50 protein-coding genes and 4 pseudogenes (1 of these 54 cut by a window edge) are annotated in these 57,671 nt (G+C 64.8%); 23 read left to right on the plus strand and 31 right to left on the minus strand.

What is annotated here, in order from left to right; translation table 11 throughout:
- Positions 1–66 precede the first annotated feature (66 nt).
- Genes LKE06_RS23970 through LKE06_RS23990 form a run of 5 tightly spaced genes read right to left on the minus strand, consistent with a single transcriptional unit; the run spans position 67 to position 7,039 of the window.
- The gene (locus LKE06_RS23970; RefSeq protein ID WP_255649712.1) at positions 67–1,806 is read right to left on the minus strand and encodes an N-acyl-D-amino-acid deacylase family protein; all 1,740 of its coding nucleotides are present in this window, start codon (positions 1,804–1,806) and stop codon (positions 67–69) included.
- A gap of 13 nt (positions 1,807–1,819) precedes the next feature.
- Positions 1,820–3,469: a steroid-24-oyl-CoA synthetase gene (gene casG, locus LKE06_RS23975; protein ID WP_228001625.1), complete on the minus strand. Its 1,650-nt coding sequence runs from the start codon at positions 3,467–3,469 to the stop codon at positions 1,820–1,822.
- A gap of 11 nt (positions 3,470–3,480) precedes the next feature.
- Positions 3,481–4,521: an NAD(P)-dependent alcohol dehydrogenase gene (locus LKE06_RS23980; protein ID WP_228001710.1), complete on the minus strand. Its 1,041-nt coding sequence runs from the start codon at positions 4,519–4,521 to the stop codon at positions 3,481–3,483.
- Between the two features lie 2 nt (positions 4,522–4,523).
- Positions 4,524–5,669 carry a serine hydrolase domain-containing protein gene (locus LKE06_RS23985; RefSeq protein ID WP_228001626.1) on the minus strand — a complete coding sequence of 382 codons (1,146 nt, stop codon included), beginning with the start codon at positions 5,667–5,669 and terminating at the stop codon, positions 4,524–4,526.
- Positions 5,666–7,039, minus strand: a complete 1,374-nt coding sequence (locus tag LKE06_RS23990; RefSeq protein ID WP_228001627.1) for a flavin-containing monooxygenase — start codon at positions 7,037–7,039, stop codon at positions 5,666–5,668. Before LKE06_RS23990 ends, LKE06_RS23985 begins: the two co-directional genes overlap by 4 nt.
- A 115-nt stretch (positions 7,040–7,154) precedes the next feature.
- On the opposite strand from LKE06_RS23990, the gene LKE06_RS23995 reads away from it, so the two are divergent.
- Positions 7,155–7,781 carry a TetR/AcrR family transcriptional regulator gene (locus tag LKE06_RS23995; protein ID WP_228001628.1) on the plus strand — a complete coding sequence of 209 codons (627 nt, stop codon included), beginning with the start codon at positions 7,155–7,157 and terminating at the stop codon, positions 7,779–7,781.
- Positions 7,782–8,036: 255 nt separating this feature from the next.
- Here LKE06_RS23995 and LKE06_RS24000 read toward each other — a convergent pair whose 3' ends face one another.
- Positions 8,037–8,420, minus strand: a complete 384-nt coding sequence (locus LKE06_RS24000) for an SHOCT domain-containing protein (protein WP_228001629.1) — start codon at positions 8,418–8,420, stop codon at positions 8,037–8,039.
- 483 nt (positions 8,421–8,903) lie between these two features.
- Positions 8,904–9,110 carry a hypothetical protein gene (locus tag LKE06_RS24005; protein WP_228001717.1) on the minus strand — a complete coding sequence of 69 codons (207 nt, stop codon included), beginning with the start codon at positions 9,108–9,110 and terminating at the stop codon, positions 8,904–8,906.
- 229 nt (positions 9,111–9,339) lie between these two features.
- On the opposite strand from LKE06_RS24005, the gene LKE06_RS24015 reads away from it, so the two are divergent.
- The gene (locus tag LKE06_RS24015; RefSeq protein ID WP_228001630.1) at positions 9,340–9,969 is read left to right on the plus strand and encodes a DUF4203 domain-containing protein; all 630 of its coding nucleotides are present in this window, start codon (positions 9,340–9,342) and stop codon (positions 9,967–9,969) included.
- Positions 9,970–10,164: 195 nt separating this feature from the next.
- Positions 10,165–10,680, plus strand: coding sequence for a DUF6924 domain-containing protein (locus LKE06_RS24020; RefSeq protein ID WP_228001631.1), 516 nt, complete (start codon positions 10,165–10,167; stop codon positions 10,678–10,680).
- 46 nt (positions 10,681–10,726) lie between these two features.
- Here LKE06_RS24020 and LKE06_RS24025 read toward each other — a convergent pair whose 3' ends face one another.
- Both LKE06_RS24025 and LKE06_RS32955 read right to left on the minus strand, forming a co-directional pair.
- Entirely contained in the window at positions 10,727–11,392 is a 666-nt protein-coding gene (locus LKE06_RS24025) for a class I SAM-dependent methyltransferase (RefSeq protein WP_308188427.1), read from the minus strand.
- 154 nt (positions 11,393–11,546) lie between these two features.
- On the minus strand, positions 11,547–12,500 hold the full coding sequence (locus LKE06_RS32955; protein ID WP_228001632.1) for an AraC-like ligand-binding domain-containing protein: 954 nt from the start codon (positions 12,498–12,500) through the stop codon (positions 11,547–11,549).
- A gap of 173 nt (positions 12,501–12,673) precedes the next feature.
- On the opposite strand from LKE06_RS32955, the gene LKE06_RS24035 reads away from it, so the two are divergent.
- Both LKE06_RS24035 and LKE06_RS24040 read left to right on the plus strand, forming a co-directional pair.
- On the plus strand, positions 12,674–13,207 hold the full coding sequence (locus LKE06_RS24035) for a cupin domain-containing protein (RefSeq protein WP_228001633.1): 534 nt from the start codon (positions 12,674–12,676) through the stop codon (positions 13,205–13,207).
- 103 nt (positions 13,208–13,310) lie between these two features.
- On the plus strand, positions 13,311–14,141 hold the full coding sequence (locus tag LKE06_RS24040; protein WP_228001634.1) for an alpha/beta fold hydrolase: 831 nt from the start codon (positions 13,311–13,313) through the stop codon (positions 14,139–14,141).
- Between the two features lie 110 nt (positions 14,142–14,251).
- Here the strand turns inward: LKE06_RS24040 and LKE06_RS24045 are convergent, their stop codons facing one another.
- Positions 14,252–15,433 carry an acyl-CoA dehydrogenase family protein gene (locus LKE06_RS24045; RefSeq protein WP_228001635.1) on the minus strand — a complete coding sequence of 394 codons (1,182 nt, stop codon included), beginning with the start codon at positions 15,431–15,433 and terminating at the stop codon, positions 14,252–14,254.
- A 277-nt stretch (positions 15,434–15,710) separates the two neighbouring features.
- Positions 15,711–16,577 carry an IclR family transcriptional regulator gene (locus LKE06_RS24050; protein ID WP_228001636.1) on the minus strand — a complete coding sequence of 289 codons (867 nt, stop codon included), beginning with the start codon at positions 16,575–16,577 and terminating at the stop codon, positions 15,711–15,713.
- Between the two features lie 592 nt (positions 16,578–17,169).
- On the opposite strand from LKE06_RS24050, the gene LKE06_RS24055 reads away from it, so the two are divergent.
- Positions 17,170–18,057, plus strand: coding sequence for a class I SAM-dependent methyltransferase (locus tag LKE06_RS24055; protein WP_228001637.1), 888 nt, complete (start codon positions 17,170–17,172; stop codon positions 18,055–18,057).
- Positions 18,058–18,320: 263 nt separating this feature from the next.
- Here LKE06_RS24055 and LKE06_RS24060 read toward each other — a convergent pair whose 3' ends face one another.
- Positions 18,321–18,641: a hypothetical protein gene (locus LKE06_RS24060; RefSeq protein ID WP_228001638.1), complete on the minus strand. Its 321-nt coding sequence runs from the start codon at positions 18,639–18,641 to the stop codon at positions 18,321–18,323.
- A gap of 361 nt (positions 18,642–19,002) precedes the next feature.
- Between LKE06_RS24060 and LKE06_RS33310 the strand changes: the two are divergent.
- A pseudogene (locus LKE06_RS33310) lies at positions 19,003–19,285 on the plus strand (hypothetical protein); the annotation flags it as partial.
- Positions 19,286–19,293: 8 nt separating this feature from the next.
- Positions 19,294–19,638, plus strand: coding sequence for a hypothetical protein (locus tag LKE06_RS24065; RefSeq protein ID WP_228001639.1), 345 nt, complete (start codon positions 19,294–19,296; stop codon positions 19,636–19,638).
- 9 nt (positions 19,639–19,647) lie between these two features.
- On the opposite strand, the gene LKE06_RS24070 is transcribed toward LKE06_RS24065, so the two are convergent.
- A complete protein-coding gene (locus tag LKE06_RS24070; protein ID WP_228001640.1) occupies positions 19,648–22,023 on the minus strand; it encodes a beta-glucosidase in 2,376 nt (791 codons plus the stop codon).
- Positions 22,020–22,862, minus strand: a complete 843-nt coding sequence (locus LKE06_RS24075; RefSeq protein ID WP_228001641.1) for an alpha/beta fold hydrolase — start codon at positions 22,860–22,862, stop codon at positions 22,020–22,022. The genes LKE06_RS24070 and LKE06_RS24075 overlap by 4 nt, the downstream gene beginning before the upstream one ends.
- 147 nt (positions 22,863–23,009) lie before the next feature.
- Here LKE06_RS24075 and LKE06_RS24080 point away from each other — a divergent pair, with 147 nt between their 5' ends.
- The gene (locus LKE06_RS24080; RefSeq protein WP_228001642.1) at positions 23,010–23,627 is read left to right on the plus strand and encodes a TetR/AcrR family transcriptional regulator; all 618 of its coding nucleotides are present in this window, start codon (positions 23,010–23,012) and stop codon (positions 23,625–23,627) included.
- 139 nt (positions 23,628–23,766) lie between these two features.
- Positions 23,767–23,877, plus strand: a complete 111-nt coding sequence (locus LKE06_RS33315) for a transposase (protein ID WP_228001643.1) — start codon at positions 23,767–23,769, stop codon at positions 23,875–23,877.
- Positions 23,878–24,100: 223 nt separating this feature from the next.
- Here LKE06_RS33315 and LKE06_RS24090 read toward each other — a convergent pair whose 3' ends face one another.
- Positions 24,101–24,670 (minus strand): TetR/AcrR family transcriptional regulator, encoded by a 570-nt coding sequence (locus LKE06_RS24090; RefSeq protein WP_228001644.1) that lies wholly within the window; start codon positions 24,668–24,670, stop codon positions 24,101–24,103.
- A gap of 70 nt (positions 24,671–24,740) precedes the next feature.
- On the opposite strand from LKE06_RS24090, the gene LKE06_RS24095 reads away from it, so the two are divergent.
- Positions 24,741–25,634 carry an NADP-dependent oxidoreductase gene (locus LKE06_RS24095; protein ID WP_228001645.1) on the plus strand — a complete coding sequence of 298 codons (894 nt, stop codon included), beginning with the start codon at positions 24,741–24,743 and terminating at the stop codon, positions 25,632–25,634.
- A 204-nt stretch (positions 25,635–25,838) separates the two neighbouring features.
- On the opposite strand, the gene LKE06_RS24100 is transcribed toward LKE06_RS24095, so the two are convergent.
- From LKE06_RS24100 to LKE06_RS24115, 4 genes and pseudogenes are all read right to left on the minus strand, one after another.
- Complete coding sequence (locus LKE06_RS24100; protein WP_228001646.1) at positions 25,839–26,420, minus strand: carboxymuconolactone decarboxylase family protein; 582 nt, start codon at positions 26,418–26,420, stop codon at positions 25,839–25,841.
- The gene (locus LKE06_RS24105) at positions 26,420–26,791 is read right to left on the minus strand and encodes a hypothetical protein (protein ID WP_228001647.1); all 372 of its coding nucleotides are present in this window, start codon (positions 26,789–26,791) and stop codon (positions 26,420–26,422) included. The genes LKE06_RS24100 and LKE06_RS24105 overlap by 1 nt, the downstream gene beginning before the upstream one ends.
- 234 nt (positions 26,792–27,025) lie before the next feature.
- Positions 27,026–27,244, minus strand: a pseudogene (locus LKE06_RS24110) (rhodanese-like domain-containing protein); the annotation flags it as partial.
- Positions 27,245–27,266: 22 nt separating this feature from the next.
- On the minus strand, positions 27,267–27,914 hold the full coding sequence (locus LKE06_RS24115; RefSeq protein WP_228001648.1) for a TetR/AcrR family transcriptional regulator: 648 nt from the start codon (positions 27,912–27,914) through the stop codon (positions 27,267–27,269).
- Positions 27,915–28,071: 157 nt separating this feature from the next.
- Here LKE06_RS24115 and abc-f point away from each other — a divergent pair, with 157 nt between their 5' ends.
- The 3 genes from abc-f to LKE06_RS24130 all read left to right on the plus strand — a co-directional run bounded on the left by abc-f (position 28,072) and on the right by LKE06_RS24130 (position 30,752).
- The gene (abc-f, locus tag LKE06_RS24120) at positions 28,072–29,679 is read left to right on the plus strand and encodes a ribosomal protection-like ABC-F family protein (RefSeq protein ID WP_228001649.1); all 1,608 of its coding nucleotides are present in this window, start codon (positions 28,072–28,074) and stop codon (positions 29,677–29,679) included.
- A 37-nt stretch (positions 29,680–29,716) separates the two neighbouring features.
- Entirely contained in the window at positions 29,717–30,376 is a 660-nt protein-coding gene (locus LKE06_RS24125) for a CatB-related O-acetyltransferase (protein WP_372477421.1), read from the plus strand.
- Positions 30,377–30,515: 139 nt separating this feature from the next.
- Positions 30,516–30,752 carry a hypothetical protein gene (locus tag LKE06_RS24130; RefSeq protein WP_228001650.1) on the plus strand — a complete coding sequence of 79 codons (237 nt, stop codon included), beginning with the start codon at positions 30,516–30,518 and terminating at the stop codon, positions 30,750–30,752.
- Between the two features lie 28 nt (positions 30,753–30,780).
- Here LKE06_RS24130 and LKE06_RS24135 read toward each other — a convergent pair whose 3' ends face one another.
- The 7 genes from LKE06_RS24135 to LKE06_RS24165 all read right to left on the minus strand — a co-directional run bounded on the left by LKE06_RS24135 (position 30,781) and on the right by LKE06_RS24165 (position 39,314).
- Complete coding sequence (locus tag LKE06_RS24135; protein WP_228001651.1) at positions 30,781–32,103, minus strand: MFS transporter; 1,323 nt, start codon at positions 32,101–32,103, stop codon at positions 30,781–30,783.
- A 171-nt stretch (positions 32,104–32,274) separates the two neighbouring features.
- Complete coding sequence (locus tag LKE06_RS24140) at positions 32,275–33,126, minus strand: GAF domain-containing protein (protein WP_228001652.1); 852 nt, start codon at positions 33,124–33,126, stop codon at positions 32,275–32,277.
- Between the two features lie 101 nt (positions 33,127–33,227).
- Positions 33,228–34,751, minus strand: coding sequence for an FAD-dependent monooxygenase (locus LKE06_RS24145; RefSeq protein ID WP_228001653.1), 1,524 nt, complete (start codon positions 34,749–34,751; stop codon positions 33,228–33,230).
- A 129-nt stretch (positions 34,752–34,880) separates the two neighbouring features.
- Entirely contained in the window at positions 34,881–36,095 is a 1,215-nt protein-coding gene (locus LKE06_RS24150) for a cytochrome P450 (RefSeq protein ID WP_228001654.1), read from the minus strand.
- Positions 36,092–37,651 (minus strand): MFS transporter, encoded by a 1,560-nt coding sequence (locus tag LKE06_RS24155; RefSeq protein ID WP_228001655.1) that lies wholly within the window; start codon positions 37,649–37,651, stop codon positions 36,092–36,094. The genes LKE06_RS24150 and LKE06_RS24155 overlap by 4 nt, the downstream gene beginning before the upstream one ends.
- A gap of 3 nt (positions 37,652–37,654) precedes the next feature.
- A complete protein-coding gene (locus LKE06_RS24160; protein WP_228001656.1) occupies positions 37,655–38,320 on the minus strand; it encodes an HAD family hydrolase in 666 nt (221 codons plus the stop codon).
- Between the two features lie 100 nt (positions 38,321–38,420).
- On the minus strand, positions 38,421–39,314 hold the full coding sequence (locus LKE06_RS24165) for an AfsA-related hotdog domain-containing protein (RefSeq protein WP_228001657.1): 894 nt from the start codon (positions 39,312–39,314) through the stop codon (positions 38,421–38,423).
- 475 nt (positions 39,315–39,789) lie between these two features.
- On the opposite strand from LKE06_RS24165, the pseudogene LKE06_RS24175 reads away from it, so the two are divergent.
- The 7 genes and pseudogenes from LKE06_RS24175 (at position 39,790) to LKE06_RS24205 (ending at position 48,112) form a co-directional block, all read left to right on the plus strand.
- A pseudogene (locus tag LKE06_RS24175) lies at positions 39,790–40,460 on the plus strand (DUF6461 domain-containing protein).
- A 365-nt stretch (positions 40,461–40,825) separates the two neighbouring features.
- Positions 40,826–41,962, plus strand: a complete 1,137-nt coding sequence (locus LKE06_RS24180; protein WP_308188430.1) for a cytochrome P450 — start codon at positions 40,826–40,828, stop codon at positions 41,960–41,962.
- 479 nt (positions 41,963–42,441) lie between these two features.
- Positions 42,442–42,873 (plus strand): DUF7144 family membrane protein, encoded by a 432-nt coding sequence (locus LKE06_RS24185; protein WP_228001659.1) that lies wholly within the window; start codon positions 42,442–42,444, stop codon positions 42,871–42,873.
- A gap of 122 nt (positions 42,874–42,995) precedes the next feature.
- Positions 42,996–43,181: pseudogene (locus LKE06_RS24190) on the plus strand (three-helix bundle dimerization domain-containing protein); the annotation flags it as partial.
- Positions 43,182–43,499: 318 nt separating this feature from the next.
- Positions 43,500–44,303 carry a polyphosphate kinase 2 gene (gene ppk2, locus LKE06_RS24195; protein ID WP_228001713.1) on the plus strand — a complete coding sequence of 268 codons (804 nt, stop codon included), beginning with the start codon at positions 43,500–43,502 and terminating at the stop codon, positions 44,301–44,303.
- Between the two features lie 26 nt (positions 44,304–44,329).
- The gene (locus LKE06_RS24200) at positions 44,330–47,128 is read left to right on the plus strand and encodes a cation-translocating P-type ATPase (RefSeq protein WP_372477422.1); all 2,799 of its coding nucleotides are present in this window, start codon (positions 44,330–44,332) and stop codon (positions 47,126–47,128) included.
- Between the two features lie 285 nt (positions 47,129–47,413).
- Complete coding sequence (locus tag LKE06_RS24205) at positions 47,414–48,112, plus strand: phosphoribosylanthranilate isomerase (RefSeq protein ID WP_228001660.1); 699 nt, start codon at positions 47,414–47,416, stop codon at positions 48,110–48,112.
- On the opposite strand, the gene LKE06_RS24210 is transcribed toward LKE06_RS24205, so the two are convergent.
- Complete coding sequence (locus LKE06_RS24210) at positions 48,051–48,887, minus strand: DMT family transporter (protein ID WP_228001661.1); 837 nt, start codon at positions 48,885–48,887, stop codon at positions 48,051–48,053. The two genes, LKE06_RS24205 and LKE06_RS24210, sit on opposite strands and share 62 nt — an antisense overlap.
- 31 nt (positions 48,888–48,918) lie before the next feature.
- Entirely contained in the window at positions 48,919–50,232 is a 1,314-nt protein-coding gene (locus tag LKE06_RS24215) for a prenyltransferase/squalene oxidase repeat-containing protein (RefSeq protein WP_228001662.1), read from the minus strand.
- An 843-nt stretch (positions 50,233–51,075) separates the two neighbouring features.
- Here LKE06_RS24215 and LKE06_RS24220 point away from each other — a divergent pair.
- Together LKE06_RS24220 and LKE06_RS24225 are read left to right on the plus strand one after the other, a co-directional pair.
- Complete coding sequence (locus LKE06_RS24220; protein ID WP_228001663.1) at positions 51,076–52,725, plus strand: sulfatase-like hydrolase/transferase; 1,650 nt, start codon at positions 51,076–51,078, stop codon at positions 52,723–52,725.
- 302 nt (positions 52,726–53,027) lie between these two features.
- Positions 53,028–54,413, plus strand: a complete 1,386-nt coding sequence (locus LKE06_RS24225; RefSeq protein ID WP_228001664.1) for a flavin monoamine oxidase family protein — start codon at positions 53,028–53,030, stop codon at positions 54,411–54,413.
- A 246-nt stretch (positions 54,414–54,659) separates the two neighbouring features.
- Here LKE06_RS24225 and LKE06_RS24230 read toward each other — a convergent pair whose 3' ends face one another.
- The 3 genes in view from LKE06_RS24230 to LKE06_RS24240 are tightly spaced (at most 49 nt apart) and all read right to left on the minus strand, a layout consistent with a single transcriptional unit that may run on beyond the window.
- The gene (locus tag LKE06_RS24230; RefSeq protein ID WP_228001665.1) at positions 54,660–55,859 is read right to left on the minus strand and encodes a glycerate kinase; all 1,200 of its coding nucleotides are present in this window, start codon (positions 55,857–55,859) and stop codon (positions 54,660–54,662) included.
- A 49-nt stretch (positions 55,860–55,908) separates the two neighbouring features.
- On the minus strand, positions 55,909–56,712 hold the full coding sequence (locus LKE06_RS24235) for an ABC transporter ATP-binding protein (RefSeq protein ID WP_228001666.1): 804 nt from the start codon (positions 56,710–56,712) through the stop codon (positions 55,909–55,911).
- Positions 56,713–56,729: 17 nt separating this feature from the next.
- Positions 56,730–57,671: the 3' portion of an ABC transporter substrate-binding protein gene (locus LKE06_RS24240; protein WP_228001667.1), read on the minus strand. 99 nt of this gene lie beyond the right edge of the window; the window shows 942 of its 1,041 coding nt (coding positions 100–1,041); its start codon lies beyond the right edge, outside the window; the stop codon is at positions 56,730–56,732.

Raw genomic sequence — 57,671 nt, forward strand, 5'->3', positions numbered from 1 at the left:
GGACAGCGGCGGGCCGTCGGCCCCACCGGCCGGATCGACGCGATTCGACCGAGTCGGCGAGTTACCTCAGCCCGCGCGCAGGAACCGTCCGGCCCGCTCGGTGCCGAGCGCGGAATCCGGTGCCCCCTCCCCGAATACGTACCGCCCGCCGACGAAAACCGCAGTGACCGTGTCGTCGTTACGGTTGACCATCCGAGAGAGGTTGTCGAACTCGGGGATCGGGTTCTCCGCGTAGGCGTCGAGGGTGTCGTCGAGGTGGGCCGGGTCGATGACGACGGCGTCGGCGCGGTCGCCCACCCGCAGGTGGCCGGCTTCCAGGCCGTACCAGTCGGCGAGTTCGCCGGTCAGGCGGTAGACCGCGTGCTCGACCGTCATGAACGGCTTCGCGCCGCCCGCAGCGTCGTTGACCCGGCGCAGCAGGCGCAGGCCGAAGTTGTAGAAGGCCATGTTGCGCAGGTGCGCGCCCGCGTCGGAGAAGCCCAGCTGGATGGCGGGGTCGGCGGCCAGGACATCCAGTACGGCGGGCCGATGGTTGGAGATGGTGGTTCGCCAACGCAGCTTCGAGCCGTATTCGACGACCAGGTCGAGGAACGCATCGACCGGGTGCAAGCCGCCGCGATCGAGGCCGACCTGCCCGAAGGTCTTGCCGATCACCGAGGGGTCGGGACAGTCGACGATGTCGGCGTCGAAAAAGTCACGGTGCCACACCCGCGGGCCGTACTTCTTGTCGTAGTCCTTGCGGAACGCGCGGCGGTACTTCTCGTCCTGCATGAGGTGACGTTGCTCGTCGATATGGTCGGCCAGGTGCAGCGCGGCCGCGCCGGACCCGAACTCCTCGAAGATCGGCAGGTCGATGCCGTCGGAGTAGACCTCGAACGGCACCGGCAGATGCTGCCAGCGAAAGTCGCCGCCGAGGCCGTTGATGATCCGGGCCAGCGCCGGAAACACCTTCGCCACACCGGGAATGGCCTTGATGTCGGCCGCCGACAGCAGACTCACCTTGAGCGGCTTGCGCCACATGCCGATGCTGCTCGCCGCCATCGCGACCAGGGTGTCGGAGCGGTTCACGTCGGGGCCGCCCTGCAATGCGCGCCCGCGCGTACGCAGGATGGTGTTGAGCCTGCGGCGTTCGGCCCTGGTCGAGTACGTCGACGGCAGGGTGCGCGAACGACACATCTCACCGTCGAGCTTGTCGAACAGCAGCCGCTGCGAGGACATGCCGATGAATCCGGCGTCCAGCGCATCGGTCAGCCGGGTCTCCATCGCGGTGAGCTCGGCGTCGCTCGCCTTCACCTCGCGCCGGGTCGCCCGGTCCAAGCCCATCACCGCAGCCCTGATGTCGGAATGGCCGATGAAGCTGGCCACATTCGGTCCGAGCGGCAGCGCATCGATCGCCTCGACGTATTCGGCGGCGGTATGCCAGCTCTTGCGCTCCCCGACAGCGCGGACGACTTGCGCGCGCGGAATGGCCTCCACCCGGCCGAACAGGTCACCGGCGACCTCCCCGTCCACATGCACGGTGGACAGCGAGCACGATCCGAGCAGGACCGTGGTGACCCCGTGGCGCACCGACTCCGACAACGACGGATCGAGCAGTACCTCGACGTCGTAGTGGGTGTGGATATCGACCATGCCCGGGATGACCCATTTACCTGCGGCGTCGATGACGCGCGGGCAATCGGTTTCGTCGAGCGGCGTTTGCGAGATCTCGGCGATCTTCCCGTCTCGGATGCCGAGATGGCGCACCGCGGACGGGGCGCCGGTGCCGTCGAACCACCGGCCGCCTTTTATGATGCTGTCGAACATTATCCAACCCCTCCTACAGCGCGAGCTCGCGGCGCGTGACCTTACCTGTCGCGTTGCGCGGCAACGCATCCGAAGTGATCCGCCAGCGGGCGGGCACCTTGAAGTAGGCGAGCCGCGCGGCGACGAAGGCACGCAGCTCCTCCGGGTCCACCGCATCCGGCTCGGCGACCACCACCGCGGCCACCTCCTGGCCGAGGTCGGGATGGGCCACTCCGAACACCGCCGACTCGCGCACCGCGGGATGTTCGTCGAGTACGTTCTCGATCTCGGTGGGATACACGTTCTCGCCGCCGCGCAGAATGAGATCTGTTCGCCGGCCGGACAATCGGAGTCTTCCGTCGGTCATCGAGCCGAAATCGCCGGTGCGCAACCAGCGTTGCCCGTCGATCGTCCGCGCGGTGGCCGCGTCGTCGTTCCAGTAGCCGAGCATCACGTACGGGCTACGCACGCAGACCTCGCCGGCCGTACCGTCGGGCAAGACCGTGCCGTCGACATCGCGGATCTCGATCGTGACGCCGATGATGGGCCTGCCGACCGACTCCGTATCGGCCGCGAGGTCCAGCGGCGTCGCCACGGTCGCCGCGGTGCCGCTCTCGGTCAGCCCGTAACTGGTGGTCAGGGCCGCTTGCACACCGGCGAGATGCTCGCGCAGCCGCTCGAGCAGCAGTGGCGAGGTCGGCGCGGAGTTGAGCGATAGCGCGGTCAGCGAGGACAGGTCGTAGCTCGACACGTCGTGCTGGAGAAGCCGGCTCGCCATGGTGGGCACGGCGGCCCAGTTGGTGACGCGCTCACGCTCGACCAGGCTCAGCACCCGGTCCACATCGAACGCGCCGGGCGGGAACACCACCGCCGTACCTGTCGCCAGCCGCGGCACGACCAGATTGTGCAGGCTCGCGATGTGAAACAACGGCGCGGTGACCAGGTACCGGCGGTCGCTGGGTCCCTCGCTCGGCGGCTGACCGGTGAACGCGGCGAGCAACGCATCGGTGAAACGGTGATAGTCGCTGACCGCCACCATGTTTCGCTGCGTATGCACCACGCCCTTCGGCCTGCCGCTGGTACCGCTGGTGTAGAGGATCACGGCCGGATCGTCTTCGCCGACCGGCGTGTTCGGCAGCTCGCCGCCGTGTTCGGCGATCAGTGCGGGCAGGTCCTCCTCGATCGTCAGCACCGGCACCTCGGTACCCGTTTCCGACAGCAGCGCAGCCCTTTTCGCGTCGGCGATCACCACGGTCGGCATGGTGTGGCCGAGCCCGTAGGCGATCTCCGGCGGCGCCCACCAGGCGTTGTAGCCGACCGGGATCGCGCCGAGGCACTGGGCAGCCCAGAACGCGATCACCCAGTCCGGTCCGTTGGCGGCGAGGATGCCGACCCGGTCGCCTTTGCCGACGCCGTATCGAGCGGCCAGCGCTACCGCGAGCGCGCCCGCCGCAGCGGCATTGTCGGAGAAGGTGATTCGGCGGTTCTCGGTGACCAGGTAGTCGTGGTCGCTCCAGCCCAGCGAATGCTCGAGGAGTTCGCGCAGGCTTCGGTGGCGACGCGCGAGGACCGGGATCGGGGCGCCGAGGACCTGTTCGACGGTCATCTCGAACGGGGCGCCGGGTGCTGTGAGGCTCGCGGCGACCTGCGCCACGATCGCCTGGGGGTCTACGGCCTGGGTCATGTCTTCCTCCATCAGGGAATGAGCACCGCGCGACCGCGGATCGCGCCTGCGTCGAGTCGGTCGAATGCGGTGCGGGCTGCGGCAAGGTCGAAGCACTCGACCTCGACCCGCAGTGCGCCCGCGGTGGCCAGCGCCACCACCTCGGTGAGATCACTTCGGGTGCCGCCGTAGGACTTCCGCACGGTGGCGCCCCATGGCAGCCCTGGTCCGCCGGCCGGACCGGAGTCGATGCCGGGCACGCCACCTGCCAGCCCGACCATCCGGTAGGCGCCGTTGGGTGCGACCGTCTCGACGGCGAGCTTGGCGGTGACATCGGAGCCGACGAAGTCGAACACCGCCTCGGCGCCGCGGCCGCCGGTGAGTTCGAGGATCGCGGCCGCGGTGTCGTCGTCGGCCCGCACGGCGACGTCGGCACCGCATTCGGTTGCGAGCGCGAGCTTGTCGGCGGATACATCGACCGCGATCACCCTGGTCTCGGTCGTCGCCTTCAGCAGTTGCACCGCGACGTGGCCGAGACCGCCGATGCCGATGGCCACGGCGGTGGCGCCGGGCCACAGTTGATCCCGCGCGCCACGGATCGCGTGCATCGGGGTGAGCGCGGCGTCGGCCAGCGGCGCGGCCTGCGTGAACGGCAGGTCGCCGATCGGCACGAACGAGCGCGCCGGAATCCGCACGTACTCGGCCATGCCACCGTCCGGGCCGAGTCCGGGACACGGCGGCATAGCCACGCGACCGGCCGCCAGGCAGACGTTCTCGTTGCCGCGCAAGCACTCCCGGCACTCACCACAGGACCAGCACAGGTACACAATGCCGCGCTCGCCGACGCTGCGGCCCGCCACCGCCGAACCGACCGAGTCGATCGTGCCCGCGATCTCGTGCCCGAGGGTGAGAGGGTCTTCGCGCAACGGAAACGGCAGACCGAGGACGTAGGAATCCGAATGGCAGATCCCAGCAGCGCCGACCCGCAGCAGCAGGTCGTCGGGGCCGAGGTCCGGGATGGGCACCGTCCGCAGCGCCAAGGTGCCCGGTGCGGTCAGCTGCATCGCGCGCATCGTCATCGCACACCGCCGATCGCATCGAAGACCGTTTTGAGGTAGATGTCGCAGCGGTCGGAACCGATCAAGCCGGTCGCCATCCGATTCATGGTGTAGGCGAAGGTGATTCGGCGATCGAGGTCGTTGACGACCATCGATCCACCATAGCCGGCCCACCAGCAGACCCGCCCGTCGGGAATGTGCGCAAAGGTCTGCGGACGGGGCAGCCCGTAGCCGATGCCGAACCGCAGCGGGGTCAGCAGCGCCAGGTCGACGCCGTCGGACTGCTCCCGGAAGATCAGCTCGATCGTGGCGGGCGAGACGAACCGCCGCCCGCTCAGCTCCCCGCCGCAGGAGATCAGCGACTGCACCCTGGCCACCGAGCGCGCGTTGCCGTGCCCGTTGACCGCGCCGTTCTCGGCCTCTCGCCAACTCGCGGTGGCGGTTTCGGCGACATCGAGCAGCGGGCTGGTGAGGGTCTTGATCAGCACGCTGTCCTGGTCGAGCGTCGCCAGATCGAAATCGGGCAGCTCCGGCGCAATCAGGGTGGCGATCCGATCGGCGTGCTCGGGACCGGTGCCGATGTGGAAGTCGGCGCCAAGCGGGCCCGCCAGCTCGTCGGCGAAGAACCGCCCCAGCGAGCGACCGGTGATGCGGCGCACCAGTTCGCCGATGAGGTGCCCGTAGTTGAGCGCGTGATAGCCCGAGGCGGTGCCGGGTTCCCACCAGGGCTGCTGGGCTGCCAGCCGGGCCGCGGCGGCTTCGGTGTCGTAGATGTCGGCCAGCTCGATCGGCCGTTCCCAGCCGGAGACGCCCGAGGTGTGCGAAAGCAGGTGCCTGACCTCGATGCCCGCCTTGCCGTTGGCCGCGAACTCGGGCCAGTAGCGGGCCACGGGGGCGTCGACGTCGAGTTCACCCCGATCGACCAGCAGCAGCGCCGATAGCGCGGTCATCGTCTTGGTTACCGAGAACACGTTGACCAGGGTGTCGGCGCGCCACGGCGTGGTCAGCGCGGGATCGGCATGGCCGCCCCACAGGTCCAGGACCGGATCACCGTCCACGGTGACGCACAGTGCCGCGCCCAGTTCCGCGCCTGAGTCGAGTTGTTCCTCGAATACCTCACGCACACCGCCCAATTCGTCACGACAGAAACCCGAAGCACTCACGGCCGCACTCCTGCCGCTACGCGAGCGGGCACCGGCAGCGTATTACCCGCCGAGGCAGCGCGTTTGGCGCCGCGATCCATTTCCTTGCGCATCGAGCGCACATACGACTCGAACTCGATCTGGATGGTGTGGCGCGGCGAATCGTAGTACCGCCCTGCGCGTTTGGCCTCCTGCTCGCGCAAGACCTGGTCGATCTGCTCGCGCGGCGGCAGGTGGTAGCGCCCGGTCAGATAGGCGGCGACCAATTTGCTCTGCTGCTCGGCGAAATTGACCAGGGTCGGCATCGGCTGGGCCAGCCCGAGGAAGAACAGATTGTCCACGCCGGGCTTCATCATCATCTGGAACAGCGGGAACCGATTGGCCGCGTCGGGCACCAGCGCCGGTTCGGTGAAGAACGGGAAGCTGATGTGATAGCCCGTCGCGCACAGGACAACGTCGATCTGCTCGCTGCTGCCGTCGGCGAAATGGACGGTGTCGCCGTCCAATCGGGTGATCGCGGGCTTGCACTCGACGTCACCGCAGCCGGCGCGGTGCAGGAATTCCTCACTCGCCGATGGGTGCGCCTCGAACGGTTCGTGATCGGGGGCGGGCAGGCCGTAGTTCTGCATCTCGCCACGGTTCTTGCGCACGAACCGCTGCTTGAGCTTCAGCGCGATCTTCTCCGGAATCCAGGAGGGCATCGAACGACGATCGCCCACTTGACCGTTCACGTATTTGGGCAGCACCCAGACTCCGCGCCGGGCCGAGACGAACAGCTTCTCGGCGATGAACCGCTGGGAGAGCTCCGAGGCGATGTCGAGGCCGGAATTGCCCATGCCGACGACCACGACCCGCTTGCCGCGCATATCGACCGGATCGAACGGGTCGTTGTAGGCGTGGCTGTGCATCAGCACACCGTCGAATTCACCAGGGTAGTCGGGGAATCGGGGGTTCCAGTGGTGGCCGTTGCAGACGATCAGCGCGTCGTAGACCGCGGTGTCGCCGGTGTTCGTGGTGACCCGCCACCGGCCGTCGTCGTCACGTTCGGCGGCAATGACCAGGGTGTTCAAGCGGATGCGATCACGCAGGCCGAAGTGGTCGACGTAATCCTTGAAGTACTGCAGCAACTGGGAGTGGTGCGGGAAGTCGGGCCAGTCCGCAGGTGCGGGGAAGTCCTCGAACTGCAAGCGATACTTCGAGGTATCGATGTGCAGGCTCTGATAGCAGGCCGACATCCCGTTGGGGTTCTTGAAGTACCAATTACCGCCGACCTCGTCGGAGGCCTCGTAGCAGTCGAACGGAATGCCGTACTCGGCAAGGCGCTTGGCAGCGGTGATACCCGATGGACCGGCGCCGATGACGCAGACCCTGGGCAATTCGCGTATATCCATCTACAACTCCTGAGCGGCCGGGCGTCGATGCCCCAGCCGAAGTGACGTGAACCACAGAATAGAATCTCACTAGACGTTGTGTCTAGTGAATGATCAGATCGTCTAATATGGACGCATGACGACCGGACCCGCCGCTCGCCGCGGCTCGCTACGCGACGAACAGAAACGCCTCACCAAAGCTCGGATCGTCGAAACGGCACGCACCCTGTTCGAGACCCAGGGCTATTCCGACGTCCGCGTCGACGACATCGCCGCCGCAGTCGGCTGCAGCAGGGCGACGTTCTACCTGCATTTCACCGGCAAGCCGGAAGTGCTGCGCGCCATTGCGAACGAAGGCACGCTGACCAGCGTCCAGCTGTTCTACGCCGACCTCGACCGGGTGCTCACCACCGGTTCGCGCGCCGAGTTCGGCGACTGGATGACCCGCGCGCTCGACTGGTTCTTCGCGAACAAGGACATGCTGCCCGCCTGGGACGAGGCCACCGCGGTCGAGCCCGAGTTCCGCGCGGTGGCACGGGAGGGCATCATGACCCTGGCCAACAGCATGCCCGCCTACCTCGCTCGCTGGCCCGAACAGCGCCGTGACGAGGCCCGGTTGCGGATCGAACTGCTGGTGGCCCAGCTCGAACGGTTCTTCACCCGCTGGGCCATGCAGGGCACCATCGACGTACCTGCCGCGCAGGCCGCCGCGGTCCTCACCGACGTCTGGTTCCCCGCGCTGCAGACGCCGCCCGAGAAGTAGCCGCTATCCCGTGGGCCAACCACCGTTGCGCTGACGCTGGTCGTCGTCCACGAGGCGCTCGATCCCGAGTTCCTCGGCGGACACCGTCGGGCGGATGATGCCCGTCGCGGATCGCGCACAGGAACATGCCCCCTGCCCGCAGGTGAGGTATAGGTGATGTCGGTCAGCCAGGCCACGTCGGTCGGGGCGCCGTGGTCGAAGACGCGGTCGACCGGATCCGGTGGGAACGACGAGCCGAATCCGTCACCGACAACGTCAGCTGAGGGCTTTGGCTTTGAGCGAGGCGAATTCCGCTTCGGTGATAGTGCCGCTGTCGAGCAATTTCCTGGCTTCGGCGATCTCCTGGGCGGGTGAACGACCCGCGGTCTCCCGGATGTAGGAATCGGTCTGCTGCTTTTCCCTGATATGGGATTCCCTGGCACGTTCGGCCATGCCTTTGCCGCGAGCGATGAGATATACCAGCGCGGTGATATACGGAATGATGATGAGAAGCACCATCCATACGGCTTTGACCCAGCCCGAGGTCTTCGAGTCACGCCAGAACAGGTCAACCAGAATCGCGAACAGGATCATCAGATACGCGACGAAGGCGAAGATCAGCAGCGTCGTCCACACGACGTCCCAGAACGAATCCCACATGGCTAGTTGCTCCTCAATCGAGGCGGATATAAGCGGAACGAGGCGCTGCGGTGCGACTGCGGTCGGCGGAGTGTTCGAGTTCCGGTGAGATCGCCGCCGATTCGGCCTTCAGTAGAGATCGGTTATTGCGCACCGCCCTCGACCTTCGACGCGTGCCGCTCCTAGGCGTACCAGGAACGCTATGAACTCTCCCGAGGTCGCACCTCACCCGATTCGGGTGAATTGTGTCGGTCACGCACGCAGGCTCATTTCACCCGAAATGTGTCGCAGGGTGACGTCGATGACTTTGGCGCATCGTGCGGCCGGTCGCGTGCCGCGGCGGCGATCTGGCCTGCCCACAGCGTCGACAGTGCGTTGACCACCATGGGTGCGGCAACCACTGTGTGGCCAGGGCAGTGGTCAGGTCCATCAACTTCGGTGAGGCTTCCGCCGCCGGAACGCTCGACGCGCGACCGTATGCGGGCACCCCATGCCGCCGGAAATTCACCCGCAATGGGTGAGCCCGATCGACCCCACGTTTTCTAGCGTCGAACAGTCCACGATGGAGTTCACCGCTAGGACGTCGGCGCCCGAGGAAGGAGCGTCCATGCGAATCCCTGACTGCGCGTCAGCGGGTTCGCCGGTGCCGTCATGGTCGATTCCATGTGGGTTGATCGTGCTGCTGTCACTGGCCGCGATGGTCGTCACCATCGCAGGACTGAAATCGTTCGCAGGAATGGTCGGTCCGACGTTTCTGGCGTTTGATGCTGACGGTGGCCCTACAGCCGGTCCAGGGCTGGTGCAGCGCGGCGCCGCTGCCTCAAACAGGTGCGCTTAAGTCGAACAACGACGAATCCACGGCGGTACCGAAAGATCGGTAGGAAGCGGGTAGCCCGACAAAGGGCAGCGCCGGAACGGCTGGCGGCGAAAGGGAGTCCGGATGAACGGCGTTGTAGTAGCGGCGGTCGGTGCGCTCCTGTGTTTCTACGGAATACGATCGGTGCACCTCGGAATCCTGGCGATCGGGTTCGGACTCGGGTGGTTGATCGCAGACATGTTCAACCCCTCGTTCTGGGTCCTGCTGCTGTTCGGGCTCATCGGGGGACTGTCGGCGTGGGTCATCACCACACTGGTCTTCCGGTTCGCGACCTACTTCATCGGCGGACTCACCGGCGCGATGGCCGGCGCGAAACTAGCCACGGTCCTACAACCCGGAGAAAAGAACTGGGCATTGAGCATGATCGTCACGCTCGCAGTATGCGTGGCGGGTGCGTTCCTGGCGGAAAAGTTCCGCGCTCGCGCACTACTGTGGTTGACCTCGATCGGTGGCGCCAGCATGGTGCTCAGCGGCCTGGGCCGGATGAGCGAATCGCTGTCGTTTCTGCGCGCCCCGGCCCCAGGATGGCAGCAGGTCTCAGCAACCCTGGCCTGGATAGCCCTATCGGTGGCAGGATGGATCGTCCAGCGTCACATCTTCGCCGAGAAACTAGGAATCCAGCGCCTCGCCGACGACGGCGACGATCCTCCCGGAGGGATTCGCAATACCGGCGGCAAGTGGCCAAGTAGGTGACAGACGAATACCGCAATACCGACCACGCTCACCTGAGCGCGCTCCGGACTGGCCAGACCGCAGGGCCGGCAGGCCGAGTATGCACCGAAATCTCGATCGGAGACCCAGTCCGCCAGTGGGTCCGGCAGCTATTCGCACGGTCGCGTAGCCAGGCTCGGGATGCGGGTAGGCTTCCTGCCCGTGAGGTTCGGTCCGGTGGCGGTTACTGCATTGGCCGTGATTGCGTTGGCCGTGTGTTCGGGCGATAAGGGACCGACCTCGGCGAGGCAGGAAAACGTGATGCTGCTGCTGCCAGACGGCGAATCATTGTTCATTAGAACCGATTTCGCCGACGATGACGACTGGGCCGAAACTCTGGACGCGGCCACGCAGCCGTGGGATCTCGGTGGCGGGATACTCGCGTACGCGGGCATCACGCCGGTCGACGACCGTCGCTTCGAAGCGCTGACGGTGGAGAAGTTGGAGAGCCTTCTTCCCGCGCCACCGCCCTACTACCTGTTCCTGGTTGACAAGCGAGCGGTCACCGATCCCGAACATCCGATTCTCGTCGTGGATACGAGCCGGGGGAACGCAGACGTGGTGGGCTTTCAAACTTTCCGCGTGGTACCCAGCGAAATGCCGGCTGTAGAGAACAACCTGTCGCTGGCGAACATGGACTTCGAGGACTTCTCCACCAATGTCGACGCGGATGGAGTGTTCCGCGGCTTCTGATGCGGACCCTCCTGCTTCATTTCCTATCGCGGCCGACCTGGTCCGCTCAGCCCAACCGGAGTCGATAGACGATGAAGCTCGGAATACCGGTCAGTGGACCGAGATCGTCGGGGAACCGCTCCACAGCACCCGGTGATGGCTGCGCCTCCGCAATCCCGTCGATCACGAAACCAGCCGCCGAAAACTCCGCCATCGCGGCGGCCAGCGGCCGTCGCCAGAAGTGCTGGGTCACCTCGACAGTGGCTTTCGTCCACGTGTCGGAGAGGAGCTCTGTGTCGAAGTATGTGCCACATTGACCAGCGAGGGCCGGCGCGAACGGGTGGTCGACGGAAAGCACTACCCAGCCACCTGGGCGCAGGATCTGGGCGAAGGAACGAAGTGGGACCTGCCAGTCGTATAGGTAGTGCAGCACAAGCGAACTGGTAATCCCGTCCACTGACGCAGGAGCCAATTCCAACGGCTGCGCGAGATCGGCCTCGAAGAAATGGCCTCTGCCTTCGCACCTGGCCCTGGCTTCGACGACCATCACAGGGCTCAGATCGAAGCCGATAACATCCGCGCCCTCTGACAGGAGCCACTCACACTGGGCTCCTGCCCCACAGCCCGCGTCGAGGACTGTCAGTCCGTCGAGCGGCCTGGGAACCAACGACCGAAGCGCCGGTCGCTCGAGCCAGCCGTTATAGGGGCCGTCATCTGTGGTGGCAGACCACACCGTCGCAAGTCGATCGTAAGCCTCACGCGTGCGAAAAGAGTGCTCTGACTGAGTAATCCGTTCCATGCTCATGTGTTCAATGATGGGCCACTCGTGCGGTGAGTCAGTCTCAGTGGCTTGCCCGGAAATTGTCTGTGTGGCACGGCGGGGCGACCTACCGGTGCCGGATGTCGCGGGGGCTGACGCCGAAGCGCAGACGGAAGGCAGTACTGAACGCGCTCGCCGAGCCGAAACCCAAGCTGAGACCGAGGGCCGCGATACTCCAGTCGCGATACACGGGACTGGACAGGCGTGAATACGCCAGTTGCAGACGTTCTTCCTTGATGATTTCGCGAAGGGTGGTATCGGCGTGCTGGAGCGTTAGTTGGATTTGCCGCAGCGACCAGCCGAGGGCACGCGCGATTGTCGCACCGGTCAGCTCGGGGTCGTCGGCGTGGGTTCGAACGTAGTGTCGGACAGCGATTTCCAGATCCGCGAGATGGCTCGGTCCGGTGGGTTGCTCACCGACGATGTGCATGCACAGCAGCTCGACAAGGCGCGCCGCGGCGGTGTCGAACTGGTGCTGGGTGAGGACGGCGCCCTCGGCGAACAAGCCGGAGGCGAGGTCGGCGACAACCCGACCCAGGCCCGAGGTGAGGTCAGTGGGCTGGACCGGCCGTGCGCCGCGATCCAAGCGGGCGGCGACCTCGCGCCGCGGGATGGTCATCAGCATGCCTTTGGTGGCCTCGTCGAGAGCGAAGGCGAAGGGTTTGTCGATGGTCACCAGGCAACCGACCCCAGGTGGCAGGCGCGCGTAATCGCCTGCCTGCCAGAGTCCCATGTGCCCGTTGATAGGCAGCAGCAGCCGGTAATCGTCGTCGGAGTCAACGCGCGCGTGTCCGGCCGTGCGGTAGTAGGTCACCGCATCGGACTCCCAGCCGACGAGCTGATAGTTGGCAGTGCGCCGCACCGTGGTGCGGCCGTCGAAATTGCTTCGGCGCGGAAAGGTGTAGCCGAGGCGGCAATGGTAGGAGTTGATCACTTCGGACCAATAGTCCGCGCGTTCCCCCGGTGTGACGGCGTGTGTCGTCGCGGATTCGACGAATACGGCTCGGTCTCGCACCGGCACCCACTTTCCCTACCTTGTGGTGGTGTGACCACAGGATAGAGCGTCTCGGCGCGGCCTGGGCAGGCGACAGTGTGCGCGTCACCGCAAATTTGCTGCGCCCACCGACAACTGAGGTACCCGCAGCGCCCATATCGTCACCAACCAAGACCACCACCGACACTGAGGGAGCAACTATGCGCAGGATAGTCATGGGCCGCAATGAGTCCGGCGCAACGCGGGTCATTTCCGACGAAAGCGTCGAACCGATCACCATCGCACTGATGCCAGGAGCGCAAGTGCACCGGATGTGGGAATTGGACGAGGCACCGACGCTGCCGGTAACCGCCTCGCAAGGGCCCGCGGACGGCATGTTCTTTCCCGGTCCCGGCGGCCTCCGCTTCGGTTTCATTTCCGTTCCTCCCGGCTTGACATATGAACCCCCTGCGAATCTGCCTGCCGAGGCCATGGTCGCCGCCGTCGCGGAGGCTGACGAGAAGCTTCCCGGCATGATGGCCACCTTCAACGAGACGATGCCGGGCGTGCATACGACCCAGACCGTCGATTTCGTGGTTGTGGTGTCCGGCGAGGGCCTGTTGCGCACCGACGATGGGGGCGAGGTGCCGCTGCATCCCGGTGACTGCGTGATCCAGAACGGTTCCGCGCACGCCTGGTTCAACAACGGCACGCAACCATTCGTTTTCTGCTACAGCCTCGCCGGCGCCCACTGAGCGACACCGGCCCACACCTGACGGAACAGTATCCGCCGCAGCGTCTTTGGCGGTGCTGGGCCCGATGTCGAGTGGAACCGCAGAGTGGAACAAGGAGTCATTGATGAGTTTTCCGCCCTTTGTCGAACAGGCGGTGGCCACTGTTCTGGGCACTGTTCGTGTCCGAGTCACCGGCTCGGGTCCGGCCATATTGTGCTGGCCCAGCCTATTGATGACCGGCGATATGTGGACCGCGCAAGCCGAATACTTTTCAAAGCACTACACCGTGATTCTGGTCGATCCACCGGGCCACGGAGGCAGCGAACCATTGTCGAAGATATTCAGCTTCGATGAATGCGCCCAGTGCATTATCGACATCCTCGATGCACTGCAGATCGAGGTGACGCACGTGCTCGGCAACTCCTGGGGCGGAATGATCGGCGGGACGTTCGCCGCGCGCCATCCCGATCGGGTCGGGAGCGCCGTGCTGATGAATTGCACCGCCTCGCCCGCCGGGCGCAGGCAGCGGATCGAGTTCGGTGCGTTATTGCGCTTGGCCAAGATACTCGGTGGGTTCCGCGGACCGCTGACGCGCTCTGCGTTGACCGCTTTTCTCGGACCGACGACCCTACGCACGAGACCCGATGTCGTGACGTTCGTTCGAAAGTCCGTGCGGTCGGCCGATGTCTCGTCGGTTGCGTACGCCATCGAGTCGGTCGTGCCGGCTCGTGTCGATCAGCGAGCGTTGTTCGCGACGATCACGACCCCGGTCCTGGTGATTGCCGGCGTCGAGGACGCGACCTTTCCCAATGCCGAGACCCGCGCGATGGCCGACGCGATACCCAACTCGACGTTCCAGGTACTCGACGGCGTCGCACATCTAGCCGCCCTCGAAAACCCACCCATGATCAATGCTTTGATCGAGGACTTCCTGCCCGAACTTCCCCCGAGGTAGCGCGGCCACCCGCACTTGACGTGGTCTGGCGCGATGCTCTCGGCCGGGCGCATTCAATGTGGCGGGTGAGATGCCTCAGGGCCGGCACCGACTCTGATCCAGCGGCGCGTTCAGATCATCGCCCGCAACGGACCTTGCGGCTCGACACCGAGTGCGCTCAGCGACGCGGCGTGGTACACCGTGCCCGGGCCGTGAATGGCGTGGTGCAGACCGGCATGCGCGTCGCGCCAGTACCGCTGAAGCGGTTTGTCCATGCGCAGCGCGGCTCCCCCGCACCGTGGATATATGTCGTCAACCGCGCGCACCGCCTGCCATGCGGCACGTACTTGGTCGCGCCGCCCGGCGGCTCGGCGCTCGAACGTGACCTCCTTGCCCGCATCGACAAGATCCCAGATCTGCTCTGCGTTGGTGATCAGCCCTTCCCGCGCCGACTTGATTTGCGCCGCCGCGTCGCCCATGACATACAACGTGTAGGGGTCGTCCTTGACAGCAGTTCCTTGCGCATTGATGCGCTGCCGCTGGTAGTTCATCGCCTCGGCCAGCAGACCTTCGCAGATTCCGATCGTGGCGGCAGTGATACCGAGTGGGAACATGCATGACCACGGCATCCGGTACAGAGTCTGAGACAACCCGGCCTCACGGACCAGGCTGCCATCGAGCAGACGGTCGTATTCCATAACCCGGTACTCCGGAACGAACGTATCCTCGATCACGAGATCCTTTGAGCCAGTACCCTTCAGGCCCACGACATCCCACGAGTCCGCGATAATCGAGTATTCGCCGCGCGGAACAACGACGTGCAACATGGTCGGCGGATTGACAACGTTGCCGTCCGGGTCGCACTTCATCGCACCCAGAAATGCCCATTGGCAATGGTCGGTTCCCGAGGAGAAGCTCCAGCGGCCGCTCATCCGGTAGCCGCCCTCCACTGGGATCGCCGAGCCGTTCGGCATGTACGGTGACGCTATCCACGTATTGTCGTCTGCACCCCAAACCTCCTCTTGCATACGAGAATCCGCCATCGCAAGCTGCCATGGATGCACACCGACGACACCGTGCACCCAGCCTGCGGGCGGATTGAGCGCCGCCACGGCCATCACGGTTTCGGCGAATTCCCGCACGCCGGCCTCGAGGCCGCCGTGCGTCTTCGGCTGCAGCATCTTCACCGCCCCCGCGGCCTTCATCGTTTCGACGGTTGAATCAGTAAGGCGCCCTAGCTGATCCGCCTCCGGTCCGCCCTTACGCAGGTCGTCTTGATGCTCCATGATTCGATCGAGGACCGACTCGGTCATCGCTTACTCCTATGTTCGCTGAAATGGATCGACACTTCGATCGAGGGCCCACGGCGCTACGGCACAGCCGTACTCGATGTCCCAGCCACCGGGTGCGCGGACAGGCTCAGCACATCGAATGCCAAGGCACGCCAGCGATCCGGATCGGGTGGTCTGAATATTGATGTAGCCGAGGCTCTTGATCTCCGGCATGTGCTCATCCTTTCCGCGGGGGCGTAGATAACGCCCTACGCGCAAGCCGTGGAAAGGAATGATGCTGCTGCGCTGTGATCGATTCCTACAGCCGCTCCCGCTCATCGGAAACGCAGCGGAAATCGAGCTGCGATGTCACCGGCGAGGTAAGGTCTCGGGCCAACTCATCTCGTGAATCGATCATCGGGTTCACAGTTGCGGCCCGCGTGATCCTGTTGGCCACAGCGCGCAACGGGTTGACGAGTTCGTTTCCGATTTGCCGGAGCGGGCCGCAGATCGAAATCGCCGCTGTGGTGGTGTATCCATCGCTCGTATTGGCGTGCCCTGCGCTGACTGTCGCCGCGACGCACCCGATCTCGACCAATGCTTCACCGCGGTCGAAGGCTACCCCGTCGTTACGAACCTTGACGATTTCCCGAGCGAGTTCGTCGCGGTCGGTGATCGTGATAGGTGTACTGCGTTTCATCGAGTCGAATCCGGGATGTTTGAGACACCTGTCAGGCTCGGCCGCCAGCAGTGCTTTACCCAAAGCTGTGCGGTGCGCCGGCTGTCGCCCACCGATGCGCGTCGGGACACGACCACCGGTCGTGCCGGGCAGCTTATCCCAGTACACGACGTCGCTACCGTCGAGATACGCGAGATGTACAACCAACTGCGTACGTTCCTGCAATTCGGCGAGATACGGGTAAGCGATGCGATGGAACCAGTGATTTCGCACGGCTTCCGAGCCCAGCTCGAATATCCGAGTGCCCAGCTCGTAGCAGTCCCCCACCCGCAGTAGCCACCGGAGCTTCACCATACGTTCGAGGAGGCGGTGCGCAGAGGAACGCGGGATCCCGGTCGCGGCCGATATCTGCGAAAGTGTCATATAGCCTTCGAGCTCGACGGCCCCCAGCACGAGCTCGACCCGTTCGAGCTGCGAGACCGGTGACTCCGGCTCTTTCGGTACCACTTCCATCCTCCGACCAGCGCTTGTTCATTGCCGCGCGAGAATCGGCGGCAATCACATACGTCCATTCTGGCGCTCGAGGCCACTTCTTGACCCACAGTTGGAGATCAACCCTCGATTTATCGCGGATCTGGTGGCAGCCGTCCACAACTGGAGGCAGAGCAATAGCATCCCGCCTCGACCTGCTCTTCGGTGATCTTGCGCGGGGCGCCGAGACGCGGATCGTCGCTCAACCCATCAATCCGCTTGTCCAGGAACCGCTTCCGCCACTCGGTCACCGTCTGCGGTCAGATCCCCAACTCGACGGCCACCTCCTTGTTCGACCGCCCACCCGCCTGGGCGCACCCAGCAGCGTCTCACGCTCGTCCTCGGACAAAACCACATGTTCTTTCAAGCGACCAACTCCAACCACGAAACCGGAACTTGCATCAGTGAGGAGGCGGCCGGGGCGGCATAGAATACCGAACAGTCGGGTGTTCATGGCTGGTGCGGGCGAGCAATTAGATGAGGGCTGCGAGTCCCTGACGCCTTTCGACATCCTGCCTGTTAGTTCTCACGTCCACATCCAGCAACAAGATCGGAAGGTGGTTGGGTTATGCGAACTGATGGAGACACGTGGGACATAGTCAGTAGTGTGGGGCGCACCGCGTTGGGGGTCGCGACGTTTCGGGCGTTGGAGACGGCCGATCCCAATCCGTTGATCCGCGACGATTACGCGCCGCTGTTCGTCGAGGCCGCAGGTGAACCGCACTTCATCGGGTTGTTGGCCGACCCCTCCGCGCTGGCCGGTACGCCGCTGGTTCCCGGGTTCATGGGTTTTCGGACGAGGTTCTTCGACGAGTTCTTTTTGTCGGCCGCCCAGGGCGGGGTGCGGCAGGCAGTGATCATGGCCGCGGGGCTGGATGCGCGGGCGTACCGCCTCGACTGGCCGGCGGGTACCAGGGTGTTCGAGGTCGACCAGCCGAAGGTGTTGGAGTTCAAAGAGAAGGTGCTCACCGAGCACGATGCGCGACCGAAGGCTGATAGACGAGCGGTGGCGGTAGACCTGCGGGATGAGTGGCCTACTGCCCTCGAAAAGGCGGGCTTCGACCCCGACAGGCCTACCGCATGGTCGGCGGAAGGGCTGCTGCCATACCTTCCCGGTACGGCGCAGGACGCATTGTTCGAGCAGATCGACGAGCTGTCCGCGCTCGGCAGTCGCGTTGGTGTAGAGAGCTTCGTGGCGGGAACCGATGTCGAACGCTTCGCGACCGTCGAGTCGAAGTATTTCGACAAGAACCTGTTCGGCGATATCGACCTGACCGAGCTGTTCTACGACGACGAGCGGGCCGATCCGGCGCAGTGGTTGGCCGAAAGAGGCTGGTCGGTACGGGCTTTCAGTCCAGCCGAGCTGGCCTCAGCCTACGGTCGATCGGTTCCGGAGCTTCCCGACGAGCTTGCCGAGCTGTGGCAGCGGCCGAGGTATCTGACCGCGTTGCGTTAGCCTCGCGAATATCTGGGCCTGCCCTCCCATCGGCGTTCGAGGATTGAGACCCGCTGTGGTTGCGGGCTGGTTCCGGTGTAAGTGATGATCGAGTCCGACCGCCTCCCACTTCAGGTCACCACCAGCTCGTCGCGGGCCCGACTGGCGGCGAGATCACGGTAGTTTTCGCCGACCGAGATCCTCACCGCGATATGCAGGCTTTTTGCGGTAGTCCGATAGTTCAGCGTGAGTCGATCCGAGCGACGGCCTGAGGGTAGCTCGGGTCAGCGAACCGATCGGGTCTCGGGTGGAAGCCAGTTCGCGAGTCCAATGATCTCCGCGGCGATTTCGGCAATAGAACGGTCATCGGTCGCGACTCGGTGGACCTGGCGCGGGCAACCGCTGTTCAGTCGGTGAGCCATGGTGGCACTGCGTTCGAAGTGCGCGTCAAGAGCAGAACCTATCTCACGCTGAGAAAGACGTCGGAGAGCAGTATCGTCCGTGCAGGTCAGCAGGACGCTGATGACATTGGGGCTATCCCCCATAGCTGCGGTCAGCTGGTCGATCACCTCACCCAGAACACAGGCTGTGTTGGTGTAGATCATTCGCCGATACCCGAGCGCGCGATAGTTGGCCCACATCCCAGCGAGGTTCCGCTCCGCCAGCCCGTGCTCCCATGTCGGCGGGTGCGCCATATCGAGAAAGTCGCCCTCGATCAGGCAGTGTCGGACTCCGGCAGCCGACAGCTGTGCATGAATCTCGTTGCCGACACTGCTCTTCCCCACACCGGACCGGCCCCCGATGAACAGCGCTTCGGTTGGCACGCCCAGGTCTGAATTCACTTCGTCCATCGCTTGCCAACCCTACTGCCACCGCCGACACGCGCCCTCCCATCGGCATTTGCCAGTGTTGTCCCGGGCGTAGGCGGCGCCCTCCCCCGCGAACTCGGTTTCGCCTCCGTGGTCGCAGACCCCGCTGTGCACGTGCCTGTCGGCGGTGTTGCTGGTCGGACTGCTGCTCAACAGCCTGACCGGCTAGGCTCGTGGGCAGACCGATCGCCGCGCTGGTAGTCGCCGGCATCGTGTGCCGCCGTAGCGCCCCGCGCGGCGACACCAGCTGCCCGTCACCGGCCGCCCTCGCCGCCGCTGATTGCTGGCCCGGCGCGGACGACAGCGGCCGCTGTGACCGACCGAAAGGCATTGTGATGTCCCGGATTCCGAGCTCGGCCCGTTCCGAGTCTGCGGCATGATGTCGGCGTTGGACAGCCCCCGAGGCGAGACGATCAGGGTCGAGGTCTTGCTTGTCGCCGACTGCGCCAACCGGCAGCTCGCCCTCGACCGGTTACAACGGGCGCTGACCGAAGTCGACATGAGCAATATCGCCATCACTACCAGGATCATCGCCGACGAGGCCGAGGCCGAGCGAGCGGGTTTCACCGGTTCCCCGACGATCCTGATCGATGGCCGCGACCCCTTCGCCGAACCCAGTGCTGCCACCACGGCGGCAGCCTGCCGGATCTACCACGGCCCCAATGGCCCATCCGGAGCCCCGACGGTGGAACAGCTGAAACAGGCCCTACGATCCACCCGAGCTGCCGACTGATTCACATGATCAGACGATTTCAGCGGTCAGCGGTAGTGCGGTCACCGACGTTCCGAGGTGCAGGGTGAACGCGCCGGGTTCGGTGGTCCAGCCCTGCTCGGTCCAGTGCTCGAACGACCGTTGCGGCAATTCGATTGCGGTGGTGACGGATTCGCCTGCTTCTGCTTCGACGACTGCGAATCCGGAAAGCCAGCGCACCGGGCGGTCGACGGCACTGTCCTGACGAGACAGATACGCCTGTACCACCTGACGGCCCGCCCGGTCGCCGATATTGCGGACGGTAACGATCGCGGTGTGACCCGACACCTTTAGGTCCTCTAGTGACCAGTCGGTGTAACCGAGGCCGTGTCCGAACGGGTACGCCGGTGCGACACCGGCTTTCAGCCATGCACGATAGCCGATGTGGATGCCCTCGCTGTATGGCAGAGTGTTGTCCGGATTTGGCTTGGTGTCGAGCACCGGCACATCGGCCATGGTTTTGGGCCAGGTGGTGGGCAGGCGACCGCCGGGTTCGGCGGTACCTGTCAGCACGTCGGCCAGCGCCGAACCGAATTCCTGGCCGGGAAACCAGGCCAGCAGCACGGCCGCGACGTCGTCGCGCCACGGCATCTCCACGGGGGAACCGGAATTCACCACCACGATGGTGCGCGGATTGACCGCGGCAACGGCGGCGACCAGTTCGTCCTGACGGCCTGGAAGACGCAGATCGGTGCGGTCGAAGCCCTCGGACTCGATCTGCTCGGTGGTGCCGACCACAATCACCGCGACCTCGCAGTTGCGCGCCAATTCGACTGCGGCAGCGAACTCTTCGTCGGCGGCCCGGCGCGGACGACCGATCGCGAAGGTGATGCCCACCGCGGGGAGGCCGCTGGCCGGAATGATCTGGATCAGCACATCCAGCTCATCGCCTGCGGCGAACGCGCGAGTGATGAAGCGCTGCGGCGGATTCATCAGCATGTCGAGGGGATCGTCGCCTTCGGGCAGCACGGTCTCATCGATTACGGTCTCGCCGTTGACTTCCAGACGTAGCGCGCCGACCGCAGCGAGACCGATCCGCCATTCGCCAGCGACATCGATGTGCAACCGGCCCCGCAGTTCAATAGCTTTGGCCCGCATGGAATTCGAGCTGCCGAACAGCAGAATGTTGCCTGCCGTGCGGTGCTCGGTGTCGAATACGCCATCGTCGTCCAGGTATCGCATCGACAGCCCTGGCGTGCCGGTCTCTGGATCGGTGACCAGCTCCAACGGCACTGGAATCAGGTTCTCGCTCAGGTGAACACCTGGGGTGTACACCACGGGCAGCACCTCCGACAGGCCCTGGACCGGCGATGTGGTGTGGACCGGAATGACGGTCACACTGCCACCACCCATGAAACGCGGTTCGGCGGCGGCACTCCCGAGCAGGGCGACCTGGGCAGGCTTGCGCAAGGGCAGGGTGCCGTCATTGGATACCAGCACCATCGCCTTGGCGGCGGCCTCACGCACTAGACGCTGCGCAGCTTCATCAGTGAAAGATGTTGTCTTCCTGGGTATTCCATTCAGCGCGCCGACGCGAACAGCGAATCGCAGTATGCGGCGGACCTTTTCGTCAATCGCCGAATCCGGCACCTCGCCCTTGCGTACCGCTTCTTCCAGGGGCGCGCCCCAGAGCTCCCACGGTCCGGGCATGGCGATGTCATTGCTCTTGGCCGCACCGGCGGTGGAACGTACTGCGGTCCAATCGGATACGACGACACCATCGAATCCCCACTCCCCCTTCAGCGGCTCGTCGAGGAGATCGTTCTCGGTCATAGTGACGCCATTCACCGAGTTGTAGGCGGACATGATCATCCACGCACCGGCCTGCACCGAACGCTCAAACGGGTACAGGTACAGCTCACGCAGCGCGCGATCGGCGGCGACAATATCCACGCTGAAGCGTTCGGTTTCGGAATCATTGGCGACAAAATGCTTCGGGCACGCACTCACGCCGTGTGCCTGGACCGCGCGCACATAGCTGTCGGCCATCTCGGCGGTCAGCATGGGGTCCTCGGAGAAGCATTCGAAATGCCGTCCGCCGACTGGGGATCTGTGCAGGTTAATGGTCGGGCCGAGCACCGCGTACACATCCTTGCGGCGCGCCTCGGCGGCGATGAGCGCGCCGATCTCGGTCAGCAGTTCCCGATCCCAGGTGGCGGCTAGAGCCGTACCCGATGGCAGGCTGACCGAGGAATCACGCTCGTCCCACAGTTCGCCACGCACCCCGGACGGGCCATCGGAGACTGGCATCTCCTCCAGCCCGATGCTCGCCGCACCCGCGAACCGGAAGAAGTTCGAGCCCGAAATCAGCTTGACCTTTGCCGGTAAGTCGAGTTTGGCGAGCAGTTCGTCGACCACGTCGTTCATGCCAGCTGACTCCAGAAGTTCACCAGGTCCGCGCTTACCTTTTCGGGGACCTCTTCGTTCGGCACATGTCCCGAACCTGGGTACACCGCAGTCCTAGCCTGCAATTCTTCAGCAAGCTTCTGGTGGGTCGCCGGGGCCCACAAATCATTAGTGTCGCCGTAAGCGACGAGCATCGGCACACCAGCGGCACGCAGCAGGGCAGGATCCTGCGCCGGCGCCTGCGCCATGACGTTCAAAATGCCCATCATGTTCGCCTTCTTGGTTTGCAGGATCCGGTTGCGCATGAACTCCGCCCGCTCCGGCGCGAGCACGTGTCCGGCGCTGGTCATCACCGCGCTCATCTGCTGCCAAATCACTTCTTGCCCACCAGCTTCCACCAGCTGGCCCACCAGCTGCGACGCCGGCGAATTGACGTCATCGACCGAGGAAGGGCCGGAGGCGATCAGGGCGACACTGCGGAACCGATCGGGCCTTGCGATCAACGCGGCACGAGCGACGAAGCCACCGAACGAGTGGCCGACGAGATGAACGGGCGCATCCGGGGACAGCTGATCGATGACATCCAGCAGGTCACCACTGAAGTCGGCCATGGAATAGCCGGAAACCTCCTCCGGCCCCTCAGACTCCCATTGGCCGCGCTGGTCGTAAGCGACCGCCCGGTACCCGGCTGACGCCAGCGGCAACAACATTCCCTCGAAGTCTTCCTTGGACCCGGTGAACCCGGGCACCAGCACCGCGGTGCCGAGGACCGCCGCACCGGCAGCGGGCGCCACCTCCCATGCGGCGAGTTTTCCAGCCGCGCCACGCAGCGTGTTCGATGTAATCGAAGTCCGACTCATCAGCGTCCCTTTCTCGTACAACTGTGTACTGACGACTCGAGTGTGTCAGTACACAGCCAGAATACCGAGTACCCACTCGGTAACGTTGCAGATCCGTTATCATTTGCTATTTTGCCAGCTCAGGGCACTTGACTACAGTCCTTGCCCATGACCCCGCACCCCCAGCGACAGAGACGGGGCGACATCCGCCGCGAACAGATCATCGACCAAGCCCTGAAATCCTTCGCCGACAATGGATATCGCAACTCCTCGATCGCCGGGATAGCCGAACGCTGCGGCCTGTCCCAAACCGGGCTCCTGCACTATTTCCCCAACAAAGCGGCACTGCTGTCCGCAGTCCTGGAGTACCGAGACCAACTCGACTACAACCGCCTCCAATTCGACCAACCCCCACGCGGCAAACAAGCCCTCCGCCGCTTAGCCCAACTGGTCGACCACAACATGCACGTCCCCGGCCTGATTCGCCTGTTCACCGTCGTCACCAGCGAAGCGGTTACCACCGACCACCCCGCACATGAATGGGTCGTAAACCGATATCGCACCCTGGAAGACTTCCTCGCCAAGGCACTATCCGACGGCATCGAAGACGGCGACTTCCGCCCCGACATCGACACCAAAGGTCTGGCCCGCCAAATCTTCGCCATGATGGACGGCCTGCAACTCCAATGGCTCCTCGACCCTGACCGCCTCGACATGGCCGCCCTGTTCCACGACTACATCGACGAACTCATCACCTTACTCGAAACCACCTCTCCCCCAACATAATTAGATGACTTATGCACCCGACGTCGGCCTCGATGCACATGGCGGAGAACACGCGGTGGGAGTTGCTCGAGCTGTTGCTGCCGAAATCCGAAGGGCGTGTGGGCCGTAATTTCGCCAACAGTCGGGTGGTGATGGAGGGATGTTGTACCGGTTGCGGACCCGAACGCCGTGGCGGGACCTGCCGGAGGTGTTCGGGCCGTGGCAGTCGGTATGGAAGCGGCATCGGCGCTACGCCGCCGATGGCACCTGAGATCGGGTGTTGACTGCACTGCTGGAGTTGGCCGATACCACCGGCAATCTGGAGGGTCGTGCACCGGCATCGGCCCGCGGCGGCTTCAATAGGTTCGGGCTGGATCGGGCTGGATCGCGCAGGCCGCTCGTGCCCCTGGGACGAAGCCAGCCGGACGTTCTCGACATCAGAGGCGTACGAATTCTCTACACCGTATTGCCATTTGATCGATCAATATTAGCTGCTAGGTGACCTTCCACGCCGCCGCGACCATCCGGAAGATCTCGTCCACCGCGGCGTCCGGATCGGCCGCCTCACGGGCCAGTGAGAAGGCGTCGATCACGAACCTCGCGATCGCCCGGCAGGCCGTTGTGGTCTGCGCCAGGTCGGGATCGGCAGCGATGGCTGTTGCCAGCGACTCGGCATGGCGCAGCCTCATCGACTCCTCGTATTGCCGCAGGGCAGGTGATTGGTCGATCATGCGCCAGATCGGGGCAGCGCCCTCCGCCGCGCAATGTCGTACCAGGGCCTGGATCTCGTGGCGCAGTGCGGGGATGAGCGGCTCGTGCGACGCCCGGTCGGTGACCGCCCGTGTGAGGCGTTGCTCGAAGTCTTCGTCCTGCTCGAACACCAGGGCCTCTTTCGAGGCGAAATGAGAGAAGAGCGTGGTGACGGCCACGTCGGCCTCGGCGGCCACGTCGCGGATGCCCACCGCGTCGTACCCGCGTTCCAGGAAGAGCCGCAGGGCGGTGTCGGCGATCTTCTGGCGGGTCGCGGCCTTCTTGCGCTCACGACGTCCGGGCGGCACAGTCATGCCATAACACTAACAGATGCAAATATATAATGGTTTCAAAACACTAACCGTTAGTGTTACGGTTCGTCGCATGAAGAGAGTGAGCTTCGCCGAGTTCGGCGGTCCGGATGTTCTGCAACTCGTCGACGCCGAGGAGCCCCACGCGGGCCCCGGTCAGGTGCGCATCGCCGTGCGAGCAGCGGGCGTGAACCCCCACGACTGGAGGGTCCGTGAAGGCCAGTTCCAGAAGGCTCATCCGATCGAGTTGCCCGCCGGAGTCGGGCTCGACGCCTCCGGGGTGGTGGACGAGGTCGGCGCGGGCGTCGAAGGGGTCGAGATTGGCGACCACGTGTTCGGCGAAGGCTCGAGCACCTACGCCGAGTTCGCTGTGCTGTCGGCCTGGGCCCGGATGCCCGAGGGTCTGACATTCGAAGAGGCGGCCGGGTACCCCTCCGTGGTGGAAACCGCGCTGCGCATCATCGGCCAGGTCGGTGTGCGGTCCGGGCAGACGCTGCTGGTCAGCGGTGCGTCCGGGGGAGTCGGATCTGCGGTGCTGCAGATTGCCCGCGACCGCGGCATCACGGTGATCGGCACCGCTGGGGCCGCGAACCAGGATTATCTACGTGGCCTGGGTGCCATCGCTACGACGTACGACGCGGGCTGGGTCGAACGGGTGCGGCAGCTCGGCCAGGTCGACGCAGCTCTCGATCTGGCCGGCTCGGGCGTGATCGGCAAGCTCGTCGAACTGACCGGAGATCCGCAGAAGGTGATCTCCATCGCCGATCTCGGTGCGCCGGAGCTCGGTGTCCGATTCTCCGGGGTGGCCGGAAGCGTGTCGGAAGCGCTCGCCGAGGCCGCCGACCTTATCTCGCGGGGAAAGCTCCACATCCCGGTCGAGAAGTCGTACGCGCTCACCGAGGCCGCGGCGGCACACATCGACAGCCATGCCGGTCACACGCGCGGACGCCGGGTCATGGTCGTCTGAGCCGTGTCCCAAGGTCTTATGGGCGAGAACTCGTGCGAGACAAGGAGTCTCGGCTACAGCCCAATATCGCAGGTTCGAATATTGCGCATCCGCCACTCAAACGCGAGGACCGGCCCCGGCGCGTTCCGCCTACCACGGCACGCCGCTGAGTAGGAGGCGACGACCGCAGTCGGCCTCAGTAGCTGACGTGAGGCTGCCCCAGTGCTAGCGGTAGCCCCGTTTAAGCAGGTACTTGGCTCCTGCCTCGAACCCGGCGGGGCTGAGCACTTCGTAGTCGAAGGCGTCAGCGAGCCGGTTGGTGGTGTCGAATGCGGCGCAGACCGCTAGCGCGTCCTCGATCTGTTGGGGTGTGACGCCCGTGGACAGCACGGTGCGCATGTCCTCGACGCTGACGGTTCCTTGCCGGAGCAGCGTGCCGAGCATCCGCAGCGTTGCCCGCAGGCCGTCGTCGATGGGGGCCGATTCCAGGTCGGCAAGCACCGCTCGAACCTTCGCGTCGTCCTGGTATGCCTGCGCCGAGGTCGCGGTGTGTGCGCCGACGCAGAACGCGCAGGCGTTGACCTTCGATACGAAGGCCGCCATCAGCTCACGGTCGGCCACCGACCAGGCGGAGGGCCCGCGCATGGCCTCGTGAGTGAACTTCTTCGCCGGGGCGCCGTAGAAGTCGGGCCGGTAGAAGACCAGTTTGGCGGCGTCGGGTAACGACTGCCTGGAAAACATCCGGATGAGGGCGAACAGCGCTTTGGTTCCGGGGCGATAGCCATGGTTGAGGATGTCCAGTCGCACTATCGGGCCTTCTCACTGCCGGTTGCTTCGGCCAAGGCCGTCAATCCCGCCTCGTAAAGCCGGGTGGACTGGCCGACCGCAGCGGAGATCACCAGCTCGAACAGCTGGTCCTCGCTGAAGCCCGCCGCCTTGGCGGCGGCGAAGTCGGTGTCGGTGACCTGCGTCGGCCTCGTGGCGACCGTGTCGATCAGCGCGTCCAGGGGTGCGGGAACATCGGCGTTGCGGAAGGCGCGAGCACGCAGATCCGCAGGCGCCCTGCCGTTTCCGTTGAGGAGGCGATCCACCACCGCGCGGTGCGCTGCACGCTTGTTGTCCTCGTGCGCAATGGCGCCTTGCGCGCCGTCGCCGACTTGGCCATCTGCCGCCGTCATGTACACAACCATAAGCGCGGCGTGCGCCGCGTCGGGGCGGTCTGCTGAAGTCGCGCCGACCGGAAATCGTGGTGGTGTTGACGCACACGGTGTTGCGCAAGTCGCTGACTGGCGGAATCGGGCTGTGCGAGCAATGAACTGGCGGCGAACGCGATGCGCGACCGGGCCCGCTAGCATCCCATCGGCACCGACCTCGATACGAGCCTGGTCACCAAGAATGGTTCGGTATACCGACTATGCGGGCTTTTCGACCGGCAGCCCGGCCAGTGCCCATTCGAGCATTCCTTCGTCGAGTCGTTTAACGGTTCGGCCTGCGGTTTTGGCGATGCGGACAGCGTCGGTTGCCATGACGCAGTAGGTCCCGCGGCAGTAGGCGACGCTGTTGTGATCGGCGGGGAGTTCGGCGAGCCGCTCAGCGAGTTCGGCGATGGGGATGTTGATGGCACCGGGATGTCGGTACGGGTTCGCGGCTCGGTCAGGTCGTGCCTGTTGCGCGCGGGTTGGTGAATGCGCCGGCGGATGCGGCGAGTGCGGTGCTGATAGCGGCGTCGTGAGGAAGGTGCAGGTCGGGTGGGGTGCGCAGCAGTACCAACTGGTGGTAGAGCGGTGCGGTAGCGGCGATAAGCAGGGCGCGGGCGTCGGTGGTCGGCGGGATTTCTCCGCGCCGGACCGCTCGCTCGATGATGATCTCGCATTGCGTATACCGGTCCTCCCACAATCGTCGTAGGGCGCGGGCAGCCTGTTCGGAACGGAACGAGACCGCGATCAGCGCCACCGCGATCGACGCCTCCTCGGTCAGGGAGTCTTGGATCTCCTGGTTGAGTGCCGCCAAGTCGCCGCGCAGGGAACCGGTGTCGCGGGGGTGCCATTCCATATCGCTCGCCGCGGCGAATACGTCGGTGATCAGGCCGCCGACATCGTGCCAGCGGCGGTAGACCGTGGTCCGGTGCACCCCCGCGCGGGCGGCGACCGTGTCCACGGTGAGCGCGTCGTAGCCGTTCTCGGTCAGCTCCGCGTGGACTGCTTCGAGAACCTGGGCGCGTATGCGGGCGGTTCGGCCGCCCGGCCGTGGCCGGGCGGCGGTGGTCGGCAGGAGGCTGTCTGGTGGCGGTGCGGAATTCATCGTCGGTTGTCCGATTGCTTGACGGGGTATGACTGTGGAGTTACCTTAGTACAACAGTTGTCGCACTAGTGAGGTTTGCTGATGCTCTTTCGAAGTGTTCACCCGGCCCTGCGGTCCTCGATGGCCGCGCCGTTCTCGAATGCTTCGGAGTGTGCATATGCCTACGCAGATCACCGCGCTCGCGGTCAGCAAGTCCTTCCACGGTCGGCGTGTTCTCGATGAGGTGACGTGTGCGCTCGCCGCTGGAGAGCGCACCGGGATCATCGGTGAGAACGGATCCGGCAAGTCCACCCTGTTGCGTCTGTTCGCCGGGCGGGAGCGGCCCGACCAGGGCGAGATCGTTGTCCATGCCGATGGTGGCGTCGGCTACCTAGCCCAGGACGAGCAGTTACCGCCACAGCTGACGGTTCAGCAGGTCATCGACCGGGCTCTGAGTGAGCTGCGCGCAATCGAGCGCCGGATGCGCCGCCTGGAGGTCACGATGGCCGCGGGCGACGAGTCCGGGATGGCCGAATACGCCGATCTGACAACGTTATTCGAACTACGCGGCGGATACGAGGCCGATGCCCGGGTGAACCGGGCGCTGCACGGTTTGGGATTGGGTCTGGTGGACCGTGGCCGCGCGGTCGGCGGGCTGTCGGGTGGGGAACAGACCCGGCTACGTCTGGCGGCGGTGCTGGCGGCCGGGTCCGAGGTGCTGCTTCTGGACGAGCCGACCAATCATCTCGACGACGAGGCCCTCACCTGGCTGGAAGATCACCTGCGTACCCGTCGCGGCACGACGGTGGCGGTATCCCACGACCGGGTCTTCCTCGAGCGAGTCGCAACCGTCCTGCTGGAGGTCGACGCCGACCGGCAACGTGTCGTCCGCTACGGCAACGGCTACGCGGGCTTCCGCGCCGAGAAGGCGGCGGCGCGAGCACGGTGGGCCCAGGCCCATGCGCAATGGCAGGCCGAGGCCGACCGGCTCGGTGAGGTCGTCGCCACCACCGCGCGGCGGGTAGCCCCGGGCCGGGCGATGAAGGACAACAACAAAATGGCCTACGACCGGGCGGGCGGACGGGTGCAGCAGTCGCTGGCCAGTCGAGTCCGCAATGCGGAGGAACGGCTCCGCCGCCTGCTCGCGGACCCGGTGCCACCGCCGCCGGAACCGCTGCGCTTCACCCCCACTCTCACGGCAGGCCGAAGGCGCGGCACTGTGTTCGAGGCCACCGACATCACCGTCGCGGGTCGGCTCGACCGGACCAGCGTCACGGTCGCCGTGGGTGAGCGCCTGCTGGTCACCGGTCCGAACGGCGCAGGCAAAACCACCCTGCTGCGAGTCCTGGCCGGTGCGCTCGCGCCGCACAGTGGCACCGTTACCCGCTGCGGCAGGATCGGTTATCTCGCGCAGCAGCCGCGCCCCGCCGAACCCGGGGACACAGTGCTGGCCGCCTTCGCTCGCGGTCGCACGGGACAGCCCGACCAGCACGCCGAACGGCTGTTGTCGCTGGGCTTGTTCGACCGCGACCGGCTTACAACGCGCGTCGAGAACTTGTCCACCGGCCAGCGGCAGCGCCTCGCCTTGGCACGGCTGGTCAGCGAGCCTGTCGATGTGCTGCTGCTCGACGAGCCCACCAATCACCTGTCGCCCGGCCTGGTCGAGGAGCTGGAAACCGCCCTGGCCGATTATCGAGGCGCCCTCGTGATCGTCAGCCACGACCGCAGGCTTCGTGCACGCTGGAACGGTGCCAACCTCGACCTGCGGGCGTCGGCATCGGTCTGAAGCTTGCCGAATATCCACTGTCTGAAGGAGTTTCGCTGTGTCCGATAAGCCCGCCTCGGTTCCCGCAGACCCGGCCGCGCTCCACCCCATGCCCGGTCAGCCACGGGTGGTACTGCTGAAGCCGCTGGTCACCTCCCCTCTGATCGAGGTCGGAGAGTTCTCCTATTACGACGACCCGGACGATCCGGCAGCATTCGAAACCCGCAACGTGCTGTACCACTACGGGCCGGAGAAGCTGATCATCGGGAAGTTCTGTGCACTCGCCACCGGCGTGCGGTTCATCATGAACGGTGCCAACCACCGCATGGACGGCCCCTCGACCTTCCCCTTCCCCATCATGGGCGGCTCGTGGGGCGACCACGTCGACCTGGTCACCGGCCTGCCGAGCCGTGGAGACACCGTCGTCGGCAACGACGTCTGGTTCGGCAACGGCGTGACGGTGATGCCCGGCGTGCGGATCGGCCACGGCGCGATCGTCAGTACCGGCTCCGTGGTCACCGGCGACGTACCCGACTACGGCATCGTCGGCGGCAATCCGGCCCGCCTGATTCGCACCCGCTACAACGACTCCGACATCTCCAGGCTGCTGGCGGTGGCCTGGTGGGATTGGCCCGTCGACCACATCACCGCACACGTGCGAACGATCATGTCAGGCAGCATTGCCGACCTCGAAGCCGCCGCTGAAGAACTGAAATGAGGGAACCACTATGCCTGCTGGTCCTGCCAACATCGCTATGGTCGGCATCCCGATCGTCAGCCATGTCCAGCCCAGCCTCGAGATCATTCGCGAACTGGTGACTCGCGGCCATCGCGTAACCTAGGCCAACGACCCGACCGTGGCCGACCTGATCACCGCCACCGGCGCCGAATTCGTCTCCCGCACTTCGGTATTGCCCGTCGCCGACAACAACTGGCCCGACGAACCCGTCGATGTGATGAATCTCTTCGACGACGCCATCCAGGCACTCGAGCAGTTGTGCGCCGCCTGCGAACACGACCCGGCGGACCTCGAGCTGTACGACATCGGCGCCTACGCCGCGCGTGCCCTCGTGATGTCTGCGATGGTCAGCTGATCCATCACTCCGAGAAGACCGAACTGGTCTACCGCCACGCCTGGCGCACACGCGACCAGGGCGAGCTCTGTCGACCGAGATCGGCTTTGCGGCGATGGTCGGATGCGGGGGGAAGTATCGCAACAGTCGCCGCGGTGACCACGAGAAGCAGCGTGATGTAGACGGCGAAGCCCAGGGAGTTATTGCCGGTGGCATGCTTCAGCAGCGGCGTGGTGCCACCGAAGACCGCGACTGTCACTCCATACGGAAGTCCCTGTCCGACAGCGCGATACCGGGTGGGGACGACGCTTCCGGCCACTGCGGGGAACACCGACAGCATGGCCGCAAGGCCGATATTTCCGGTGATTACCACGAACCAGTAGGTCGCGACCCCCGCACGGTCGAGCCAGTATTGCAGCGGCACCGTCACCGCTGCCATGACCGCCGATCCGCCCAGAAGCACTGTGCGCGCACCGATCCGGTCGCCGAACAGACCGAACAGCGGCAGTCCGATCACGAATACCGCGGTCGCAGCGCACGTGGCGAGCAGTACCGAGCTGTCGCTCAGGTGCAGCACACTGATGGCGTAGTTGCTCGGTACGGCGCTCCAAAGGTAGAAGGCGGCGGTAACCCCTGCGGTCAACCCGACGACCGACAACATCGGCAGTGCAAGCTCACGGCGGGCCCGCCACAGCGACATCGGTGCCGTGGTGCGCGACATGTGCTCGAACTCCGCCGTTTCAGGCAGTCGCATCCGAAACACGAAGAAGACCACCGACGCGATTCCGGCCAGCAGGAACGGAATTCTCCAGTAGCCTCGAGATACCGCCTCAGCGCCGAGCACTGCGACCAATCCGACCGCGATCAGATTGGCGACGAGCTTTCCGAGTCCGGCGAAGGTGTAGACCATGCTTGCGAACAGGCTGCGCCGCAACACCGGAGCCATCTCGTAGAGATAGGTCTGCGCGACAGGCAACTCACCACCCTGCGCGAACCCTAACAGCAGCCGTAGCACCAACAGCAGCGCCGGTGACCAGGCACCGATGATCGCAATGCCCGGCAGCGCGGCCATTCCCAGACTCGCCACACCAGACAACGCAATACACACCAGCATCGCTGCCCGCCGTCCGTTCCGGTCTGCGAGCCGCCCCACCACCAGCCCGCCGATCGGCCGCGCCAAAAACCCGGCGGCGAACACCCCGAACCCGTACACCAGAGAACCTTCGATATCGCCGCCGAAGAATGTGACCGCGAAGTAATTGACCAGCAGCGCATACAGCACCCAGTCGTAGCTCTCCAGCGCCACTCCGGCACAGATCGCCGCAGGCCGATATAGCATCGCGCTCGTCTGCACCGCTGCGGGTTTGGTCATCCCAGATCTGCCGCCGACCGGGGCGAGGTGTGCGAGCGCATCGGGTTCGATTCGACGGCGGCGGTTCGAAACAGTTGCACCATCCGGATCTCACCGTCTGGTGCCTCGTCAAGGAACATTGGCGCAGCCATACCGGTCATCGCGGAGCCCTCACGATCAGATTTCCCGATATCAGAAGATGCTCAGTGCAACGGATTCCGGCAACCCCGGCAGAACAGCAGAGTATTGCGGGACAGGGGCTGCTGCCACGCCGCGGATGACCGCGGGAGGCAGGTGGACCGGCGGTTTCGCCAGCCAGGCGAGGACACGACCTGAAACCCGGTGCACGAGTGCGGGGTACAGTTCGCCCGCTGAACCGACCGCTGACAAGATCCGCGCCGGCAGCGACTCACCGCGTGATTCGACATGGTCAGCCAGTTCGTGTGAAATTCCCTGTATGGCAAGCCCGTCGGTACCACGCACGCAACGGAACGCATAACGCACCCTGGTGATCCGACCGTCAGGCCGAATGATCGGGAGTTCGCCCGTGCCGACCTGCCCCTCCTCGATGCCTTCCACTGCGGCCAGCAGGTCGACAAGTTCGCTCACTCCGGTTGCGGTGGACAGCAATTCGGTGAGCGTCGGATCCCGGTCCTCCGCAAGACCATAGAAACTGGCGACACCTGCTGACGTCACGGGCTCCGGGAACCCGTCGCGCAGCTCCCAGGTCCACCCGATGGCGCGCGGCGGCGGTGGCGGGTTGGTCTCCTTAGCGCCCAGCCACACCATCACCGCATGCACGTGCCGCTGCGGTCCGAGAATCGGGCGGGCGTAGGCGAGCCGGGTTCCTGGCGTCAGATCGACCAGGGTTTGGGAGTCCTTGAGATTGTCCACGACCACCCCGACCAGTTTCTGCACCATGGCCAGCGAGGAGCCTCGATACACGTTTGCGAGCGGTCGCCACTTACGCGCTCGCGAACCCGCCGCGATCACCGTTGGCGTGTCAGACAGAGTGTCGATGACAAGCCACTCCCCCTCACCCAAGTTGCGCTCCCCCTCCCTCATACCGCGCCCATCGACCGCCCACCCTATCGGATCGCAACCGACCGCCGGCAGCTCCGCAGATGCGCGCGTGCCCGCCCCGGTCATGAGAGCTCACGGGTCGCCGCTGGTAGAGGCGCGCCGAACCATCGCACAACTGCCTCGCGAAGCCCAGCGGCCCCGCCCCTCAGACTGCCTGACCAAGCCACGTATCCGTCTGGACGCAGCAGCACCGTGGGCGGTAGGTCCTCGGGTATCCGCTCGACCAGGACCACATCGATCAGCCCGTGATGCAGCTCGGTATCGGCGTGCGCCGCCTCCCGCGCGCTGACCAGCAGCACCGAACGCCCCGCAGTGAGTAGTTCGGCAACCGTAATCGGCCCGTCTGTGGTGTCGAGGGTGAGGTTCCGGAAGAACGAACCCGCATGCTGCCCTGCATCCTCTGTGGCCGGATAGCGCAGGGATTCGCCGTTTATAACATCGGCCACCCGGTCGTGTGCGTCCGGACTGCTCAGCAGGTCGCCGATGAACGCGCGTAGCGAATTGTGTTCGGCCCGTGGGTTCATCAGCATCGACTGCACCCTCGTGTTGTCCACCACCTGAGCGGCCACCGGTTGCCGTTCAGCCATATAGGTGTCCAGCAGGGCGGATTGCGCGCCATACCGCAGCACCGCGACGAGTTTCCAGCCCAGGTTCACCGCGTCCTGCAGCCCGGTGTTGAGGCCCTGGCCGCCGAGCGGAAAGTGGACGTGCGCGGCATCGCCCGCCAGGAACAATCGCCCATCGCGGTAGTTGCGGGCGAGCCTGCTGAAATCATTGAACCGACTGGTGTATTCGAGATCTGCGAGTTCGACATGGCTACCGACGATCCGGTCGACCGCCGCGCCGAATTCCGCCGCCGTGATCGGTTTGCGCCGATCCGCATCCGGGCCGTCGAATTCGAAAGTGATGATACGAGAGGACCCGAAACGGTTGAGGTTCAACAGGGTCCACCCGCGCGGAGTCTGTTGCCAGCCAGGCCGTAGTTGCTCGGGATGGGGCAGCCGAGCCATGCCGAGCATGGCGCGCATGGTCGGCGGGTACTCGACAGTCTCGAACCGACCGTGCGTGCGCACGATGCTGCGCGCGCCGTCGCACCCGACCACGTAGTTTGCTCGCAGCGACCGTTCGACGCCGTCCTCGTCGGTGACCGTCAATACGACGCCGTCTGTCATGCTGTGCAGTTCACGCACGGTGTGTCCCCGGCGGATAGTGACGCCGAGCGTCGCGGCCCGCTCGCTAAGTGCCCGTTCCAGATCGGCCTGGGCGAGGCCGATCATCACCGGGCCCTCCACCGCCGCAGTGCGCAGTCCCAGCCAGGGATATCCGGCGAATTGGAACGGCTCTCGGGAGATCTTGGTGTGATCGGTTTCCCCGAGCGGGAAGCGCAAGATTCCGCGCCGCGCCAGCGTCTGGATTGCCCTGGCGTGGTAGGTGCCCGCCTTCGGTTGTCTGCTGACCTCCAGCTTGGATTCGATCACCACGACGTCGACGCCATGCAATCGCAGCTCACCCGCCAGCAGCATTCCGACAGGACCGCCACCAACCACCGCGACCTCACAATGCTGGTCCACCTGTTGCGCCGCCATCTTTCACGCCCTTCTCCTCATCGAAACCGCTGCTCCCGCCGATCCATTGCCTTCTGGGCATGGCCTACCGATCTTTCGGGGAGTCCCGCACCAGCGCGCCCGCTTCAATCGGCACTCCGGCCATAGCCGTCACAGCGTCACCGCCAACTCGGACGGACGCCGCAGCCCGATGCCGAAGTCCCAAGGAACCTCCTCTGGCTGCGCCGCCAACGCCAGACTCGGATACCGCGACACCACTGTGCGCAACACGGTGATCAACGCCATCTGCGCCAGTGCCGAGCCCATGCAACGGTGCATGCCGTATCCGTACTGCAGATGTTTGTTCGGCGGCCGGTCCAGATCGATAGCCAGCGGGTCGGCGAACACCGCAGGGTCACGGTTGGCTGCGTTGATATGCGGGTAGACGATGCGGCCTGCGGGCAGTTCACCGAACGAAGTCGACAGCGGATTCACCAGTTGCCGCGGAAAACTGCCCGGTGTGCCCAGTGGCATGAGGCGCAAGATTTCCTCGACCAGCTTGGGTACTTCTCTCTCCGGGGCGGCGGTCACCCGCCGGTACAGCTGCGGGTGCGCGAGCGCGGCATAGGTGGTCTTGCTGAGCATAGTGGCGACATTGTTGTCCCCGCCGAGAATAACCCCCATCAGCGTGCCCGCCAGCAGACCGGCATCGACGTCGGTGGCGTACTCCCGTTCGGCTCGACGGCGTTTGTAGATCGAAATGAGGCCGGTGTCGTTATGCTCGGCTTCTCCGGCAATCAGCGCCTCCACCCAACCCCACAGCTGCCCCCACGCCTCGCCGATGCCGTCGATATCGTCACGGTCGGCACGCTGCACGATCCGTCCGAGGCCGTTCATCCAGCGGGCCCGTTCCAGCGGCACGCCGAGCAGAGTGCACACGGTTTGCGCGGGCACCAGGGTGAACACATCCCGGACCAGATCCGGAGCGTCGGCATGCTCGAATTCAGCGCACGCGGCAAGGGTTAGACCTTGGACGATCGGCACCCATTCAGCCATCGCGCGAGCACTGAACTCGTGCGAGACGAACCGGCGCATAACACCATGCACTGGAGCGTCGAGATTGATCAGCACCTCGGGCGCCCAGTTTGTCGGCATGAACGACGGTCCGCCGTCGACATTGCACAGAGCGCGGCTCGCGGTGTCGTCGAACATCAAGGCCCGCACGTCCGCGTAGCCGGACAGGCAGATCGCGGTGTGCCCGCTGGGCAATTCGATGCGCGGTATGTTGTCGGGCTCGGTCGGCAGTCTGCGCACGAACGGATCGGGGGTGTCCAAATGCGGAATATCGGTGACCGCGACTCTGGTCGCGGGGAGGGATAGGGTCATGACAGTTTCTCCCTAAGAGGGTCGAGTATCGCGGTATCGGTCCGCTTGGGGCGCAGTAATATTCCGACGAGCAGTACGAAGACCGCGCTAGTCGCCGCAAGCGCCCACAACGCTGGGTGAATCGCGTTGTTGTAGGCCTGATGCAGCAGTGCTGGGTCGACGACAGCGTCGACGCGGGCCAGGTCGCCGGAGGCAGTGGCGGCCGTGGCATCGTCCACTACCTCGGCGGGCAGGCTCGACGGCAACAATTTGTGCACTTGACTGCCCACCAGTGTGGTCATCACCGAGGCGTATACCGCGACCACGACCGCCTCGCTCCCAAGACGGACGGTAGACACCAATCCGGATACCATGCCCGACTTGGCCGGCGGGACCGAGCCGATGGCCGCGCCGTCGACGAGGCCGACACCGAGACCGAATCCGGCGCCCAACAGAATTGGTGGTCCGACCAGCGTGACGATCGAGCGGTCGGTTCCGATTACGGTCAGCCAGACGGTACCGAGCACATACAGTGCGACGCTGACCGTCAAGATCACCCGCGGCGACACACCACGATGCGACAACCTGCCCGCAATGATGGGGGCGAATATCACCGGCACCGTCATGATCAACATGACGAAACCGACTGTCGCGGTGGATAATTGCCATACTGACGCGAGGAAAGTCGGCAGATAGGTGAGCAGCGTGACAAATCCGACGGCACCGGCCACCGGCACCAGGAGTAAACCGATCAGGATCGGATCGGCCAGCAAACTCAGATCAAGCAGCGGGTTCACTGAACGGCGTTGTACGACAACGAACAAAGCCAGTAGGCCCAGTCCAGCCGCCTCGACGAGCAACGTTCCGGGCGCGGTCCAACCCCATTCGCTCGCCTGGACGATGCCCGCGATGACCAGTGCCAGACCAGAGGCGAACAGCAGCGCACCTCGGTAGTCGATCGGCGGCCGGTGCGCCGCGAGCACATCCACCACACCGCAGCGCAGCGCAAGCCCTGCCGCGATGATGATCAGCACCGCGTTCACCACGAACATGCCCGGCCAGCCGACTAACGCTATGGCCGCGGCCGAAAGGGAAGGGCCGAAGCCAAGTCCCACGCCGGCCACCGTGCCGAACAGCGCGAAGGCCTTGGTCCGGGCCGCACCGTCGAACTGGGTACCCAGTAGCGCACCGCCGCAGGCGAAGATGGTGGCCGCACCGACCCCGGCCAGAGCACGCGCCAGATCCAGCACCAAGATCACCGGCGCCACCGCACTGAGAATCGACGCGGCGCCGAACAATCCGGTGCCGAGCAGAAAACCGCGCCGCAACCCCAGGTGGTCTGCCAGCGAGCCGGCAACGAGGCTGAAAGCAGCGAAGGTGAGGTTGAAGCCGTTGACTACCCACTGCAGTGCGCTCGGCGCGGTGCCGAGGTCGGCGGCGATATCGGGCAGCGCTACACCGGTGCCCGAGACACCGGTCGGCACCACTAGCACCGCGACAAGCACCGCAGCCAGCAGCAGTCCCGGCCGTGCCAAACTATCCGTGGATGATGTTCCAGCGGAATGTGTTTCGGTCATCTCTCACGCTCCTCTGATCGTGGGCGCGACGACGATCCGGCCCAACAGCTCCTCCAGTTCCGTCACCGCCTGGGCGGTATCGACGAACCGGACTGTCTGCCAGCCCGCGGCGACGGCGGCGGCGCAGTTCTCGGCGAGATCGTCGACCAGATAACACTCGTGCGAAGGCAGTCCGGTCATTTGCCTTGCGAGTTCGAAGATGCGCGGATCGGGTTTGCGGGCACCGACCCGACAGGAATCGACAATGTGGTCGACGACGTCGTCGAGGCCGACCATTGCCCTCCAGTACGGCTCCCACTCCACAACGTTGTTGGTCAGGATGCCGACCTGATACCCACGCGCCTTCAAATCCGAAACCAATTGGGACATATGAGAATTCACCCGGTGACCGGCGAACCACTGACGACCAAAAGCGCTCTCGGAACGGCTGAGATCGATCGACGGATCGCGGGCGAGCAATGCGGCATGCATCCGATCGACCCACTCGGCCTCGGTGATCATCGCGAGCTCAACCGGTGCCAGCATCGGCACCCCGAGGTCATCGGCGACCTGCTGCATCGCCCACTTCAGTTCGAGGGGCGCGATTCCGGTCTTGCGCTCATAATCCTCGAAAAGCTCTTCGATCGGCGGGGAGAGTACCCCGCCAAAATCGAGGAACACCGCAGTCACTGGACCTCCCCTGCCGTGTCGTGGTATCGGCCCACCCGGCCGAGCGCAACCTCACCTGCGGTGATCACCGCATCACCTTGCCGCACGTCGATCGCGAAACTCACCCCCGATCCCCGGGGACGCCCAACGGTGTGGCCGTGGCGTAGGTTGCCAATTCCGGTTCCCCAAACTGCTGGAAGTCGGCGCTGATCATCACCGTGGACAACCGGCCTGGCGACAGCCCGAACAACTCGTAGGCGGACAGCAGTCCGGTCTGACGCATCGCCTCGAAGATCACCGCGCCAGGGATGTGGTCGAGTGGATGGTCGAACAGGCTCGGATGGCGTTGATCGACCACAATTTCCGTAGTCAACGCCGTCGACTGCGTGTGCACTGAACCGACAACGACGTTCTCCCGATCACCTCTGGCCACGAATTCCGGTGCGGCCCTATGTGCAAGCGCGTGCGGCGGATCGGCAGACAGGTCGAGTGCGGCACGACCGCGGGTGCGGATCTTGTCCCAGGCGCCACCTGGCATCCACTGAATCGCCATCCTCATGGTCGCGACAGTGCGGTCATCAAGCTGGATATCGATGGCAAGGGTGATGCCGACGACCCGGTCCCCCCGCTGCTTCTCCGCAGTGATGGCGGCATCGAGGATGCCGTAGCCCGGGTAATCACGCACCACAAGACCGGCCGGTTCCGTGATGCACAGCGTGGCTGTGTTGAACACGAATTTCTCGTCCATCTCGGCACCGACGTAGCGATGTGCAATGAGAATCGAAGCCTGCCTACAGCATTCGAGCAACAGCAGCGGATCATAGCTGGCCGCCCCAGTGGCCACGTGGTCGCTGTAATAACTGTGCTGGCGCGGCAATTGAATCCCGAGCCGGAAGCGCGGATAACGCTCGCAGAGGATGTCCGTGAGATACACCTCGCTGATCGCTGATCGATGGACGTGTTCACGAGGTACGACAGTGGAAAACGACAACTCAGGTGCTTGAACACGGGTCACGTGTGTCCCCCTCAGAGACAGACAAGTCGGAGTGCCGCAACAGAACCCGGCGGCAGTGCCTGGTCACAGCGGCGTGCAGTCACATACGAAATGCGCATGCTCACAAGAACCAATCAGCGGCTTCGGGCTTGGAAGGCGGGAAGGGCCGTCCAGCGACTCGCAATTGGTGATATCGAGTCTAACAGGGCCGTGTCAGATCTCATCTCGAGATCTTGTGACCCCCGTCTCAGGACACGGATCGTCGGCCACCGTCGCTACGGCCTGACTGCGGATCGTGCCGCCTATCCGAAGTTCGAAAGATCTTGCTCTGTCCCGGTGTTTCAGGCGAAGATGTCGCATCACCCCAAACTGTCACTCTAGGGGGGCTGCTGACACGGTCACTGCATGCGGACACCCCCAACTGGGTGTCTCATATCGCTGCGTCACCTGCGTGACCATGAAATTGGTGGTGGAGAGGTCGGAGGGTTCTGACAGCATGGACCCCACGAGTGCCTCCGCAGCCGATTACGCGTGGTTCCGTGGCTACCAGCGTGGCGCGTTGCGCGAGGTGTACTGCCTGACGTTGGTCCGGGACATGACACCGGCCGAGTTCCTGGTCCGACTGCGCGCCGAACCCGCAGGCGACATTCAGGGATTCGACACCTTCCACCAGCGGTATTTGGATTGGGCGTCGGGCGAGCACGACCCCGGGTCATGCTCATGGGTGCGATGTCCGTTCGCTGCTGCGACGGCCCGTGGACATTGGCTGTGGAGATCAATGGATTCGCAGGCACTCTCGGTAAGCTCATGGCTCCGGCCTCCGCTGGAACGCGGATCGTTTCCCATTTCACCAATATGAAAGGCCACCGCCTTTCCTCCTGGTGGGAAGACGGCGAGCTGCGGACTCGGTTCGAATGGCCTCACAACCGATCCGGTAGCACCCCCGACGCATTGGTTGATGCAATGGCACGCGCCGGATTCGACTTGGATGACGACGAGCAAGCAGGCCCCGGCATCCCCGAAAACCTCGCGCTCGCTGAGCAACTCACCGGCGTCCGGGTCACGGCCGAGCTCCTCGACAATGCCACCCACGGCGCCGGAATCGTCCAGCTACCCCCGTCGACCACTCGGCCGATTGCCATCTTCGCCCCATCGTTCGGGGCGTAGATCGAAGACGGTCTCTCACGCCCAAGGGTTCGTTTCCCATGTGTCGAAATCATGTGTGCCGCATGCTGTCCGACCGTGGCCGACGAGTTGTTGAAACGCCTTGTCCCGGACAATCTGTGGGCACTGGTCGAGCCACTGCTGCCGAAATTCCGAACAGCGAATTGCTGAGCTGTCACACCCGTAAGTCTCCGGACTCGCCGGGGGATTCACTCTCACGACACACCGCTTGCCGATATACGTCGCACCTTTGCCGGAAAACGGTAGGGACCAAACGGAATCGACGGTTAACGTTGTGAGCACCCCAGAGGCCGAGGTGGCAAAACACAAGCCGCCGCCCGCCGGTTTATGGTCAGATTGGAGTTCGCATGGACAACGACACCGACCCCATCGTCCTCGATCCCGAAGGTTCGGACATTCAAGGTGAGATCGCCCGCATCCGGGAGCGAGGACCGGTCACCAAGGTCGTGCTCCCGGGCGGAGTGCCGGCATGGTCGGTGACCGACGCGGCCATATTCAAGGAGATCCTCTCCGGCTCCGCGGTTTCCAAAGACCCGCGCCAACACTGGCCGGCGTTCCGGAATGGGGAGATCGGCGATGACTTTCCTCTCCTCAACTGGGTGAATACGCGCTCGATGTTCACCGCCTACGGATCCGAACACCGTCGGCTCCGCAACTTCGTGGCGCCAGCGTTCACCAATAGGCGCACCGTGGCGCTGAAGCCCCGCATCCAGGCGATCACCGATGATCTGGTGACGGGTCTGGATGCCGCGCCGGAGAACCACCCTGTGGACATCCGCGAGAATTTCGCCTATCCGCTGCCTCTACGTGTGATCAACGAGCTGATGGGAGTGCCCGAGCACCTGATCGGGCCACTGCGGAAATGCGTGGACGGCATCTTCGACATCGCCGCGAGCGAAGCGGCAGCCGCGGCCAACTATGAGGAGATGATCGGGCTCCTGCAGCACCTCGTCGCGTATCGTCGGGAGAATCCCGGTGAGGACATGACCAGCACGCTCATCTCCCACGCCGACGATCCCGAAAAGGATTTCACCGAAGAGGAACTCGTCGGGTCGCTCTATCTGACGATCAACGCCGGGCACGAGACGACAGTGGACCTGATCGACCAGACGATCTATCTGCTACTTACCAACCCCGACCACCGGGCCGCCGCGCTCGACGGCAGTCTGAGCTGGGAAGATGTGATCGAGGAGGCGTTGCGTTTCGAGCCGTCGATCGCGCATGTCCCGCTGCGCTATGCGGTAAAGGATTTCGTCCTCGACGACGTGGCGATCACCGAAGGGGATCTGATACTCACCTGCCCCGCCGGCGCCAACCGGGACCCCAAGATCCACGGCGACAGCGCGGACAAGTTCGACCCCACACGGACGAACAAAGACCACATGGCCTTCGGGTACGGCCCCACCGCTGCCCGGGCGCGCCCCTGGCACGGCTGGAGGCACAGGTGGCCCTTCCCGCAATCTTCCAGCGGTTCCCGCACATGAAACTCGCCGTTTCCCCCGACGAACTCGGCACGGTACCCGGTCTCATCGCAAACGGGCACGACCACCTGCCGGTACTCCTGAAATAAGCAGCGGTGGTGCGGGTCGTGTTCGTGGCGCGGTGGTACAGCCCTTCGGCGACGGGCAGGTGCGCGGCAATGTCGTGTACGGGTAGAGCGTCGGGCGCGACGACCGATGCGTAGTCCGGGCTGGGGGTCAGGGCCGCTGTAATCGGGCAAGCACAGGCGCATCGGCTCATCGGGGTGCTGCGACGTTTCGTGGGTAGACAACTGTGGGCGGACAAAGGCTACGACTTCGATGTGTACCGCCGCTGGCTGCACAGCCGCGGGATCGCGCCCGCATCGCGCGCCGTGGGATCGAGGATCAACAGGCGTAGATCTGCACGCTCGATGACCCAAGTCTGCATCCGGCGCCGCATCGAATTCCCAGTGATCCATTGTCCGAATCGGTAAGGGGTTGACATGACCGATCGCAGGTCGGCTGCGAACAGGCCGATACCGGAGGCAGAGCCGTTTCAGAAGCAGAGCTTCGTGGCGGGGATCTCGATCATCGCCGCGATCATGCTCCTCATCGTGGGAGCGGTCTCGGTGCTGCAGGGTGTCGCGGCACTGGTGAGCGACGATTTCTACGTCACCGACATCGACTACATGTACAAATTCGACACGACCATATGGGGCTGGATCCACCTCGTGCTGGGCGTCGTCGCGCTGATCTGCGCGATCGGGTTGATGTTCGGCACCGTATGGGGACGGTACTCGGCGTTGGGCATCGCAGCGCTGGTGACTCTCGCGAATTTTCTGTCACTGCCCTATTACCCCATCTGGTCCGTCGTGATCATCGCACTGAGCGTGGTGGTCATCTGGGCCGTGACCACATGGGAACCAGAACCCTGAACCGCGACGAGGCGGCAGGCGGCGCCTCGATCCGCGCTCCGGTGGTGCTGCACCGCCTACCAGCCGGGTTGCGCCCATTTCGTGCCTTGACCGCGGTTCCCGACCGGGCCGAGGATTATCAAATGACCGGCGATGATGAATTGCTACAGGTCGAACAGGTGATCGAACGACTGATCACTCGGTACCCGTCCGTCCCGCCTCCCGCGGTAGAACTCACGGTACGCAGTATTCACAAGCGATTCGCGGACGGCCGGATACGTGCTTTTGTGCCGTTACTCGTCGAGAAGGCGGCTCGGCAGGAGATCAGCGCCGGCATCGCGGACTCGTCCTTTGTCCGCACAACTGGGCCGCTGCGCCGACGAGCCGCAGATCAGCCGCAAGAAGACACCAGGCGCTGCGGTGGAGTGTCCGGCGGGAGTCCTGTCGGTCCGCTCGATGAACCGCCTCCGCAGATGTCCACCGGGTGATCGAGCGGCCCGCTGATCCCGTCGGCCGGGTCGGCCGTTCCAACAACCCGAGAGAGGTTGGACGTGGGAAAGGGTAGCCATAACAAGAAACACAAGATCCAGAAATCCGGTGGCACGGCCCCGGCCCGGGCCGGCCACCCGCCGCCCGGTTCCGGACAGCTGCCGGAAGGGGGCGACGGGAAGTCCGGTACGCCGATGAAGAGCGGGCAGTATCGCCGCCTGCTCCGGCCGATGCAGGCCGAGCTCGTCGCACTGCAGGAGTGGGTGAAGGTTTCCGGCGCGCGGATCTGCGTCGTATTCGAGGGCCGCGACACCGCCGGCAAGGGCGGTGTCATCAAAGCGATCACCGCACGAGTGAGTCCACGAGTTTTCCGGGTGGTAGCGCTGCCCGCTCCCACGGCGCGTGAGAAGTCCCAGATGTATGTGCAGCGCTATCTCCCCCATCTCCCCGCCGCCGGGGAGGTCGTGATCTTCGACCGCAGCTGGTACAACCGGGCCGGGGTCGAACGGGTGATGAGCTTCTGTACCGACGAGCAGGCGCAGCACTTCCTCCAGCTGATTCCGGCGGTCGAACGCGCGATTGTCGACTCGGGAGTCATTCTGCTGAAGTACTGGCTGGAGGTCAGCGAAGAACAACAGACTCTGCGACTACAGAGCCGAATCGACGACCCCCGGAAAATCTGGAAGCTGTCGGATCTGGACCTGAAGTCCTACAGCCGCTGGTATGACTACTCCCGGGCCCGAGATGAGATGTTCCATCTCACCGACACCGGCTGGGCGCCCTGGTACGTCGCGGTCACCGACGACAAGAAACGCGGGCGGCTCAATATCATCGGTCATCTGCTGAGCCAGGTCCCCTATGAACCGCTGGACCACCCTGAGGTCGTACTGCCGAAGCGGCAGAGCGCGCACGGCTACGAGACGCCGAGGCAACCACTCCATTGGATTCCGACGCCCTACTGAGATCCGGGCCGGAAAGGAAGAGCGCCATGGCCTCCGCACGCACCGCGCCCCCGCACCACGAGCAACTGATCGCTTCCGGACGAGAGACCACGAGTTGGCATGCGCAGGACGTCGAATCCGTTGTGTCCGCCCTGACCTCGGATCGGGACTCCGGACTCACTACCGGTTCGGTGCGCGAACGCCGCTCGCAGTACGGCGCCAACGAGATTGCCGTCGAACCTTCGCCGTCGCTGTGGATGATCGCACTGCGGCAATCGAAGGACCTGATGAATCTGATGTTGATCGCCGTAGCCGTGGTCAGCATCGTCATCGGTGAGATATCGACGGCGATCGTGGTCGCGGTCCTCGTCATACTCAACGTCGTACTGGGCACACGCCAGGAAGCCAAGGCCCGCGCGAGCGTGGACGCGCTCGCCAGGATGCAGTCACCGCAGGCCAGGGTGATCCGTGAGGGGATACTGACCGAAATCGACGCCACCGAACTCGTCCCCGGCGATATCGTCCGGCTCGAAGCAGGCGATATCGTCCCCGCGGACGGCCGACTGATCACATCCGCCACCTTGGAGACCCAAGAGGCGGCCCTGACGGGTGAGAGCGCTCCCGTCAGCAAGGATCCGCACACTCTGGGCACTGCCGACACCTCCCTCGGCGATCGCAGCGACATGGTCTACCAGAACACCTCGGTCACCCGGGGAACCGCCACCGTCGTGGTCACCGAGACGGGCATGTACACCCAGATGGGCCGGATCGCCTCGATGCTCTCTGCGGTTGCCCCGTCCAAATCGCCGCTCCAGCGTGAACTGGATTCCCTGACCAAGGTGCTCGGTGTCATCGCGTGGACGGCGGTGGCGATCATCGTGGTGATCGGAGTGCTGCGCGGACAGGAGACGACAACGGTACTGCTGCTGGGCATTTCGATGGGAGTCTCGGCGATTCCGACCGGGCTGCCGACTTTCGTTCAGGCCATGCTCGCCTACGGTGCCCGCCAACTCGCCGACGCGAAGGCTGTGGTGAAGAACCTCACCGACGTCGAGACACTCGGTGCGACCAGCGCGATCAACTCGGACAAGACCGGCACCCTGACCATGAACCAGATGACGGTACGGTCCCTGTTCTTCCACTGCCGGTGGTACGCCGTGGACGGCGAGGGCTACAGCAAGACCGGGAAAATCACCCGAGTCGCGGGCGAGGCCACCCCGGACTTCACATTGCTCGCCTATGGGTTGTGCCTCGACAGTGATGCCACCGTCTCCGATGCCGGCGATATCGTCGGCGACCCGACCGAAGCCGCACTGGTGGTGCTCGCGGCGAAGCTCGGTGTCGATGCCCCGCTCACCCGGCAACGGTATCCACGCGTCGCCGCGGTGCCGTTCGACTCGGCCTACAAGTTCATGGCGACCTTCCACCATCTGCGCGTCGACGACGCCACGCAATTCGTGGAACTGGTGAAAGGCGCGCCCGATATGGTCCTGGCGCGCTGCGCGACCGCTTTCGTACCGGGACCGGGTCGGCATGCCGTGCCGATCGACGAGGTGCGGGAGGATTTGGCGGCGGCCATGCGGACCATGTCGGAGAAGGGTTTGCGGGTGCTGGCCTTCGCGGCACGCCGCCTCGACGGGCGCGAGAAGGACGCGGAGTCCGACCCCATGTCCTTCGTCGAAGACCTCACCTTCGTCGGAATGGCCGGCATCATCGATCCGCTGCGCCCGGAGGCGATCGAGTCGGTGCGCACCGCCCACGAAGCGAGTATCGCCGTTCGCATGATCACCGGTGACCACGTGATCACCGCATCGACGATCGGGGCGGAACTCGGATTGGGGCCGGGGGCGATCAGCGGTGCCGAGCTCCAGGCGATGACCGATCAGGATCTGGCGGCGGCACTCCCGGATCTGCACGTGTTCGGCCGTGTCACCCCCCAGGACAAACTCCGTCTGGCCGGTGTGATGCAGGACAGTGGCATGGTCGTGGCGATGACCGGTGACGCCGTCAACGATGCCGCCGCGTTGAAAAAGGCCGATATCGGGGTTGCCATGGGCTCCGGTAGTGAGGTCACCAAGCAGGCGGGCAAAATGGTGCTCACCGACGACAACTTCGGGACGTTGATCACCGCGATCCGCCTCGGCCGCGATATCTACGACAAGATCGTGTCCTACATCCGATATCAGATGTCGAAACTCTTCTCCTTGGTTCTGCTGTTCCTGGTGGCGAGCGTCTTCGATATCAACGACGGAGTGGCGCTCACTCCGCTGATGGTGCTTTTCCAGCACTTCTTCATCACGCTGTTCCCGGTGGCGGTCATCATGGTGGATCCGCCGGCGCCGAACCTCATGAGCAAGCCGCCCCGAGACCCGTCCGTGCCGATCGCCAACCGGACTGCGTTCGGTCAGTGGCTGGCCTACGGTTTCCTACAGTTCGCCGTCACCTTGGCCGCCATGCTCCTCGCCCCCGGCAACCTGAGTACCACCACGGCCAATGTGCCGATGACCATGGCATTCGTGGTGTTGTCCTTCGGTTCGATCCTCAGCGGACTCGCCATGCGCCGCGATCCCGAATCCGGCTTCGCCCCACCGCTGCTGGGCGCCCTGAAAATCCTGTCGATCCCGGTCGTGGTGACGGTTTTCGCCGTCGAGCTCGGTTTCCTCCAGGACCTGCTCATGACCACGTCGTTGACTGGTGGGCAGTGGCTCGCGTGCCTCGGTTGGTCCCTGATCGTCCCGGTGGTCATCGAGTCCGGCAAAGCGCTCGGACGTCGCCGGCTCAGCAAGCCACCCGCACTGCTGCCCGCCCCGATCGCGGTCGCCCCACGACGCGCACGAACACACTGAGGCCCTCCGGGCGAGGTATCGCCGCCTGCACACTGCACGGCCAGCGCATCGAGACCAGGCGGCACGCCAGCGAAACCCGTACGGCGCGTGTCGATTCCATTTTCGATCGGCCGAGCACGACGCGACCGGGCATCGACCGTTGCCCAGGGGCGTGAGTTCACAATGGCGCCAGGTTTCCGCGCAACGGTCTCCGGCTCCAGCGCGCCGAGAGTGTTCATACTGGGGGTGCACCCAATAACGACGCAGCCCGCCGGATGGGCACAGTCTGGGCAGTATCGTGTGCCGATGATCAACATCCGAGCGAAAATCTGCGGTATCCGGAGCGAATCCGATCTCCGGGCCGTCGTTGCGGCCGATGCCGATGCGGCCGGGTTCATTTCGGGTACGACGCATTTCAGCGAGGACGAACTCGGCGTCGAACGGGCCCGGCGGTTATCGCGGCTGGTGCCGTCGTCGATGGAGCGCGTGCTGGTCACCCATCTAACTGATCCGGGCGCGATACTGCGCCTCGCCGACCGGATCGGCGTGGACTGCATCCAGTTACACGGGCTGATCTCGCTCGACACCGTGCGCGCGGTCCGGCGGAGCGCGGCCGGGCTGCGGGTGATCCGCGCGGTCCACGTCACCGGGCCGGACGCGGTCGGCGCCGCCGTGCGGGCGGCGCCGAATTGCGATGGGGTAGTGCTCGATTCGCGGTCTACACACCGGCTCGGCGGAACCGGGCGCACGCACGACTGGTCAATCAGCGCGCGCATCGTCGACCTGCTCGCCGGATCGGAATTCCCGGTCATGCTGGCCGGGGGCCTCAACCCGCGCAACCTCACCGCGGCGATCGATACTGTGGGACCGTCCTGGGTCGATGTCAACTCCGGCGTCGACGACTCGCGCGGCAACAAGGATCCATCGGATTGCAGTGACTTCGTCAGGGCGGCACACGGTTTCGTGGCGCCGAACGCTGCTCTAGCCCGACCGCGATCAGAATGAGCACGCCCCCGGCGGCGGTCGCGGAGGTGGGCAGGCTCTGGGTGCACACCGCCCCCACCAGTGTGGCCACCACCGCCTCGTTGAGCCCGACGACGCTGGCCGTCGCCGCGTCGAGCCACCGCAGTGCCTGCCAATAGAGCGCGAATCCAGGCCCGAGGAGCGTGGCGCCCACTGCGGCCAGCTCGGCCGCAACCGGCGCCGACGGTGGATCGAACGCGAGCAGTGGGCTGCTCGCGACCCCACCCAGCAACAGCTGCAGTGCCGCGGAGGTGGTCGCGTGGTGCGGCCCCGACTGCCGCGCGATCACACTGACCAGCATCGCCACGCAAGCGGCGCTGCCGAGCGCCAGTCCACATCCGGCCACGGCCGATCCGGCCGCCGTACCGCCTGTGTGATGTCCGGTGACCAGCCAGATCGCCGCCGCGACCAGGAGCAGTTCGAGCAGTACCGCAAACGTTGCCGCCCGTCGCCCGCGCAGCAGCGCCACGGCGATGATCAACACCGGCGCCGTCAGGTGCAGGGCGACCACCACGGGCAGCGGGCCGACCCGCAGCGCCGCGACATACAGCGCCAGATTCGCGGCCTCCAGCACGCCCAACTTGACGTACAACGCCGGATGGGCGGTGAGCGTGGCCCACGGGTGCTGTCCGCGCAGCCGCGCCGAAACCAGCAGCGGCACCGCCCCGCCGAGGGCGACCAGACCCGCCGTGGTCGGGGCCGCCAGTGCCGCCAGCAGTGCGCTGGAGGTACCCCACATGCAGGTCACGGCGATCATGAGGGCGATCGGGGCGGCCCTAGGCCTACGCCTAGGCCAGTAGATAGGTGACCACCGGCAACACGAGCGCGGTGAACGCGGCGAATACCGCGCTCGCCACCCGCCTTTTCGGTAGTCGCGGAAAGCGCGTGGCCAGCCCGCAGTAGGTGCCGAAGGCGATGAGCACCGTGCCCCACACCACCAGAGCCCGGCTGCCGATCGCGCCATATACGGTGTCGAAGCCCACCGCCAACGCGAATACCGTGGCACCGGCCGCCGTGCCGAGCAGCAACAACGCTTCTCCGGCAGTGGAATTCATCAGCATGCGGTGGCCGCGCACCGAGGCGATCGCCTGCGGATCGGTGCGGTGGGTACCGTCGGCCCGGCAGATCTCGTCGTACACCTTCGCCGGGTTCACTCGCTCGTTGATCGCCGGCCGCACCTGCAGCAGGGCTTCCAGCGCCTGCGTGGTGGCGTAGGAGGTGACCGGTCCCTGGTCGGAGATGCGGAATCCGCCCCGATAGATGGCCAGCGCATCCATCTCCTGCATGTCCAGCAGCGCGACGATCGCCGCACGCACCGCGGGATCGAAAATGGTGCGGCTGTCGGCGGATATCACCGCACCCACTGCCAGATGCAGCGTGAGATGGCGCCAGGTGTCGACGAGATCGTCACGACGAAAGATCTCGGTCTCGATCTCACATTCACCTCGGCGCAGCCCGGTCAGTAGCCGTTTGACCGCCAGCGCGCACGCCCGCTCGGCGCGCTTGTCACCGATCCGGACGATCTCGGGGCGAGCGAGCACGGTGGCGATGTGAGCCGCCGCGTACATCGGCAGGAAACGTGGGTCCTGATACATCGCCGAGACCAGATAGCCGATGCCCCGCGAGATGGCTTGGTGCCGTTCACCGTCGAAGCCGTCGTCACCGATGAGCGCCTCGACGGCGGCGGCGGTCGCGGTGATCGATACCGGGCCGAGGAAACCCGAAATACGCCATCCCCCGGTTTCGGAATCCTGTTGGTCCAGTAGGGATCGCACGGCTCCGGCCAGATCGGGATCGGACTCCTCGACCTCCAGGCAGCGCAGCGCGCGGATGCGCCACGCGACATCGATCGGGGTACGGAAGTACCATTCGTCGCCGTTCGGCCGTTGCACAACCGTTGCCCGCACCAACATGGCGACCTTTGCGGCACGCGGAATTTCGCAACCGGCGCGATGCAAAACGCAGACCACCTCGGCGGTGTTCTGCGGATTGGGTGGCACATCGGGTATCCAGCCCCAGCCCGCACCCCCGCTGAGATGCGGTATCTGGCTGCCGCGCAGCCATTCCACGGCCATCCGGACACGCTCGTCGATGTTCGACACGGCCCCTGCGCCCCCTCAGAACGTTGCCCCCCGCAGACTTTCGATGGGGCGCTGATAACCGCCAAGTTACTCGGATGGTACGACAATCCGCTCGCCCCGAAGCTCGACCGAATCGATTGGTAGCAAACGTGTTTCGGTTCCATATCGGGGCCACAGCCGCGTCCGTCGCGGCGGCACCGCGAAATCGACAGGCAGCGAACCGAATTCGCAGGGGCCACGCACCCCGGGCAAACCATCCCCGACCGAGGGTTTATCGTGACGCCATCACCGCGTGACTGAAACGATTCCGGTCCGAGTTCCAATTGCAACTCATACTCCGACGGCTTCGGCCGCGATCGCCCGCGTGTCGAGCAAATCCCCTGACATACCTCAACTTCCACGACAGCGGACCAGCACCGAAATATGAGAGTGGAACACAGCGGGACGAAGCCGCCGAATCGAACGCGACGGCTGCCGAGCTGATCTACGTGAGCACACAACGCGGCATGTCAGAGTAACGAGGCGGTCACCGCCATCCGCCTCACTGAACTGATGTGCGACACCGGCTGCGGCTGTCACCGAGTTCGAGCGGGCAATGATCCTGCCGGCTGTCGAGCCGGTGGGTCGATAAGAACCGGCGCAGGAACCGTTTGACATCTCCCATGTGGAAGGCGGCAACGCGACCGCACTGATGGCTGTCTTGAACCCTCCCGCGTGGCCATTCCCTTATAGTGCAGATTGCGGTCGAGTTCGGCGCCGGACGATGCTCCCCGAATCTGTAGCGACACTTCGGTATGGTTTCCGACTGCTCGACCAAATTCCAGGTAATCGAGATGTGCAACATTCCGTGAATGGAGTAGCAGCATGTCGATCAGCAGGCGCGGTTTCCTTGCCCGCGGTGCCGCGGCCGCGACGGCTGCCACCGCGGCGTCGGGCGCGGCGGGGGCCGGCAAAGCCCGCGCCGATATCGACCCCGACAAGCCGAACATTCTCGTGGTCCTCGTGGACGAGATGCGCGCGCCGATGTGGTTCCCCGACCAGGAAGCGCTGGACGGGATACTGCCGAACATCGCTCGAATCCGCTGCGGTGCTGTGTCATTCGACCAGCACTACACCGCGGCCAACGACTGCACGCCGTCGCGCGGGGTCCTGCTGACCGGCTTGTACTCGCATCAGACCGGTTGCATGATGACCTCGCAGTCGACATTGTCGCCGTTGTTCCCCACCTGGGGCTCGATGATCCGCGAACACGGATATGAGACGACGTGGTGGGGGAAATGGCATCTCGGCCATGATTCGGACACGACTCCGGGGGCACTGGCGGATTACGGATTCACGGGCGGCACCTATCCCTCGCCCAACGGGGCGCCCGGACAGGGCCTGCAGATGGACCCGACCATCGTCGACCAATTCATCGGATGGTTCGATGCCGAAGCAGGTCGGTCGCCGTGGTGCTGCACGGTGTCGTTGGTCAATCCGCATGACATCCAGTGGTGGCCCCGATGGACCCGACGCCTCCAAGCGCAGCTCGACACTCCACGCTGGATGAACGAGCTGCCCGCGAACTACGAAACCTTGGAGCAGCTGGCCCGGAAGCCACGCCTGCAGCTTGCGCTGGTGGAAGCCTCGGCCGCCGCGTTCGGGTTGGCGCCCTACGGAACTCCGGGTGCCGAGCAACAGTGGATCGACATGCGCAACCTCTACCTGTGGCTGCAACAGCAGGTCGACATCCAGATCGGCCGGGTACTCGACGCGCTGAACCAGCGCCCGGATGTCGCCGCCAACACCGTCATCGTCTTCACCTCCGACCACGGGGACTACGCGGGCTCGCACGGGCTGCACGGTAAAGGTGGCGCGGCCTACGACGAGGCGATCAGGGTGCCGCTGTATGTGCACGACCCTCGCGGCCTGCTGAGCCCCACGTCTGCGACAAGTACCCGTGGACAGCTCACTTCCAGCGCCGATATCACCCCATTGCTGCTGACGATCGCCGCAGGAGGGAGCGCATGGCGCGGGGATGCGCGATACGCACATCTCGCCGATCGCCTCGACATCACCGCCCTGTGCCAGGACAGTGGCGCACCAGGGCGGCCCTGGATCGTCCACGCCACCGACGAGCCCACCATCGAAGAGGCGGCCGTGCTCTTCAACCAGAATGCACCCGCGCATGTCGCAGCGGTACGCACCGCGGACGCGAAATACGTGTCTTATTCACACTTCGTCAACGGACGAATAGAAATAGACCCGGCTCAGCAACAAGAACACGAGCTCTACGATTACGCAGTGGCGGGCGGGCAACTCGAACTCGACAACCAAGCCGCAGGTAACGCTGATCTGCGCGCCCAGATGGAACCGCTACTGCAACAAGCGATTGCCGAACTGAACCAGCCGCTCCCACCCCACCTGCGCCAAGCGCAGGAACAAGGCTTCGCGGACTACCTGGCACAGGAACACAATGTCCTCGCAATAGCGGAACACGCGCTCCGCGAACTGCAAAACGTCCTCCCCAAATAGTCCCGAGCGGTCCGCGAAGGCGTCGTTCGAGATTGCAGGGTTCTGGCATGGATAACCGGAATGTCTCCGCATCTAAATGTCTCCGGATCCAGAGGAAGCGGGGTACGCCTTGTGGTGCACCTCGGTGATGTGCGCTTCGAATTCGCGGCTCGAGTCACTGCGGCACTGCTATAGAATTGCCAGGTTCGAGGGGTAGGTCGAATTGAAGGCGATTTCGCGCCTGTTATGTCGAGGGTGCGACCAGCAGTGCGCCCGGCCGCGCGGTGGCCACGCACAGAACTTCAATACAAGGACGGCTCTCCATGACAGACGTCGACTTTTGTGTAGTCGGTGGGGGATTCGCGGGATTGACGGCCGCCCTGCGGCTGAAACAGGCGGGCCGATCGGTGGCGGTGCTGGAAGCTCGGGACCGGCTCGGCGGGCGAACGTTCACCGAATTGCGCGAGGATGGGTCCTGGATCGATCGCGGTGGCGCTTGGATCGGGCCGGGCCAGGACCGGATCTATGCATTGATGAATGAGTTCGGGGTACCGAGTTACAAGCAGTACACCGACGGTGAGGCCATGATGGTGGTCGATGGCAAGCAGTACCGCTATACGGGCACGATCCCGTGGACGATGAGCCCCTGGGCGGCGATGAACCTTGGTGCGGTATTTCTCGAGCTGGGACATATGTGCAAATCGATTCCCCTCGAAGCTCCGTGGACTGCGAAAAATGCTGACAAGTGGGATCAGATCACGCTGGCGCAATGGCTGGATAGCAACATCCTGTCCAAGCCGGCCCATGAGCTCCTCGAGGCCGCCATCGCCGGCTGCTACACCTCGGCTGCCTCGGAGGTGTCACTGCTCTTCGTGCTGTACCAGATGGCGTCGGGGGGTGGACCGCGCTTCGTCCTCGGAGTCAAGGATGCGGCCGAGGATGCTCGACCAGTCGGGGGCATGGGTGCCATCTACCGGCCGATGGCGGCCGAAATCGGCGACTCGATCCACCTGTCGCAGCCGGTCCGGCACATCCATCAGGATGCCGACGGGGTGACCGTACGCTCCGACGAGTTGACCGTGCGTGCACGCCGGGTGATCGTGGCAGTTCCCTTGGCGATCGCAAGCCAGATCCTGTACGAGCCGATGCTGCCGGTCGATCGATCGTTCCTGCATCAGCGGATGCCGAGCGGCGCGATCTTCAAGATTGCCGCCGTGTACGACGAGCCGTTCTGGCGTCGCGACGGGCTGTCGGGGCAGTCCGCCGCACCGAGATCACCCGCAACCGTCACCATCGATGCCTGCACGGACACCGGGCAACCTGGGGTCATGTGCGTCATCACCGAGGGGCCCATCGCGCGGCAGATCGGACAACTCGATGAGGCCGAGCGAAGGGCAGCGATCCTCGGTGCACTCGTCGAGCGGTTCGGCGAAAAGGCCGGCTCCCCCATCGACTACATCGAACAGAACTGGAGTATCGAGCCCTATTCCGGTGGCGGGATGCTCAGTCACGCACCAACAGGTGTGCTTACACAGTTCGGCCATGCCCTGCGCAAACCCTGCGGCCGTCTCCACTGGGCCGGAACCGAGAGCTCTGCCGTCATGTGCGGTTGGGTCGACGGAGCCATTCGATCGGGTGAACGGGCGGCAAGCGAAGTGATGGAACACGAAACTGTGACCGCACTCGGAAGCAGACCACATCATCTTTGAAGCCTTTGCGCGACGGGCCTATTCAGCCAGCGCTTCCGCCGCAGCGTTTTCGACGCCGACCCGCATCTGATCACCGACCGGCCGGGTCAGCCCCTCGGTCGCCGACAAGGGCTACCACAGAACCGCGTTCGAGACCTACCTGGCCGACATAGGTGCGCAGTTGCCGCGTCCGACCCGCAAAGGCGAGCTGGAACGCCCTGACCAGCGCACTGACGAAAGTTCCCGGACGCTCACTGAGCTCGAGTTTTAACCTCGAGGCCGGGCATCGTTGAGCGAGTCGGTCAGCGCCTCGGCGGCGCCCACACCACCGTCCTGACCGCACTCCGCCGACACGGCATACCCACCCGAGACTCCGATCTGCTGGCCGATCCGGGTCAGCAGTCGCCGGGTCAGCTCGGGGTCAGCGGCAGTATTGCTGTCGGTGTAGTCGCCGAGGGCGTAAATGTCCGTGAAACCCGCTGGACCCCATTGGTCTCGGGACAATGTGCTCCGACCGGCCACGGCGACAACCGGGACGGGATGGGCGCGGCGGGCCAGGACCGTGGGCAGTTTGCCGTTACCGGTCTGCTCATCGATACTCCCCTCCCCGGTGACCACCAGGTCGTATCCGGGCAGGTGCCGATCGAACTCGAACAAGTCGAGAAAGAACTCGGCGCCCGACACGATCTTGCCGCCGAGCAGTAACGCCGCGAAGCCGATTCCGCCTGCGCTGCCCGCTCCGGCTGCCGCCGCGACCGCCATCGCGTCCGGATAGCCGCTGCGAGCGAACGCTTGGACGAGGTTGTTCAGACCAGCATCGAGAAACCGCACCTCGGCTTCGGCGGCCCCCTTCTGCGGCCCGTACACCGCCGCCGCACCGTTCGGTCCGAGCAAGGGATTGGTGACGTCTCCGGCGACCACGATCTCGATCCCGGTCAACTTCGCCGCCCGGGATGCGTCGACGGTGTGGACTCGGCCCAGATTCCGTCCGCATGCTCGCAGCTGTCTACCCGTCGCGTCGGCGAAGGTGAAGCCGAGCGCTGCGAGCAGTCCCATCCCACCGTCGGTACTGGCGCTGCCACCGAGGGCGAGGACAAGCCGGTGCGGCCGATATCGCAATGCCTGCGAGATGGCTTGCCCCATTCCGAGACTGCTCGCGTCGAGCGGCAACGGGCGGCCGTTCGGAAGCGTGTTGAGGCCGCAGGTGTTGGCGGCCTCGACCACAGCAGTGCCGTCGCCGACTGCGATTCCCCCATATGTCGGGGTCCCCGCCGCCCCGGCCACCGTCACCGAATGCGGAGCGAAACCTGCTGCTATCGCGGCGTCCACACTGCCGTCGCCGCCGTCGGCCAGCGGCATCCGATAGCTGTCGATCCCCGCTGACGCCAGGCCCTCCGCCAGCCGGTCGGCCACTTCGGACGCGGAAAGGCTTCCTTTGAACTTGTCGGGGGCGACCAGAACCCTCACGCGGTTGACTTCCTTATCAATGTGTCGGCTCGACGGCGGTGATCGAATATCAGTCCGCGTGTGCCACCGAGCCGAGCAGGTCCCGGACGCGGTTGGCGACCGTGATGAATTCCGGCGTCTCCATTGTCGTCCCGTAATCCCGGTGCGCGGGCAGGTCGACGTCGAGCAATTCGACGATCCTGCCCGGCCTCGGGCTCATCACTACCACCCGGTTGGCGAGGTATACGGCCTCGGCCACCGAATGGGTGACCAGCAGTACCGTCGTGCCGGTCTCCCGCCAGATCCGATGCAACTCGACGTTCATCCGTTCCCTGGTGAGCGCGTCGAGTGCGCCGAACGGCTCGTCCATCAGCAGCACTTCCGGTTCGTGCAGCAGGGCCCGGCACAGCGAAACCCGCTGTTGCATGCCGCCGGAGAGTTCGTGCGGGAGTGCGTTCTCGAATCCGCTGAGCCCGGTCATCTCGATGAGTCGTGCGCATTCGGCCGCGGCGGCCCGTTTGTTCATGCCGCGCATCTCGGCTTGCAGGAGGATGTTCTTGCGAACGGTCCGCCACTCCAGCAGCGCGGCACGCTGGAATACATAGCCGATATTGCGCTGCGGCCCACGCACGGGGGCGCCGCCGAGTTCGACGCTGCCTCCGCTCGGGTCGGTAAGACCAGCGACTACTTTCAGCAACGTCGACTTGCCGCAGCCGGACGGACCGACAATCGAGACGAATTCGCCTCTGCCGACCTGCAATCCGACGTCTTGCAGCGCGGTGACCTCACCCCTTTTGGACGAGAACCGCACGGTCAGGTTGTCCACCGCGACCGCGGTATCGGTACGGGCAATGGTCTTGGTTGGTGTGCTCATATCGTCAGCTGCTCCGGTCACGGCTTGCTGGTCGGCGTGAACTTCGAGTCCCAGTACTTGGCCGGGTCCTCAGCTTTGTCGAGGAGCCCCGCGCTGCTGAGGACATCGACGGTGGCGCGCCAGTCCGCTTCGGAATTGGTTCCCGGCGCCTTACCCGCAGTCTCCGGCGTGCCGAGCAGAGGGATGGTCTGCTGCCACTGCTGGAGCAGCACCTGTTGCGGCGGCAGTTGCGGATCCTTACCTTCCATCGCGGCGACCGCTGCCTCTGGCTTCGCGACCGCGGCGGCGAACGCCTCACTCGTCGCATCCAGCATGGCCTGTACCAACTTGGGCGAGGATTCGATGGTGGCCTGGTTGGCGATCAGCCCATTGCTGAAGAAGTTCAGGCCCTGTTCCGAATACCGCAGGTAGCGGATTTCCTTGCCGCTCTTGTTCGCGATGGTGGGGCCTTGGTCGTGCGCGAAGCCGATAAGCCCATCGACGCGGCCCGAGAGCATCGCCGATATCTTGCCCGCCGAGTCGAGGCTCTGCTGGGTTACCCGATCCGCCGCAACGCCTGCCTTGTCGAGATAGACGGGGAAGGTCGTGGTCGGTGCGTCGCCCGCGGAGACGGCAATCGTCTTGCCCGCGAGATCGGCTGGTGTCCGGATATTCGAATCGGCGAATACCTGCACCGCCGAGGGCGTGGTCTGGAGGAAGACGCCGACGCTCTTGATTTTGACGCCCTTGTCGATATTGCTGAGGACGGCCGGTGTATCGGCCCAGCCGAAGTCGGTCTGCTTCGAACCGGCGGCCTGCGCGGTCTTGGTCGAGCCCTGCCCGGCCGAGATCTTCAGGTCGATGCCGTGCTTGGCGAATATGCCCTCTTGCACCCCGTAATAGAACGGCGCGTGCTCGCCGTACGGGTACCAGTTGAGCATCAGCGACACCGCGGTGGTCTTCCCGTCGATACCAGGGTC

Origin of the sequence: Nocardia australiensis (assembly GCF_020733705.1) — a bacterium.
Taxonomy (GTDB): Bacteria; Actinomycetota; Actinomycetes; order Mycobacteriales; family Mycobacteriaceae; genus Nocardia; species Nocardia australiensis.

Excerpts from the sequence above, each read along its gene's own strand:
- LKE06_RS23970 (WP_255649712.1), bottom strand. The coding sequence starts at position 1,806 with ATGTTCGACAGCATCATAAAAGGCGGCCGGTGGTTCGACGGCACCGGC.
- casG (WP_228001625.1), bottom strand. The coding sequence starts at position 3,469 with ATGACCCAGGCCGTAGACCCCCAGGCGATCGTGGCGCAGGTCGCCGCG.
- LKE06_RS23980 (WP_228001710.1), bottom strand. The coding sequence starts at position 4,521 with ATGCGCGCGATGCAGCTGACCGCACCGGGCACCTTGGCGCTGCGGACG.
- LKE06_RS23990 (WP_228001627.1), bottom strand. The coding sequence starts at position 7,039 with ATGGATATACGCGAATTGCCCAGGGTCTGCGTCATCGGCGCCGGTCCA.
- LKE06_RS23995 (WP_228001628.1), top strand. The coding sequence starts at position 7,155 with ATGACGACCGGACCCGCCGCTCGCCGCGGCTCGCTACGCGACGAACAG.
- LKE06_RS24000 (WP_228001629.1), bottom strand. The coding sequence starts at position 8,420 with ATGTGGGATTCGTTCTGGGACGTCGTGTGGACGACGCTGCTGATCTTC.
- LKE06_RS24005 (WP_228001717.1), bottom strand. The coding sequence starts at position 9,110 with ATGGTGACGACCATCGCGGCCAGTGACAGCAGCACGATCAACCCACAT.
- LKE06_RS24015 (WP_228001630.1), top strand. The coding sequence starts at position 9,340 with ATGAACGGCGTTGTAGTAGCGGCGGTCGGTGCGCTCCTGTGTTTCTAC.
- LKE06_RS24035 (WP_228001633.1), top strand. The coding sequence starts at position 12,674 with ATGCGCAGGATAGTCATGGGCCGCAATGAGTCCGGCGCAACGCGGGTC.
- LKE06_RS24040 (WP_228001634.1), top strand. The coding sequence starts at position 13,311 with ATGAGTTTTCCGCCCTTTGTCGAACAGGCGGTGGCCACTGTTCTGGGC.
- LKE06_RS24045 (WP_228001635.1), bottom strand. The coding sequence starts at position 15,433 with ATGACCGAGTCGGTCCTCGATCGAATCATGGAGCATCAAGACGACCTG.
- LKE06_RS24055 (WP_228001637.1), top strand. The coding sequence starts at position 17,170 with ATGCGAACTGATGGAGACACGTGGGACATAGTCAGTAGTGTGGGGCGC.
- LKE06_RS24060 (WP_228001638.1), bottom strand. The coding sequence starts at position 18,641 with ATGATCTACACCAACACAGCCTGTGTTCTGGGTGAGGTGATCGACCAG.
- LKE06_RS24070 (WP_228001640.1), bottom strand. The coding sequence starts at position 22,023 with ATGAACGACGTGGTCGACGAACTGCTCGCCAAACTCGACTTACCGGCA.
- LKE06_RS24075 (WP_228001641.1), bottom strand. The coding sequence starts at position 22,862 with ATGAGTCGGACTTCGATTACATCGAACACGCTGCGTGGCGCGGCTGGA.
- LKE06_RS24080 (WP_228001642.1), top strand. The coding sequence starts at position 23,010 with ATGACCCCGCACCCCCAGCGACAGAGACGGGGCGACATCCGCCGCGAA.
- LKE06_RS33315 (WP_228001643.1), top strand. The coding sequence starts at position 23,767 with ATGTTGTACCGGTTGCGGACCCGAACGCCGTGGCGGGACCTGCCGGAG.
- LKE06_RS24090 (WP_228001644.1), bottom strand. The coding sequence starts at position 24,670 with ATGACTGTGCCGCCCGGACGTCGTGAGCGCAAGAAGGCCGCGACCCGC.
- LKE06_RS24095 (WP_228001645.1), top strand. The coding sequence starts at position 24,741 with ATGAAGAGAGTGAGCTTCGCCGAGTTCGGCGGTCCGGATGTTCTGCAA.
- LKE06_RS24105 (WP_228001647.1), bottom strand. The coding sequence starts at position 26,791 with ATGACGGCGGCAGATGGCCAAGTCGGCGACGGCGCGCAAGGCGCCATT.
- LKE06_RS24115 (WP_228001648.1), bottom strand. The coding sequence starts at position 27,914 with ATGAATTCCGCACCGCCACCAGACAGCCTCCTGCCGACCACCGCCGCC.
- abc-f (WP_228001649.1), top strand. The coding sequence starts at position 28,072 with ATGCCTACGCAGATCACCGCGCTCGCGGTCAGCAAGTCCTTCCACGGT.
- LKE06_RS24135 (WP_228001651.1), bottom strand. The coding sequence starts at position 32,103 with ATGACCAAACCCGCAGCGGTGCAGACGAGCGCGATGCTATATCGGCCT.
- LKE06_RS24145 (WP_228001653.1), bottom strand. The coding sequence starts at position 34,751 with ATGGCGGCGCAACAGGTGGACCAGCATTGTGAGGTCGCGGTGGTTGGT.
- LKE06_RS24150 (WP_228001654.1), bottom strand. The coding sequence starts at position 36,095 with ATGACCCTATCCCTCCCCGCGACCAGAGTCGCGGTCACCGATATTCCG.
- LKE06_RS24155 (WP_228001655.1), bottom strand. The coding sequence starts at position 37,651 with ATGACCGAAACACATTCCGCTGGAACATCATCCACGGATAGTTTGGCA.
- LKE06_RS24180 (WP_308188430.1), top strand. The coding sequence starts at position 40,826 with ATGGACAACGACACCGACCCCATCGTCCTCGATCCCGAAGGTTCGGAC.
- LKE06_RS24185 (WP_228001659.1), top strand. The coding sequence starts at position 42,442 with ATGACCGATCGCAGGTCGGCTGCGAACAGGCCGATACCGGAGGCAGAG.
- LKE06_RS24200 (WP_372477422.1), top strand. The coding sequence starts at position 44,330 with ATGGCCTCCGCACGCACCGCGCCCCCGCACCACGAGCAACTGATCGCT.
- LKE06_RS24205 (WP_228001660.1), top strand. The coding sequence starts at position 47,414 with ATGATCAACATCCGAGCGAAAATCTGCGGTATCCGGAGCGAATCCGAT.
- LKE06_RS24210 (WP_228001661.1), bottom strand. The coding sequence starts at position 48,887 with ATGATCGCCGTGACCTGCATGTGGGGTACCTCCAGCGCACTGCTGGCG.
- LKE06_RS24220 (WP_228001663.1), top strand. The coding sequence starts at position 51,076 with ATGTCGATCAGCAGGCGCGGTTTCCTTGCCCGCGGTGCCGCGGCCGCG.
- LKE06_RS24225 (WP_228001664.1), top strand. The coding sequence starts at position 53,028 with ATGACAGACGTCGACTTTTGTGTAGTCGGTGGGGGATTCGCGGGATTG.
- LKE06_RS24235 (WP_228001666.1), bottom strand. The coding sequence starts at position 56,712 with ATGAGCACACCAACCAAGACCATTGCCCGTACCGATACCGCGGTCGCG.